This window comes from Galactobacter caseinivorans (assembly GCF_003640665.1).
In the GTDB taxonomy this organism is placed as follows: domain Bacteria; phylum Actinomycetota; class Actinomycetes; order Actinomycetales; family Micrococcaceae; genus Galactobacter; species Galactobacter caseinivorans.
The window spans coordinates 57,190-112,771 of record NZ_QQXL01000005.1 but is presented as its reverse complement, the minus strand read 5'-3'; the positions used below and the strand labels follow the sequence as shown (position 1 = coordinate 112,771).

The window sequence follows — 55,582 nt, the reverse complement described above, 5'->3', positions numbered from 1 at the left end:
CCACCACGGATGGCAGCGGACCAAAGCCGAGGGGGCCAATCATGAGACCGATCATGGCGAAGGAGGGGATGGTCAGCCCGACGGCGGAGACGCCGTTGGCCAGTCCGGCCAGCCAGGGGGTCCTCGCTGTGAGGACCGCAATGATTACTGCGAGGACGGTCGCCAGGATGAGGCACTGGACGACGAGAGAGAGATGTTGATACGAGGCAAAGAGGATTTGTTGCCATCGTTCAGTGACAAAATTCCACACATTAAAACCCGCTTCAGGTGAGTTATGTATTCAAATATTTTTGCCGATGAGATCATCGACTCTGTGGAGATTCTATCAAATCCAAGAAATCATCCTGTGGGAGTTCTGGAGGAATCGTCCGCGCGACGGACGCATTCACTGCGAATACTTGACACGATGGAGGCTAAGAGCGGTGCCGAGAGTGAGGAGTCGGCGGAGGCGGCAAGTCCGTTTCCAACGCCTCACTGCGGCGCTTCACCCGCACCATCCGCGCGGGCGCGCTGGCCACCTGTCACTATGGGTGGCAGGGCACGCCAGTTGCGGTGCATAAGTTTTTTAGCACTACTTCACGACGAGAAAGGGATCACTCATGTCGAATCAACCCGGCGGTGGCTACGGCCCGCAGGACAGTGGACACCCACAGGGCAATCCCGGTCAACCGCAATACGGCCAGCCTTCATACGGTGAACCGCAGCGCGGACAATCACAGCCCGCCTACCAGCCGCCCGGCGCGTACGCGAGCGGCAACCCCGGCGCCAACGCCGGTTATGGCTTCACCCCTCCCCTCGGCGCGGCCTCCCCGGATGACCTGAATCTGCCTCTCTACGGAGCCAGTTTTGGCCAGGCAGCCCGGCGCTTCTTCAAGAGCTACGCCCGCTTCACCGGCCGCGCCTCGCGCAGCGAGTACTGGTGGGCATCGCTGATGCTGGCGCTCATCTACCTCATTCCGACGGTGCTTTTCACCATCTCGATGATCGCCATGTTCACCTCCATCCCGTTCGAGAAGACGACGAGCACCACGTCCACCAGTAGCTACACGCGACTCGATGCCACTGGCCCCCCTGATGCCGGCGCCCTGACCTTCTTTGTGATCGCTTGCATCCTGTGCGCTGTGGTGTGGCTGGCACTCTTGATCCCCAGCATCGCGCTGACCTGGCGCCGCCTGCACGACGGCAACTTCGCCGGCCCTTGGTACTTCATTACCTTCACCAGCGTCGGAAGCATTGTGCTGCTGGTCTTCATGTTCCTGCCCCCCAAAGCGGAGGGCATGCGCTTCGATGTGCCTGGCGCTGCGGAGCGCGGCAAGCCCTTCGCCATCGCTTAGAGGGGTGGCGCTGGAGCCCGCCGCAATCGAGGCAGGCACGGCAAAGAAAACACGGATGGCCGCGACCCTTGGGTCGCGGCCATCCGTGTTTTGCTCACGGGATCGGCTTAGTCCACGCGTTGAAAGGCGAACCACGCCGGGTTCTCGCCGGTCTCAATGCGCTGAGTCGGCTCCAGAATCCCCTTTTCTCCCACGCGATACACGCTCACATGTGAGGACTTCTCTCCGCCCACCAACACCAACTCGCCGCTCGGCGCCACGGCGGCGGCGCGCGGCTGGGTCTCGGTGCCCACGCGGCCAAGGACGCGCGGGGTTTCCCCGGCGCGGACCACGGTCAGCTTGGACGTGGTGCGCTCGGTCGCCAGCCAGAGCGAGCCGCCCCGCGCCTGACGCAACTCGGCCGCCCACATGGGGCGCTCCGGAACAGGTGCACCGCCGGGGACGCGAGCCACGCCGTGTGCCAGCTCATCGCCGTCGCCCGCGATGGAGACGCTGCCGGTAAAGGTCAGCGCGCCGCTCACGGTGTCGCGATCGTAGGAGTACACGTGCCCGCCCATCTCGGTGATCACGCCGACGCGGTCGCCCTCGGGGGAGATCACCAGGTGGCGTGGCCCCTCACCCGCGGGCTCCACCACGGTGCTTGGCAGGCGCACCAGCGCCTCCTCACCCTCGCCGCCGCGGCGGTACGCCAGGACGCGGTCGCTACCCAGCGCCGTCGCGTAGACATGGAGGCCGTCGCGGGTGGGGAGCACGCAGTGAATGTTCTTGCCGGCGCTGGCATCCGTGAAGGTGGGGCGGGCGTCCGTGGGGATGCCGTCGTCATCCAGCGGAATCCGGGACAGCGCGGAGTCGTGATAGCTGGCAATCAGCAGCCCGTCCACGTCAAAGGACATGAAGGCGGCGGAATGCGGCAGCTCAAAGTCTCCGCGGGGTTCCAGGCGCCCGCCGGCCACGACCGTGAACACGGAGAGCAGCGGGGTCTCACCGGCGCGGCCCGCGTACAGAATGGCGCGGCCGTGGTCAAAGGCGAGCGTGCTCACGCCGTCCACGCCGTCCATGACGGCAAGGCGCCGCAGGGTTCCGCGCTCCTCATCCAAGGCGTGCGCCTCGATGGTTCCGGCAGTGCGGCATGCGATGAAGCAATAGGTCGACATTGATCCTCCCAGGTTCCGCACCAACCTACCTTGCGTTGCGCCGTGCCCGTGTCACGAAGCGGGCGTGGGCTCCGCCACTGCCAGCGCCGCCTGCATGACCCTGCCGCGCACGCCAAGCCAGCGCGCCAGCGGCGTCGGATACTTCTGGGTGGCCCCTTCGCGGTCCCATCCGGCCCACGCCACGCGCCACGCGCCGATCGCGATCTCTGCCACGAGCCGGGCCCCGTCCAGGTCCATCTCCGGGTCCGCGTGGATCAGCCGGTCACCAATTTCCCGCACCATTTCCGCGTCCTGGTGCGCCACGTGGGCGCGCAGTAGCGGCTCCGCTTCCAGCAGCGCGCCGATGCGGCGATGCCGCACGGGATCGCTGGGATCCTCCGCGATGACGCGGGTGAGCAGGTCAACCAAGTGCCCGACGGCGTGTGGTCCAGTCTGCTGTTCCAGCCCTACCAGGGCGGTGCGCAGGGTTCCCTGCCCGGGCAGGGCCGCCTGCTCCTTATTGGCGTAGTAGCGAAAGAAGGTCCGTGATGAGACTCCGGCCCGCTGCGCAATCTGTGCCACGGTGACGTGCTCCAGCCCGTCGCTTTCAAAGCAGGCGATGGCGGCCTCATGGATCTCCAGCGCGGTCTGGCGGCGGCGGCGTTCGCGCAGGCCCTGGGGCGCGGTGTTGGACATGCTCCTATCCTGGCACGCGCGCTCTGGGATGGGCGGTGGGGTGGTGTGCCTGGACTCACGTTGTGTCGGCTTACGCCAAGTTGGCACACTGTGCCAGGATGAGGGGCCGCTTCGAAGCGGCTCCCTCACTCTTGGAAACAGGTATTGCATGTCCCCCGCTACACCCCCGGCTCCCCCGGCTCCCCCGGCAACACAACCAGCCTCAACACCCGCAGCACCCGCAGCCGGCGCGCTCAGCCAGCCAAGCGGCGTCGGGCAGAAGACCGCCCCCACGCGTGGCGCCGCCGAGCGCCCCAAGCTCCCCGCTGGCGTCGCCGCGACGCTCGCGATCCTGGCCGTGGCCGCGTTTGTGATGATCCTGAACGAGACCGTGCTGGCCGTGGCCCTGCCGCAGCTCATGATCGAATTCGGCGTGGACGCCACCGCCATTCAGTGGCTCTCCACCGGATTCATGCTCACCATGGCCGTGGTCATTCCCACCACCGGGTTCCTGCTGCAGCGCTTCACCACGCGCTCGCTGTTCCTCTGTGCAGTGGGGCTGTTCCTGCTGGGTTCCCTGCTGGCCGCGCTGGCCCCCAGCTTCTCCGTCATGCTGGCGGCCCGCGTGATTCAGGCCGGCGGAACCGCCGTGATCATGCCGCTGCTGATGACCACCACACTGAGCTCGGTGCCGCCCAGCCGCCGCGGCGCCATCATGGGCATGAACACCATCGTGATTGCCTGCGCGCCCGCCATTGGCCCCGCGCTGTCCGGCCTGATTCTTGGCTCGCTTGGCTGGCACGCCATCTTCTGGCTCATGGTCGGCATCTCCGTGGTGACCCTGCTGGTGGGGCTGACCAAGCTTCCCGCCGGCGGCGCCACCCGACGCGTGCCCTTTGATGCCCCCTCCGTGGTGCTCTCCGCGCTGGGCTTTGGCGGCGTGGTCTACGCCCTGGCCGGGGCGGAGACGGCACTGAGCGGCTCCTGGATTCCCACGGCCCTCGGGCTGGTGGTTGGCGTGCTTGGGCTGGTCCTCTTTGTGCGGCGCCAGCGCGCCCTGCAGCCGCGCGGTGCCGCTTTGATGGACCTGCGCCCGTTCTCCGTTCCCACGTTCCGCCTCTCCCTCATCACGGTCGCCATCACCTTTGGCCTGCTGCTGGGATCCGTGGTGCTGCTGTCCATGGTGCTGCAGCAGGGCATGGGCCTCTCCCCCATGACCACCGGCCTGATCCTGCTGCCAGCCGGCCTGGTGCAGGCCGTGCTTGCGCCATTTGTGGGCCGGATCTATGACCGCATTGGCCCGCGCCCGCTGGTCATTCCGGCCACCGTGCTGCTGGCGGTGTCCATGTTTGCGCTGGCCTTTGTCACCCCTGCGACCCCGCTGTGGGTGGTCCTGTTGTGGAACACCCTGTACGGCGCGGGCATGGCCTGCGTGCTGACCTCGCTGCTCACCACGTCGCTGTCCTCGCTGCCCAAGCCGCTCTACGGGCATGGTTCTGCCATCCTGAACACCTTCCAGCAGCTAGCCGGCGCCGCCGGAACCGCGCTGCTGGTGGCCACCATGACGTTTGGCGCTCGCGTGGCCGGGGAGTCCGGCCTGGCCGGGCCCGCGGCGGAGATGAGTGGTGCCAGGTGGGCGTTCCTGGGCGCCGGCGTGCTGTGCGTGATCGCCATCGTGACCGGAGCGATGATCCGCCCGTCCGAACCGTCCCAGCCGGGCGAGGCCGCCGGGCCGTCCGAGCCGGGCGAGGCCGCCGGACCGGAGGCCGTGCGCGCCGCGGCCTGAGCCCAAGCGGCGGCACCCGTGTGTTCGGACCACCACCCACCGGTCCGGTCATCTTGACCCCGCCCTGTTTCACCTGGTGGAGATGTGTTTCCATTGCCACATGAAGCTCGCAACCCTCCGCCGCGACCAGGACACCGTCGCCGCCGTCGTCCACCCGGATGGATCCCTCACTCCGCTGGAGGGCTTCGCGGACGTCGGAGCCTGGCTCGCCGCCCCGGCTCACCTTCGCGACCAAGCCGTGGAGGCGGCGTCGGGCAGTGCAGCCCTCCCCGCGCCCCGGCCCGGTCAGCTGGCGCAGCCGGTGCTCAAGCCGGCCAAGGTCTTGTGCATCGGCCTGAATTACACCAAGCACATCGCGGAGACCGGCAGCCAGACGCCCCAGTTCCCCACGGTCTTCACCAAGTTCGCGCTGACGCTGTGCGGCCCGGAGGATCCCCTCGAGATCCCGGCGGAGGATCACCGGGTGGATTGGGAGGGCGAGCTCTGCATCATCATCGGCTCAGGCGGCCGCCGCCTCAGCCCGGAGCAGGCGCAGGACGCGATTGCCGGTTACGCCGTGGCGAACGATGTTTCGATGCGCGGCTGGCAGGGCCGCACCAGCGAGTGGACCCAGGGCAAGATCTGGGAGGCGTCCACCCCGGTGGGCCCGTGGATGGTGACACCGGACGAATTTGACCCGGCAGCTCGCATCGAGACGCGCGTCAACGGCGCCACGGTGCAGTTGGACTCCGTCGGCGAGCAGGTGCGCGCGCCCGCGGACCTGGTGGCATACCTCTCCACCATGATCACGCTGGAACCCGGCGACCACATCCTCACCGGCACCCCCGCCGGCGTGGCGCTTGGCCGCCGCAACGAGGCCGGCCGCCACCCGTGGCTCGTGGCTGGGGACGTCATGGAGACGAGCATCGACGGCCTGGGTACGCAGCGCAACGTGTTCTCCTAACGCTGCAGGCGTTCAGGCCAGACGGAACGCCGCGTACTCCACGTCGTCGGGGCGGACCTTCCACTCCTGCGCCAGCTGATTCATCAGGGTGACGCTGGCGTTGTAGCTGTGCCAACCAAAGCCTCCGGGTGCAGCGTGAATCATGCCCACCCTGGGGTCCTTGCGCGCGGCCAGCACCTCCCGGACTCGCTGGTCCACGATCAGGTGGGTGGCTGGGTTGGTGCGCGGGGCGCTGAAGTACAGGAACTTGGTGAAAATATCGGGTCCCCAATACCTCACCTTCGCCGAGCTGGAGGGCCCGTGCAGGGAGGTGAAGAGCGCCTCGGCGCCTTCCGGGTTCTGTGCCTGATCAAAGACGCTGCGCGCCAAATCGCGAGGTGCCCCCATCAGGGCGAAAGACAGTTTCCTGGCGTGGCGATAGTCATTGCCCTCGCCCCAGGCAAGTGCGGTCCACAGCAGCGCGTTGGCCAGGTCGGCGCGCTCCTGACCGGCGGAGTTGCGGGTGCGCTCGGCCAGATCCCACAGCGCCTGGCGGGAGACCTTCCCGGATTCCGCGTCCCACGCCCCGGAGTCCCGGATCAGCGCCTCCACCGTCTCATTGGCGTGCGCGCCCCATCGGGCGGGGTCCACCGGGAGGCGCTGTGCCTGCACCATGAGCTCGTCGCGGGCCTGCAAGGCAAGGTCTCGGAGTGCGTCGGTTTGCTGCTCAACTGGGGATTCGCTCATGGTCCGAATCATTTCACGAGGCACGGACACCGCGCGGCCAAGGGTTTACGTGCTGACACCGATCAGCTCTGCCAGAACCGGGTGGAGCCGCCGCCGCATTCGCTCACCAGGCAGGATGTTCGCCCCAGGTACGCGGGCTCAGTCGCGCGCCGCCATAAACGCCGCGTAGCGCTCCAGGACCCCAGGCCAACCGGCCGCATACTTGGTACGCACCGCACCGCCGTCGGGCAGGGAATCAAAGCCCGAATGCTCCAGCAGCACGTCAGTGCCGCCCTCCGGCAGCGACGCGAACGTCAGCGAGACCAGCGTGGCCTCATCCTTGGAGCGTCCGGGATGCCAGGTGAAGACCAGGCGCTCACCGGACTCGCGCGTGGTCACGGTGCCCCAGTAGGCCACGGATCCATCCGGCGCCTTCTCGTGAATCTCGCCGCCGGCAAAGACCACAGTCGCCGTGCCACCGTGGACCCCGTGCGTATCCAGCGGCCACCACTCGCCGATGTGGTGCACCCACCCAGCCTCGGCGGCCACCGGCCCCACGGGAACACGGACGCGGGCAATGACGGGATCGGCGCTGGTCTCAGTCATGTGTTGAGCCTGGCCCTTGGCGCGGCTCACGTCAACGTGGACGGGGCAGACCGGCGGCGATGCCACGCCGGGTTGGCACCGGGACCCCAGGCGCATTCGCCGTCGCGCAAAATTGCCAAGTCAACTTTTCACGTAAATATTCGTCGACCTTTCGCAAATCGCTTCCCAAAGGCCGCGAATGTTTGACAGTGTAATGAATGCGGTTCTCACCCCCTGAGCCGCACAGAGCCCCCGCCCTGCAGGGCGGGGGCTCGCTCCGTGCTTGCGAAGGTGGCCTAGCTCAGGCGTTCCAGAGCCCGTAGGAATCCGCGAGCTCCGCGATCTTCTGAGCGCGCTTCAGGCGCGGCAGGTAGGAGCCATCTCCCATCGTGGCGCCGTGCGCGTGGGCCTCCAGCAGCTCGTGCGCCCACGTGACCTCGTCGTCCTTGGGAGAGAGCCCCTGGTTGATTTGGTCCACCTGGTCAAGGGAGAGGGAGAGCTTGCCGGTCATGCCCATCTTGGCCGTCACGTCACATTCGGCGGCCACCTGCTCCAGCGTTGCCCCGCCGGCGGCCGGCCCGTCAATGGCGCCTGGGAGGCGGCCCACGCGGGAGGCAATCACCAACTTGCCCCTGGCGTATGCCAGCGCAAGCGGGTCATCTCCCACGCCGGTGTCCTTGCGGAAGTCGTTGATGCCAAAGGCCAGGCGGAAGGTGCCCGGCGCGGAGGCAATGGCCGTGGCGTTCTCGATGCCCTCAGCGGACTCAATGAGTGCCATCACGGGAGTGCCCGCCTGCAGGCGCATGGCCGTGTAGGTGACCTGCTCCGGCTTTTCCGTCTCAGCCAGCATCACGCCGCGCACGCCGGGCACGCGGGTCAGTGCCGCCAGGTCGTCCGCCCAAAACTCCGAGGTGGGCGGGTTCACGCGCACCCAACCGGTCATGCCGCCGGAGAGGGCCTCAACCACATTGTCCCGAGCCTGCTGCTTCTGCTCAGGCGGAACCGGGGCTTCCATATCGAAAATGACCGAGTCCGCTTCCGAGGCAAGCGCCGGGGAAAAAAGCTCCGGCTTCAGGGCGTTGACCAGCAACCAGGAGCGGGAAAGCTTGGCGGGCAGGGCGGCGGCACGGAGGTTACGAAACGGCATGCACACAGCCTAGTCCGACGCCGACCGCACCGGCGGCAGTTTCCGCATCATGGAGACACTTATCCGGAATTGACTCAACATCGGGGTGACGTGACAACTCCGTCATCCGACGACCGACACCCCGACACACGAACCCGTGACCCACCCCACATTCGGTAGTCTCCTGCTCATGACTTCGCACCACAACGCGCCTGCAGAGGGCGGCACTGAGGAACTCAGCCGCTCTCTCACCAACCGGCATATTCAGCTCATCGCCATCGGCGGCGCCATCGGCACCGGCCTCTTCATGGGTTCAGGCAAGACCATCTCGGTCGCCGGCCCCTCCGTGATCTTGGTCTACATGATCATCGGCTTCATGCTCTACTTCGTCATGCGCGCCATGGGAGAGCTGCTGCTCTCCCGCTCCGGCTACCGCAACTTCGCGGACTTCGCGGGCGACATCCTTGGCCCCTGGGCAGCCTTCTTTACCGGCTGGACGTACTGGTTCTGCTGGATCGTGACCGGCGTGGCTGACGTGATCGTCATCGCCTCCGTTTACATCAAGTTCTGGCTCCCCACGATCCCGCTATGGATCCCTGCACTCGTGGTCATCGCCTTGCTGATCGTGCTCAACCTGCCGTCCGTGAAGGGCTTTGGCGAGACCGAGTTCTGGTTCGCCATGATCAAGATCGTGGCCATCGTGGCCCTCATCGTCATCGGCCTCATCCTCATCTTCACCGGCTTCACCCACAACTACGCCAACGGCACCGCCACCGCCTCCTTCATGAACCTGTTCACCACCGGTGGCGGCTTCTTCGGCGGCGAGTTCATGGGCTTCGTGATGGGCTTCCAGATCGCCGTGTTCGCCTTTGTGGGCATCGAGCTGGTCGGTACCGCCGCCGCGGAGACCAAGAACCCGGAGCACAACCTGCCCAAGGCAGTGAACGCCATCCCGATCCGTATCCTGCTCTTCTACGTGGGCTCCCTGGTCATCCTGATGTCCGTGGTCCCGTGGCAGAACTTCAGCAAGGACGAGTCCCCGTTCGTCATGCTGTTCTCGCTGGCGGGCCTGGGCGCCGCGGCGCACATCGTGAACCTCGTGGTGCTGACCTCCGCGTTGTCCTCCGCCAACTCCGGCATCTACTCCACCTCCCGCATGGTCTACGCACTGGCGACGGACGGGGACGCCCCGCGCCCGTTCGCCAAGCTGACCGGTCGCAAGGTTCCGCGCAATGCGCTGTTCCTCTCCGGCGTCTTCCTGCTCTCCTCCATCGTGTTGATGGTCTTTGGCCTGGACAAGTCAACGGGCTTCTCCATCGTCACAACCATCTCCTCGCTGTGCTTCATGTTCGTGTGGACCATCATCCTGATTAGCTACCTGGTCTATCGCAAGCGCCGCCCCATGGATCACGAGACCAGCAAGTTCAAGATGCCCGGCGGGCTGTTCATGCCCTACCTCGTGATGGCGTTCTTCGCCTTCCTGCTGTGGGCCTTCACCCGCGATCCGGACACCCTGGCCGGCCTCATCGCCACCCCGATCTGGTTTGCCCTGGTCGGCATCGGCTACCTGGTGCTGCGCCGCAACCCGGCCCACCAGGCCGCTCGCGCAGCGCACCTGGCGAAGGTGGCCGACGAACAGGCCAACGCCCGCGCCTGGCAGGATCAGCAGCTGAACGCCAGCCGCTGACCCACCGCTGAACCTGAATCACCCCGCCGGGGCCGGACCACACAGGTCCGGCCCCGGCGTTGTTGCATCACGCGCTCCCGAGTCACAGGACTTGGTCCGCGGACGGTACTCGGGTCCAATGGAGCCATGCCTCAACCTCTGACCGCGCTGGGCCACCACACCCGCATTGACCCGTTGCCTGCCGAGCAAGCTGCGTCCCTGCGCCAGGCACTGGGACAACCCGGGGCCGCCGGCGACGTAACCGTGGTTGTGGACGGGACCTCTTTCCGCCTGCCGGACGCTGCACTGGCTGCCGTTCAGGACGTTCTGCGGCGGCTGGCACAGGGCGACGGCGTGGAGCTGGCCTCCGCGCAGTCCTGGCTCAATACCTCGCAAGCCGCGCGGCTGGCGGGGATCTCGCAGACCTATCTGCGCAACTTGACGGACGCCGGGGAGATCCCGGTGACGTATCGCGGATCGCACCGGCGCTTCCTCTCCGCTGATGTGCTGGCCTGGGTTAAGCGCCGCGATGCGACGCGCGCCACCGCCGCGTCGGGGCAGGCTGGGCAGGCATCGATGCCCGACGACGCTCGGTAGCGCAGGCGGGTCACACCCCGGTGCGAAGGTTGGCACCGCAAAAGAAGAGTCCTTTACCGCTGCTCTTGGACGTACTTTCATCAGTACCGTGCCGGAGAACCGAGAAGGTGGGCGCAGCGAGAATCACCAGCGAAACGGTTATGCGGTGCAGGCCGGGGCAAGCGCATTCCGGGCGACTTTGGGACCAGGGCTACCGAGCGGCGTATTTTTTCAGTATTGTCAATCGCATATGCACCAACGGGATACTAGTCCAGGAGATTGTTATGCACCTTGCATTAAAGATCAAGCACAGCCGCGGCGGCGGCGCTGACAATTGCAGTTAGTCTGGCCGCGCCGGCCATGGCGGAAGGAAGCTGGACGTCCAATATTTCAGGGTGGGCTACAGGCCATTCCTCCAGAGCCTGGCAGTACAGTCACAACGACCGCGCGTCCACTCGCACGGTCCTGTCCGGATGTTCGCAGGTGGGCGATAGTAGGTTCCACAACGTCACAATGAACCTCTATAACGAGATGGGCTGGCTCCCCGACCAGAGCATGGGTACCCGAACGGTTGCCTGCGGTACTGCAAACTGGGGTGAAATGACGCGCTCGGACCGCTACCACTTCACGCTGGACAAGATCAACGGGGAGTCCAGCGGACGCAAATTCAGCGCTTCTAAGGTGGTGCAGTACTTCTGATGCCAGCCCTATCCCTCGCGGGGATCTGCTTTGGTTACTCACGTTCCCGGAGCGTACTTCAAGCAGTCTCGGTTGAATTCGGGCCCGGAGTAACCCTCCTTTGGGACCCAATGGCGCAGGCAAGTCCACGTAGTTGGGGTTACTCGCAGGGGTACTCAAGCCATCAGACGGCCGGATTGCGCTACAGATCAGCGAGGGGCAGTCGCCGCTCGGTGCCCGGCGCAAGGAATACTTGCGTCGGGTTTCCTGGGTGCCGCAGGCATTCAGCCCAGTGGGTGGGCTGAGCGTCCTAGAACACGTGGAGTACTCGGGGTGGCTGAAAGGCATGCCCGCACGGGAGGCCAAACTGCGGGCCCCTGAAGCGCTTAAGCTTGCCGGCCTGGAGGATCTCGCGGTGCGGCCTGCCGCCTCCCTCTCTGGAGGGCAAACTCAGCGCCTGGGATTGGCCGGCGCCTACGTCCACGATGCCGACGTGCTCCTGCTTGATGAGCCAACCGTCGGGCTAGACATGGCGCAGCGTGAACGCTTCACCGAGGTGCTGCGCGCCGGCGGGGCCGACCGAATCACGGTGATGTCCACGCACGACACGGCCGGCATCGAGAGTTTCGTGGACCGCGTGGTAGTGATGCGGCGTGGGGCCGTGGCGTTTGACGGCACTCTTGACGAGTTCTTGATTCGGGCGCCGGAGAGTGCGGGCAGTGACCAACAGCGGCTGACGGCCGCTTACGTCAGCGTCATGGAAGGCGACTTCTAGATGCTCCCCTGGAAGAAGCGCCCGGCTTGGCTGCTCGGTCTCGTGGGCCTGGCCCTCGCCGTGGTTTACATTCAATCGTTTGCCGACGTTCGTCAGTTTGAGGCGCATCGCGAAGCAGCCGTGGCGTGGACCGCGCTGCTTCTGATCATGAGCTGCGGCGTTGCGAGCGTCTCTGCGGCGATCGAAGGCGGCTGGGACCGCAAGGCCACCGGACCCTTGGAAGCGACGACCCGCCCTGCCGCCTTAGTGGTCTTGGCCAGAATCTGGCCAGGCGTAGCGGCAGGGGCGATCATCCAGCTCTGCGGTGCGGCATTCCTTCTTGCGAAGGCCGGTCCGGCCCCGGACACGTTCCCCTGGTGGCTAATCCTCGCCCTGTGGCTGCCCTTGCCGTTCCACTCCCTCATTGGATACTTGCTGGGAAGGTCTCTACGCGTCTTCCTCGCGGTGCCATTGGCCCTGCTGCTGTCCTATGGCTGGCTCGGATTCACGTGGACTTCGCCGTTCGCACCCTTGCGCTACCTCTCAGGGCCCGCGATCTCGGGTTGTTGCACCGCCACCACGACTCTGGACCCGCGAGCGCTTTGGGTATTGGCGATCTTCTCTGCGCTCGCGCTCCTTCCGCTGCTCCTGCTCGTACCCAAGGGACGCCCCAAGCTCAAGCTGACCAAGGCCGGGCTCCAGCGCAGTGTTGCCGCGGCGTTGGCCCTGGGGATGGTTGTGGGAGCGTCACTGAGCCTGGCCGCCCCCCTCGGATACAGCCCCCTGCTCGCCCTCCCGGCCAGCGACTCGCCCTGCGACGACAACAATCCAAGCGTGTGCCTTAATGACATCCAGCTCAGCCGCGCGGATCACCGGGCGGACATCGCCGAGGCGTTCCGTTCCCTCGAAGCACTGGGCCTTCCCGCCGTGCGCCAGGTGCGCTCCAGCGACGTGGGCGCCATGGTGCTGAGCGAGGACGGAGTGGCCAACGTGGTGGTGGAACCGTGGATGGACAGGGAGCCAGTGTTGCACTCTGTGGCGAGCACCTTCAGCGTGGCGATCCAAAATCAGGACTGCGGCAACAACGGGGGAGGTGACGGCGAAGCAAACATCGAGAGGTTCGATTGGGCGCTCGCCCTTGAAAGCTGGGCCGAGTCCGAGCTGGCGCGTAGCTTCGGCACCCAGCCCCCCGCCGCGCTCTCCTTGGAGGACTTCCAAGGCACGGGCGCCGCCTTCAAAGCCTGGCGTGAGGTGCGAGCTGCTGAACCAACGGCCAAGAAGCGGGCTGTGAGCGCCACCTACGAGGCTTTGTCGCGATGCTCTGTGCCCTCCGCGGCCGAGTTGGGGCTGCCGTGAGATGGGCGCTGGCGGCTCGACATGCCGGGTGGATGTGGGTGGGGGCGGTGTTGTGCGGCGCGGTTGCGGCTGTGCTGAGCGGCGTCGACCTAGAGATCCCCTTTGTGCCGCGCGGACTGCGATCCACGCTGCCCGCTCCCGTTGTGGGGGCAGTGCTCCTGGCCGTCGTGGCCTCCGGTGTGGCCCGGGCAGGAGAACCGAGAGGCGTCAGGTCCCAAGCACGCAACGTCATCGCTCACAGCATCGCGTTACAGTTCGCTGCGGTGGCGTTGTACTCCGGGGCCGCGGTGCTCGTCTTAGCGCTAGGGCGCATGCCGCTCACCGAGATGGCCTACGTGGCCTCAACCGCAACAGCGATGGCCATCATCGCCATGGCCGCACGGTGGCTCAGCTCCCATCCGGTCTCCGGAAGCCTGCCCGTCCTCTACCTCGTACTGGTCACTCTCTTCGGCAGGAGTCAGGAGACGGGGCTACGCCCCTGGGCGTGGCTGTTGTCTCGCAGCTGGTGGACCGGTGAGGGGATGACTGGGGCCGTGGCCTATGTCAGCCTGGGCGCATGCCTCTTAGCAGTAGCCATTCTCCTCGTCACGCGCCGACCGTTCACCGGCACCGCGCAAGATGCTCCCCTCCTGCGATTCGCCTCTTCCTACTGAGACCCGCCATGCGAGAAGTAACGGCCGGGCACCCAAGCCGATCAGGCGTCGTCGAACGCATCCCGCGAGGTCAGAACCGAGCCCGCGTGGGTCTCCGCCCAGGCGCGAACCGCGTCCAAGGGCTCCAGCAGTGAGACGCCCAGTTCGGTGAGGCGGTATTCCACGCGCGGGGGCACCTCGGCGTAGACGGTGCGTGAGACCAGGCCGTCACGCTCCAGCGAGCGCAGGGTCTGGGTCAGGACCTTGGGCGTCACTCCCCCGATCGCGGAGCGCAGCTCGGAGAAGCGCAGCACCCCTTGCTTCAGGGCTTGGAACACCAAGGGCGTCCACTTGTCGCCGATCCGCTGCAGCACCACCCGGGAGGGGCAAAACTGGTCCATCACATTGAAGGCCAGCTCGGATCCCTGCTGGTCCACAAAAGTATCCATATGGGTACCTTAGTACGTTGAGGTACTCGGTATCTAGTGGGTACTATCAAAGCATCGCCGCAGGGAACATTCCCCACGGCCACCAGCACCCACCGTGCGGCGCCCAGCGCGCCCACCCAGCACAAGGAGTTCCCCATGAAGATTGCTGTCTATGGCGCCACCGGAATGGTCGGCAGCCGCATTGCTGCAGAGGCCATCGCCCGCGGCCACGAGGTCACCGCAATCACCCGCTCCGGCACCGAGGTCCCCGGCGCCGTCTCCACCGTGGCCGGCAACCTCTCCGACCTGGAGAACTACACCGTGATCGCCAGCCAGAACGACGCCGTGGTGCTCTCCATCCCGTCCCCTCGCGACGGCTCCGCCCACGACGAGTTCCGCGAGCTGCATGACGAGATCGCCGAGACCTCCATCCCGGCCCGCCTCTTTGTGGTGGGTGGCGCAGGCGCCACGCAGACCCCGGACGGCGTGATGCTCAAGGACACCGAGGGTTTCCCCGCCGCCTACAAGGCGGAGGCGGACACCTTCGCCAACGTCCTGCTCACCTACCAGTCCTCCTCCGGCCTGGATTGGGTCATGCTGGCCCCGGCCCCCGCCATCGCCCCGGGCGAGCGCACCGAGTACGTGCTTGGCTCCAACCAGCCCGCGGGCGACTTTGTCTCCGCAGACACCTTTGCCGCCGCCGCCCTGGATGAGCTGGAGTCCCCCAAGCACCGCGAGCAGCGCTTCACCGTCGCCAACGCTTGATCGGGTCGCCAGCGCCGGCTCGGGCCACGCCAGCCACGCCTGCACCCTCCGCCACTCGTGTGCGGAAGGTGCGGGCGTCGCCGTTTTCCGTGTAGCTTCTGCGCAACGGGCACGTCCTCGTCCCCGACCCACCCACCGCAGGAGTCCCATGCCCGTGAACAACTCCCGCCCTTGGCCCTGGCGCCTCCTGAGCGCACCGCTTCTGCTGCTCGGCGCCCTGGCGATGACGGCCTGCACAGTGGAAGCCGGTGGCACGGGCTCCGCTGCGTCGCCGGGCACCTCCAACCTTGCGGCACAAGAGAAGCTGACGCGCGCCATTGAGCTCGACGATGCGGCGGCGGTCCGCGCGGCCCTCAAGGAGGGCGCGGGGTTGGAGAGCAAGGGCGAGAAAGGCGCCACGCCGCTCGTCGCCGCCACCAAGGCAAACAAGAGCCGCGCCGCCGTGGCGCTGCTGGAGGCCGGGGCGGACCCCGACGCCAAGGACGAGCTGCAGGATTCTGCCTTCCTCTACGCCGGAGCGGAGGGGCTGGACACCATCCTGGAGGCCACCCTGAAACACGGCGCGGACGTGAAGTCCACCAATCGCTACGGCGGAACCGCCCTCATTCCCGCGAGCGAGCACGCCCACGTGAGCACGGTTCGGATCCTGCTCAAGGCGGGCGTGCCCGTGGATCACGTGAACCAGTTGGGCTGGACGGCGCTCCTGGAGGCCATTGTGCTGGGCGACGGCGACGCGGACCACGTCACCACGGTGCGGCTCCTCCTGGAGGCAGGCGCAGACCCGGCCAAGGCGGATGCCGACGGCGCCACGCCCCGCCAACTAGCCCAGCGCGCCGGCCAGACGCGCGTCGTCGAGCTCCTTGACCGGGCCCTGCGGGCCTCGTCAAAGTAGCGCCGGGCAGGGCGCGCCCCCACCACTCAATCCAGCAGCAGCGCCGGCTCCTCCAGGATGGAGGCCACGTCCGCCAGGAACCGGGCGCACTGATCCCCGTCCACCACGCGGTGATCAAAGGAGCCGCCCACTGTGGTGACGAAGCGCGGGACCACCTGCCCGTCCACCACCCAGGGGCGCTCACGCACGGTGCCAAAGGCCACAATCGCGACCTCACCCGGGTTCAGGATCGGGGTTCCGGTGTCCACGCCAAGGGCGCCAACGTTGGTGATCGTGACGGTGCCATCGCGCATGTCTGCGGGGCTGGTCTTGCCGTCCCGCGCCGTGGCACCCAGGTGCTCCAGGGCCAGCGCCAACTCCCGCAGGCTCAGCTCCTGCGCATCCTTGACGTTGGGCACCACAAGCCCGCGCGGGGTCGCGGCGGCGATGCCGAGGTTCACAAAACTCTTGATCTGGATCTCCGCGCCCTGCTCGGTCTGCACCCAACTCGCATTGATCTGCGGGGTGCGCGCCGCGGCCCACAGCACTGCCTTGGCCACGATCAGCAGCGGCGTGACCTTGACGCCCTGGAAGTCCCGCGAGCCCTTCAGCCGCTTCACGAACTCCATGGTGCGCGTGGCGTCCACGTCCACAAAGAGGGAGACGTGCGGCGCGGTGAACGCGCTGCTCACCATGGCCGCTGCGGTCGCCTTGCGCACGCCCTTCACGGGCACGCGCTCAATCGAATCCGCCGGCGCCTGCCAGGAGCCGGCACCAAAGGCGGCGGCCAAAGCGCCGGACGACGCCGCGGCCGGCTGAGTGCCCTGGCTCGCCGGGGCGCTGAGCCCGGTGGTGTGCAGGCGCCGATCGGCGAAGGCAGACAGGTCCTCACGCGTGACCTCGCCCCGTGCGCCGGTGGGCGGCACCTGGGACAGGTCAACGCCCAACTCCCGCGCCAGCTTGCGCACCGGCGGCTTGGCCAGGGCGCGGTGGTGGTGGGGCTCGGACGCCGGGGTCGCTGCCGCGTGAGCGCCGTGGTGGCCAGGGCGCTGGCCGGGGCGCACGCGGGGGCGGCGCTTGACCGAATCCGCCACGGGGCCGGAGCCCACTAGCGGGCCCGGGGAGGACTCGGCCGGAGTGGACTCGGCCGGCACGGAGCTCGTCGCGGGAGACTCAACGGCGGGCGGTGAGGCCGCGGCAGAACCCGACCCAGCGGCGTCGGGCACAGATGTGCTGGGCGCAGAGGTGGCGGGCACAGAGGTGGCGGGCACAGGCGTCGCGTTGCCCGCGCCGGCCTCTGCCACCTCGATGAGCGGGGCGCCCACCTCCAGGGTCTGGCCCTCCTGCGCGTGCAGCACGGTGACGGTGCCGGCGTAGGGGCTGGGCAGCTCCACGAGCGACTTGGCCGTCTCGATCTCCACCAAAACCTGGTTCACGGTGACGCTCTGACCCACCGACACCTTCCAGGAGACGATGTCCGCCTCGGTGAGGCCCTCACCGACGTCGGGCAGCTTAAATGTGCTCACGCGGACACCTCTGAATGCTGGAAGGAACGATCAAGCGCATCAAGAATGCGGTCAATATCTGGCAGGTAATGCGATTCAACCTTGGAGGGCGGATACGGCATGTGGAAGCCACCCACCCGCAGCACCGGCGCCTCCAGCGCATAGAAGGCGCGCTCCGCGACGCGGGCCGCAATCTCCCCGCCCAGGCCGCCAAAGGTAGGAGCCTCGTGGGCAACGATGAGGCGGCCCGTGCGCTGCACCGACGCAGTGATGGTGTCAAAGTCGATGGGGCTCAGGCTGCGCAGGTCAATGACCTCCACGTCGCGTCCGTCCTCCTGCGCGGCCTGCGCTGCGGCCAGCGCCACCGGAACAAGTGGGCCCCAGGCCACGATCGTGGCGTCGCTGCCGGCGCGGACCACCTGCGCCTGAGCGGCAGGAGCCGCTCGATGCTCAGTGTCCACGTCCCCCTTCATCCAATAGCGGCGCTTGGGCTCAAAGAAGATCACCGGATCCTGGCTCTGCACCGCCTCCTGGATCATCCAGTAGGCATCATGCGGGGTGGCGGGCGTCATGATCCGCAGGCCAGCGGTGTGCGCAAAGAGCGCCTCAGGAGATTCGGAGTGGTGCTCAATGGACCCGATGCCGCCGCCGAAGGGGATGCGGATGGTGACCGGCACCGTCAGCTTGCCCTCGGAGCGCATGCGCAGCTTGGCCAGCTGGGAGGTGATCTGGTTAAAGCCCGGGAACACAAAGCCGTCAAACTGGATCTCGGCGATGGGTCGGTAGCCGCGCAGGGCCAGGCCAATGCTGGTGCCGATGATGCCGGATTCCGCCAGCGGGGAATCGATCACTCGGTCCTCGCCAAAGCGCGCCTGCAACCCCTCGGTGATGCGATAGACGCCGCCAAGCTTGCCAATGTCCTCACCCATCATGAGGGTGGTGGGGTCCTCCTCGAGGACCCGGGCCAGGCCGGCGTTCAGGGCCTTGGCCAGAGTCATGCGTTCGATGCTCAACGGGTGCCCTCCGCTCGGTTCTGTGTGCCCTCTTCGTCCCGGTCAGCGAACCCCGCCTGGTACTCCTGATACCAAGCCAGTTCCTCGCTCACCAACGAATGCGGTTCGGCGTACACACTGTTGAAGGCGTCCGTGAGGCTTGGTGTGGGGAACGCGAGTGCGGTGGCCCGCAGCTCCGCGGCCAACACGTCCGCGTCCGCGGCAATCTGGCCAAAGAAGTCCTGGCCGGTGCCGTTGGCGCGCAGGTGGCGCTCCACCCGCAGCAGCGGGTCCTTCTCATCCCAGCCCTGTTCCTCATCCTGCGTCCGGTACTTGGTGGGGTCATCAGCGGTGGTGTGCGCTCCGCGTCTGTACGTCACAGCCTCGATGAACACCGGGCCCTTGCCGCTGCGGGCGTGCTCAAGGGCCCAGCGGGTCACGGCGTGCACGGCGATCACGTCGTTGCCATCCACGCGGATGCCCGGCATGCCGTAGCCGGCGGCGCGGTTCACCAGCGGCACCTTTGACTGCACCTCAAACGGCACCGAGATGGCCCACTGGTTGTTCTGGCAGAAGAACACCACGGGGGCGTTGGTGGAGTTGGCAAAGACCATGGCCTCGTGGACGTCCCCCTCGGAGCTGGAGCCGTCACCGAAGAAGGCGACGACGGCGCCACCCTCCTCCTCGATGCGGGCCTGGTCCCAGCCCTTCTGGTCCCGCTTCATGCCCATGGCATAGCCCACCGCGTGCGGGGTCTGGGCCGCGAGCACCATGGTGTAGTGGTGAAAACCCGTGGTCCGCGGGTCCCAACCACCGTGGCTGATGCCGCGGAACACGCGCAGCATCTCCGCGATGCGCACCCCGCGGGTGAGGGCCACGGCGTGCTCACGGTAGGTGGGGAAGAGGTAGTCCTGCGGGCGGGTGGCGCGGCCGGCCCCGACCTGCGCCGCCTCCTGCCCACGCAGCGGCACCCAGAGCAAGAGCTCCCCCTGACGCTGCAGAGCGGTGCTCTCATCATCCAGGCGGCGGGCGGTGGTCATGTCGCGATAGAAGCCGCGCAGCGTTTCCTGGTCCACGGACTGGGCCCACGGATCCCAGGTGGGGTGAGCCGTCCTGACTCCATCCGAGTCCAGCAGCTGAATGAACGGTGCCTGGGTGGGGGCTGCCGCGAGCATCGTCTCCACGATTCTCCTTGCCTTGAGTGAACCAAGAACGCATGCCGATGAAAGCATATGCATGGCCGGCCGACTGACCGACCTGTCCACCCTACCCATCCCCACCGGGCCAAACGACCACAAAGGGCGGGGGCTACGTGGGCCCCCGCCCTGCATGGCGCTGTTTTTACTAGGACTTCCTAGATATGCGCCTCTCGGCACATAAGTGGTCTCAGCTGAGCTCCGAGCCCCGCAAAAAATCGCCAGCCAGCTCGATGAACCGCGTGTTGGCCTCCGGCTCTCCGATGCTCACGCGCACGCCCTCCCCGGCGAAGGCGCGCACCGCGAGGGCGCGCTCTTGGGCAGCCAGGGAAAACTCCGCTGCCCGCTCCCCCAGGCCAAGCCAGACAAAGTTTCCCTGCGACTCCGGCAGCTCCCAGCCCTGCTCGGTGAGTGCAGCCACAACGCGCTCACGCTCGGCGACGATGCCCTTGACCCGGACCTCCATCTCCGCGGTATTGCTCACGGAGGCTACGGCGGCGGCTTCCGCGATGGAGGAGACCGCGAAGGGGGTGGCGACAACGCGCAGGTACTGCGTGATCTCCGGGTTGGAGACCGTATAACCCACGCGCAGATTGGCCAGGCCGTGCGCCTTGGAGAAGGTGCGCAGGGCCACCACGTTGGGGTACTTGCGATACATGGCAATGCCATCCACCGCGTCCTCCACACGGACAAACTCCTGATAGGCCTCGTCGATGATCACCAGCACGTCCGCGGGGACCTTCGCGATGAAGTCCTCCACGTCCTGCGTGCGCAGCACCGGGCCGGTGGGATTGTTGGGAGTGCAAAGAATGACGATGGAGGTATTTTCTGTCACCGCAGCGGCCATGGCGTCCAGATCGTGGCGCCCGTCGGCCAAAAGCGGCACCTGCACCGAACGTGCCCCAGCTGTCTCGATGACGATGGGGTACGCCTCGAAGGAGCGCCAGGCGTAGACGACCTCGTCTTGGATGCCGTCATCGTTGGTGCCCGCGTAGGCGGCAAGGATCTGGATCAGGGCGCCCAACGAGCCACCGCCGGTGACCACATCCTCAGCCGGGACGTCCAACTCAGTGGACAGCGCGGCGCGCAGCTTGGAGCTGAGGGGATCCGGATAACGGTAGATGTCATCAAAGTTCCGGATGACCTCTAGCACCTGCGGAAGGGGCGGCAGCGGGTTCTCATTGGAAGAGAGCTTGAAGGACGTGAGCCCCTCCACTACGGCGGGGGGCTTGCCTGCTGCGTACTTGGGCAGCTGCTGCAAGACGGGGCGGGGTTCGGGGTGGACGGCGCGGCCGTCCGCGTGCGGCTCAGACATGGGGTCAGCCTATCTGTGGAAAGTGCTTCCTGGCTCGTCTTTTTTCACCGAACGTTCGGTAGCTCAGCGCGCTCCCTGCCGGGCATGCCATCATGAACGCGGATCCCGTCCGGGACTTTCCCCAGCCGCCAAGCCCGCGTCACCGGCCCCAGCCGCCGCGCCCCCCCCCTCCCAAGGAGCCGCATGAGATTCCTGTTGCGTACCGCCATCAATGCCGTGGCTCTGTGGCTAGCCGCCTGGCTACTTCCCGGCATCACCATTGATCCCACTGCCACGGTTGACCCCGATTGGAAGACGGCCTCCATCGTCGCCACGTACGCCTTCGTGGGACTGATCTTTGGGGTGGTCAACGCGATCCTTGGCTCCGTTCTGCGCTTCCTGGCGTTGCCCCTCACCTGCCTCACGCTTGGCCTCTTTGCCCTGATCGTCAATGCCGCCTTGCTGATGGCCACCTCCGCGCTGGCCAACCTGTTCCCAGTGAACTTCCACGTGGACGCGTTCTTCTGGGATGCCATCTTGGGCTCCATCATCGTCAGCGTGGTGTCTGCCGTCCTGAACAAGCTCTTTGTCCGCGACCGCGACGAGCAGCGCGGCTAACGCTCCCTGGTGACTCACCGCCCTCCGTAGAACACCTTGCCTTCTCCTGTTGGTGCGGGGATTGGTTCTCGAGGCGGCGGGGGCGGGCCAGCCGAGGTGGGCACCTGGTATGTGGTGGATTGCCCGCCCTTGATGCCCAGTGCGCTGATGGCCTTCGTGAGGGCCTCACCCTTGTCCGCGTCAGCCTTGGCCGCCAGCTCCTGGTAATTGGCCACCTTGTGTTCCCAGCCCAATATCCCTGCCTTCCCTCCCGGATCCGCGTGGATGGAACCGCCGGTGGCACTGCGCACCAGCACCCGCTCGCGATTGGTGGGGACGCCCGCTGCGCCGTCCAAACCCGGCACGGGATCATCCGGATCCTCCAGCTGGATGACCTTCACGCCCCGCGGAGTCTCTTGGGTTCCAGACGGCGCGCCAGCAGTCACTACGCCGGCCACCTTGTACCGCGTGCTCAAGACTTTGTCTGATGACAGGTTGATGGCGTGACGCCCGCCCTGGCTGTGGCCGCTGAGCACGATGCGTGCGCCGGGTTTGGCGCCCACGGAGGCCAGGCCGTTCAACACGGCCGCGGAGACATTTTCGGTCTTGCCTGACATGGCCTCTGCGATGCGCCTAGACCCCCAGGCGCCTCCCTCAGCGTCCTGGGTGCCAGGGATGGTCACGATCCAGGTTTCTTGCCCCTGCGCATCGGTGACCCGCGTGTACAACAGTTGGCCCTTGCCGTCCCAGGCTCGCCCCTGTAGGCCCACCATCCCCGCCAGGCCGTCTGCGGCGGGGGCGTCTCCCATCAGCTGCGGGGGCTCCGTGGCGATGGGCCCCAGAGGGGACACGTCTGCCACCGTTCCCGTCAGCCCGCCCAACGCGCCCAGGCCGTGGCGTCCGGGAACCCCCAGGGCGCCAGCGTTGATGCGTTCCGTGAGCGCTTTGACCGCCGCCGCGGAGACCTCCATCCCCGGCGGTGCGCCTTCGTTGGCCCCCTTCGCCAGTGCGGCGATGGCCATGGAACCGATGGAGCCCAGTTGTGACTGCGTCGCCACAGCCGCAGCCGCGGCCGCAGGCGAGAAGAGCCAGAGGGCCCCGACGGGAAAATCATCTGGAAGCGCCAGCACGCTCATGGCGCCCAAGACTCCCTTGGGGTAGAGCAGATGAGACTTGAATCCACCGGGCTGAGCCTTGGCACGCTCCTCCGCGGCCTGATAGGTGCTGGCACAACTCGAGAGCTGAGTGGCCAGGGCACTCATCTTCTCCTTGACAGCGTCCAAGGCGAGCGAGGCCGAATACGCCTTGGTCTTCACCTGCTCAAAAGCCTGCACCAGGTGAGGATGCGTGACCGGGAGGCCATAGGGTGCCCCGCCCGGGTAAAACATGGTTCCAGAGCAGCCCGCCAGGTGCCCCAGTGCCGCCCGGTAGCGGGCGGACTCGGCGCGCAGATCTTCCGTGACGACGCCCAGGCTGCCCTCCCCACCAAAGACGGAGTAGTCGCTCACGGCCGGCCACCAAAGGTCGGCAGGGCCGGGAACGGCGACGTTTTCGGGGCTGACGGCGGCGTTGGCAGGGGCACGCCACTTGCTTGGGCGACCGTCATGGCCCCCCGCAACAGGTTGAAGGTCATGATCGCAAGCTCCAGCTCAAGCAGGCACGAATGCAGGTGGGTCACAGAGCGCACGGCACCGGGCCGCTGGGCGGCGTATTGCGCCGCGGCGTCACCGCTCCACTTGAGCTTGCCCGTCGCGGACACCGCCCCCTGCGCCGCTGTGACCTTGGTGAGCGCTTCCTCAACAAAGTGCGTGGGCATGGCCGGTGGTATGGGCATGACCGACATGCTCCACCTCCTCTCTTGCGAGCCGGGCGCTGTGCCCGCCGTCTACCGCCCGACGCTAGCGGCGCCACCTGCCCGCCGCGCGGCGTCGGGCAGGGTCTGTGGACGACACGCCCAAGGCGCACATTCCCATCCCTCACAAGCCCGCAACACCCCGTTATTTGGCCCCCGTCCCTCACGGGGATAAACCGTCCCCACCCCCGCGCCGCCGTGGAAGAATAGGGGCATGTCCTTGAGTGCGCGCGTGTCCCTGTCCACTGAAGCCCTGGCCCTTGGCCCGCTTGATGGTCGTTACCGCCCGGCGGTCGCGCCGCTGGTGGATCACCTCTCTGAGGCGGCCCTGAATCGCAACCGTGTGCACGTTGAGGTGGAGTGGTTCATTCACCTCGCGGAACAGGCGGTACTGCCGGGCCTGGCCCCGCTGACGGAGGCGCAGAAGAGTGGCCTGCGCGCCATCGTCACCGACTTTGACCTGAACTCCGTGCATGAGTTGGCGGAGATTGAGGCCGTCACGGTGCATGACGTGAAGGCGGTGGAGTACTACATCGGGCGCCGCCTCGAGGCGCTTGACCTGGAGGCCATGACGCCGCTGGTGCACTTCGCATGCACGTCTGAGGACATCAACAACCTCTCCTACGCCGTGGGCGTTCGCGATGCCGTGATGGACGTGTGGCTGCCCGCCGCCCGCGCGCTCGTGGAGCAGATCGCGGCCATGGCCGTGGCGGACCGCGCCACCCCCATGCTCTCCCGCACCCATGGCCAGCCGGCCACCCCCACCACGCTTGGCAAGGAACTGGCCGTGTTTGCGCACCGCCTCACCCGCCAGTTGGACCGCGTGGCCAACACCCAGTTCCTGGGCAAGATCAACGGTGCAACAGGCACCTACGCGGCCCACGTCGCTGCGGCGCCCGGAGCCGATTGGCAGCAGGTCTCCCAGAGCTTTGTCAGCGGCCTTGGCCTGACCTGGAACCCGCTCACCACGCAGATTGAGTCCCACGACTGGCAGGCGGAGCTCTACTCAGACATCACGCGCTTCAACCGGATTCTGCACAACCTCTGCACGGATGTGTGGAGCTACATCTCCATCGGCTACTTCCAGCAGGTGCCGGTCGCCGGCGCCACCGGCTCCTCCACCATGCCGCACAAGGTGAACCCCATTCGCTTTGAGAACGCCGAGGCCAACCTGGAGCTCTCCAACGGGATCCTGGACACGCTCGCGGACACCCTGGTCACGAGCCGCTGGCAGCGCGACCTCACGGACTCCTCCGGGCAGCGCAACATCGGCGTGGGCTTTGGCCACTCCCTGCTCGCCATCTCCAACGTGGCCAAGGGCCTGGAGCGCCTCAACACCGCCGCAGACGTGCTCGCCAACGATCTTGACCACAACTGGGAGGTGCTGGGAGAGGCCGTCCAGACGGTGATGCGCGCCGAGGCCATCGCCGGCACGCCGGGCATGGACAACCCGTACGAGCGTCTCAAGGACCTGACCCGCGGGCACCGCGTGGACGGCGCCCGCATGCAGGAGTTTGTGCAGGGCCTTGGCCTGCCGGCCGAGTCCGAGCAGCGCCTCCTGGCCCTCACTCCGGGCAGTTACATTGGCCTGGCGGACGCCCTGGTGGATCACCTGAAGCGCTGACACTCCTGACGCCCCCTTTCGGGGTGCGGGTGCCGCAAGACGCACCCCCTGCTCGACGCCGCGTGGCTTGGCCACGCGGCGTCGTGCGCGTTGGTGGGGCCCGCTCTACGGCAGACGCGAGTACATGAACATGTCCACGCGGGTTTGGCCCACGGTCTCCCAGGCGCGCAGCAGGCCCTCGCGCTCAAAGCCGGCGGCCTCCGCGGCCCTCCACGAGCCCTGGTTCCAGGGCTCCACGTAGAGCTCCAGCCGTCCCAGCCCCGGCAGGGTCAGCGCCCAGTCGGAGAGGAGAGCCAAGGCCGCCGCCGCGTAGCCCTTGCGGCGGTGCGCCGGCGCAATCCAGTAGCCCACGCTCAGGCGCCCGTGACCCTGCACGGAGAACCCCGCCTGGCCCACGGCCCGGTCGGAATCCCGCTCCGCCACCACCATTTGGATGCCCTGCCCTGTGGCCAGGCGCGAGTGTTGGCGCGCAATGTACTCGGCGATCAGCCGCGGGTCATTCGTGGTGGGCACGGTGGTGATGAGGGGAATCAGCGGATCATCCACGACCTGGCGCACCAGCTGCGCATCGGCGTCCGTGTAGGCGCGCAGCCGGAGCCCATCGGAGAGCAGCACGGGCGGCGCGGCGGGGAGCTGGACGGGGACATCGGCTGCCTTCATGCCGCCATGATGCCATGCACTGTGGCCGGCTCGGGCAGGCTCAGGCCCGCCCACCGACCTCGTGGCTCAGCGCGTGGGATGAGCCAATCAGTCCCGGGCTGGGGTGCAGATCCACGCGGGAGGCGCCGCACTCGGCGCAGCTGACATACACCACCACGCCCTGCGAGGTGCGGTGGGAGGACTGGGTGAACCAGCCGTGCTCGTGGGTCGGGACAGGGGCCGGGGCTGAAACGGAGGCTGGCGTTGAGACCGGCGCCTGGGCGGCGGCCGCAGAAACGGCGGCAACGGCGGCGTCTGAGGCGGAGTACGTCGGGATCTGGGTGGGGCTTGTAGCGTTCATGCCCCCAGCCTGGTGTAATGCCCTTATGCAACTCAACCCTTACGGCGAATATGCGGTGCTCCTGGCCGCGTCACTGGTGAATGATCCCCCACAGACCGGGGCAAACATTGAGCAGCGAACCCGGGACTTTGGCATGACCATGGCCTTCACCACCGGCCCACAAGACCTGGAACGATCCCGCACCGTCCTGGCCGAATGGCAGACCGTGGTGGACGCCCCCACGCAGGAACAACGGGCCGCCCGCCTCAACGCGATCATGGCCGCCGTGGCCGCCTATCCGCGCCTCACCGACCACGGCGGGGAGGGGTGGCACCTGCACTACCGCGACGAGGTCCAGGAGCTTCCCTGGGTGCTGCGCTCCGTCTTCGCGGTAGGCACGGCCCTGCATCTCACCACCCGTGGCATGCACCGACTCTCGCGCTGCGCTGCCGGCCAGGACCCCGGGGATCCGTGTACCAACGTGGTGGTGGACGTGACGCGTAACGGCCGCCAGCGCTTCTGCTCCGTGCGCTGTGCCAACCGCGCCGCGGTGCGCCGGCACCGGGCCAAGCAGCGCTGAAACGGCCCCCCTCCGCGCGGCGGACCCTCTCCACCCTCCGGAGGAATCCGTTCCCCCGGAGGGTGGATTCCACCGCAAAACGCTGGACGTGGCGCCGATCCACGGGCCAGAGTGAAGCCGTCATCCACTCGGAGAAAAGAGAAAGATCATGGGCACCACCGCTGCCACTGCCACCGCCCGTCAGACTCGCTCCACACAGCTGGCCATGCGCGCCGCCACCATCGGTGCGGCCATCGCGGTCATCATCGGCATCGTGTGCCTGATCGTGATCGGCGGCGCCCCGGGAATGATCGCCGGCTTCAGCTTCATCGGTGCCGGACTGTTCGCGGTGTTCACCACCTGGGTCAGCGTCCAGACCAACAACAAGAGGCGCGCCGCCCGCAACTAGGGCCCCTCGACACCTGAAGCACCCCGCATCAAACGGGCCGGCCGGGTCCCTAGAGTTCCAACACCCCACGCACGACGGCGGCGAGCGCGCCCAGCGCCGCCAGGCTCAGTGCCAGCGTGCGCGCCGTGGAGGCGGGGACACGCTTGGCGGCGATCCCGCCAAGCCACGCGCCAAGGAACACGGCGGCGAGCGCCGCGACCGCCAGCCAGGGGCTGGGCCAGCCCTCTCCGGCACCCACGCCGGTGGCCAGCTTGGCGATGACGGAGCAGAGCCCCAGCGTCGCAAAGACGGGCTGCATGGTGGCCGCGTAGGAGCTCTGGGCCCAGCGGGTGAGCCGCGCGTTCACGACCATCGCGGCGGCGGCCACCCCGGCGGTGACGTTGAGGAGCCCTCCTGCCACGCCGGTGATGATGTTGGTGGGCAGCTCCGGGGCGGGCGGCAGCCGGCGCAGGCCCACTGTGACGGCAAGCCCAAGCAGGACCACGCCTCCCACCACGATCTGCAGCCAGGCGGCGGGCAGCCGTGCCACCAGGAACGCCCCCGGGATCAGGCCGAATAGGGCGCTGATGACAATCACGGCGTAGCGGCGCCAGTTGATGCGCTTCCAGGCCTGCACGGTGAGTGTGGCGCCGGAGACGGTGGTGACCGCGTTGGTCACGAGCACCCCATGGGCTGGACCAATCAAGAGGGACAGGACCGGCGCGACCACCAGCCCCACCCCGGCACCGGAAATCCGCTGCAAAATGGTGCCAACCAGCACCGCTAGACCCGCCATCGCCACCGTCAACACGGAGCCAAGGGTACTCCTGGCGACGCCTCCTCCGGGATCCGGCGACGCCGCTTGCTAGATCCAGCCCTTCTGGCGTGCCATCTGCGCGGCCTGCGAGCGGTTCTCCGCGCCGGTCTTTCCAATCGCGGAGGAGAGGTGGTTGCGCACAGTGCCCGCTGAGAGGAAGACCTCGGCGGCGATCCCGGCCACCGGGCGCCCATCCAGTGTCAGCCTCAGCACCTGTTGCTCGCGCTCCGTCAACGGATTGGCCCCGTCAAAGAGCGAGGCCTCCGCCAGCGCGGGGTCCACCACGCGCAGACCCGCGTGCACCCTGCGCACCGCGTCCGCGAGCTGCTCAGCCGGTGCATCCTTCACCACGAATCCGCTGGCCCCCGCCTCCAGCGCCGCCCGCAGGTACCCGGGCCGGGCAAAGGTGGTCACGATCAGCACCCGCGTGCCGGGGCAGCCCTCCCGGACCGCCCGCGTGGCCTCTATCCCATCCACACCCGGCATTTGAATGTCCATCAGCACCACATCCGGCTTCAGGGACGCGGCGAGCGCGACGGCCTCGGTGCCGTTTCCAGCCTCCCCCACCACCTCCAGGTCACCCTCAAGCTCCAGCAACGCCCCCAGGGCGCCACGCACCATGGCCTGATCATCCGCCAGGACCAGGCGGATAGCACCTGCCCCCGGCTCCGTGCCCAGTGCCTCCGCCGGCCTCACCACGTCACGTCCACCTTCACTCCGCCCAACTCCGAACCGCTGACCACACACACCCCGCCGGAGAGGGCTGCGCGCTCCGCCATGCCGCGCATCCCGTTGCCCGCGGCGCCACTCAACCCCACGCCGTCGTCCTCCACGCTGATGCCGCCAGGCATCACCCGCACCCGCACCCTGGTGGCGCCGGCGTGTCGCAGCACGTTGGTGGTGGCCTCGCGCAGAATCCACCCGGCAGGCAGGGCCTGGGCGGGCGAGAGCGCCGCAGGGTCCCCCGTCACCGTCAAACCCACGCCTGCCGTGGCCAGCGCCGCGCGCGATGCCTCCAGCTGCGCGGCAAGCCCCTCGGAACGCAGGCCCGTCACCGTGGCGCGGACGCCGGCAATGGCCTCCGCGGTGATGGTTTCGATGTCCGCCAGCTCCGCCTTGGCCCGCTCTGGGTCCGCGTCCACGAGCCGCCGGGCCAGCTGCGCCTTGAGCTTCACCACCGTGAGCGAATGCCCCATCAGATCGTGAACGTCCCGGGCCACAGACTCGCGCTCGCGGCTGGTCGCGAGGCTCAGCGCGAGCGCGTCCGCCTCCGTGGAGCGCCGAATCAAGAAAGTGGAGACCGTATTCACCGCGCCAAGCAGCACCACAATCAGCATCACGGAGAGGTAATCCATGAACCTGCCGCTGAAGATGCACGCGCTCAGCGCCAGCAGGAGGCAGACCACCAGCGTGATCCAGTGCATGCGGCGCGTGAGCCCGTAGGACGCAAAACTCATCACGAACGGCAGGAAAGAGACAGCGTCAAAACCGAGGGCGGGCAGCGTCAACGCACCGCTGAAAATCAGTGCGCCAAAGCACCACCACTGCAACGGGATGGGGCCAGTGCTGGGCGAGCCCTTGCTCATTCCCAGCTGGAAACCCAGCAGGTACAGCACCACAAACGCGCCCATGCCAATCCACGCCAGCACCTCCCACTCCACCGGCGCTTGGTGCTGCAGCAGCGCCCGAATGGGATAAAACAGGAAGACCAGCCACACCGCGGCGAGTAGCCAGCCAAAGCGCGCCCACGGGTCCCGGGGGTCCTTCGTCAGCCCGGACGGGCCTGCCGCGCGGGCTTGGCCCCTGACGGACCGGCCCGCTGCCGGCTGCACCTCTGCGGCCGGGTGCGCCTGTACTACCGGGTGCGCTTCCATGCCCGACGCCGCCGCTTCGCCCGGTCCCGCGGCGGGGCCCGGTCCCGTAGTGGGGCCCGGCGCCGTTGCGAAACCTGAGCGCACGCCCGCCGCGGCGTCCGGCACCTGGGTGCCGGACGCGTCGTCGTGCGCTGTGTGTCCCCGACGGATCATGACGCGAGCCTAGCGCTCTGCCCCTGGGCTGCCATGTGCACGCCGCTCAGTGCCGCGCCCGCGAGCGGCGCAGACCCAGGAACACGAGGCCAACAAACACGGCGGTCCAGGCAACCACGTTGAGGATCAGCGCCCACAGCGGATCCTGCGAGCCGTCGCTGAGATAGCCCTCGGAGAGCGGCCAGCGCGCCAGCGCCACGTAGCCGTACAGCGGCGTGTAGTGGGCGATATCCAGCATCACGCCGGACAGCGGCATGAAGACGTTGCCAAAGAAAGCGAACAGGGTGAGGGTCATGGAGGCCAGGCCGGAGGCGGCATCGGAAGGGAAGATCAGTCCCACGCCCAGCCCAAACAGGCCGTAGATCAGGCCAATGCCGAGGATGATGCCCGCGGTGGCCAGCCAGCCGCCCGCGGTGTCCATGGCCGCACCGGTCAGCGCGCCGGTCAGGAAGACCGCCACCACCGAGATGGCCGAGTAGAAGAGCGCCACGGCGACCTTGACCGCCGCGTAGCCGCGCAGCCCGGCGGGGGTCAGCGCCAACTGCCTGCCCCATCCCTGCTGCGCCTCCGTGGCGGCCAGGCTAGTCAGCGAGGTCATGGACGTGGCGACGCCATACGCGGCCATGGAAACCATGACGGAGAAGGAGACATTGCCGTTGCCTGCGTCCATGCTGCCGTACTCCGGAGTGGCGCCGAAGATCACGTACATCACCACCGGCATCACGATGGTGAAGGCCAGCGTGTAGCCGTTGCGGGCCATCCTCGCTGCCTCGATCCAGAAGAACGTGGCAGAGAAGCCGAGCCCGCGCTGGCCCGGCGTGGGCTGGGCCGGTGTGGGCTGGCCCGGCGCCGCCGCGGCGGCGGCGTTGGTGTGAGTGCTCATGGTTCAGTCCTCCGTGAGGTTGGTGAAGGCGGCTTCAAGGGTGGCCGCCACGATCTCCAGATCGGTGGCGCCCAGTTCATTGAGCAGCAGCCTGGCCACCGCATCCGAGTCCGCTGCCCTCAGCGTCACGCGGTGCCCGTCAAGGCTCACGTCCGCAATCCCGCTCGTGGCTCCCAGCAGTTCCATGGCGGCCTCGCGGCCCTGCTCGGGAAGTGAGCAGCTCAGCGTGCGCCCACCCAGGGAGGCCCGCAGCTGCTCGGTTGGGGCATCCGCCACGACCTTGCCGTGTGCCACCAAGACGGTGCGGCGGGCAAATTGCTCCGCCTCCTCCAGGTAATGGGTGGCAAAAATGACGGTGCGGCCCTGGTCTGCATCCATGCGCATGGCGTCCCAAAAACGACGCCGCGCACCCACGTCCATGCCGGCAGTGGGCTCATCCAGCACCAGCACGTCCGGATCCGGCAGCAGCGCCAGCGCAAACTTGATGCGTTGCTGCTCGCCACCGGAGCACTTGCCCACGGAGCGGCGCGCAATGCCCGTCAGATCCGCACGCTCCATGACCTCCTGCACGCGGGAGGTGACCCGGTGCATCGCGGCGACCGCCCGCACCGTCTCCCCCACGCGCATGTCATGCAGCAGCCCGCCGGTCTGCAAAACTGCGGCGAGCCTGCCAGCTGCCACTGCGCTGGACGGCGTCTGGCCAAGCACGCGCACCGTGCCGCCGGTCGGTTCCGAGAGGCCAAGCAGCATGTCAAGGGCGGTGGTCTTGCCGGCTCCGTTGGGGCCAAGGAAGGCCACGATCTCGCCCGCCTGGACCGTCAGGTCAATCCCGTTCACGGCGTTCACGACGCGGGAGGAGTTCTGGGCGCCGAATCGCTTGCTCAGGCCGTTCAGCTCCACGGCGGGGGCGAGTTGTGTGCTCATACCTCCACTCTGGCCGGTGGGGGCGGGGCCCGCCTCGGGGAAGTGTCATGAAGGGGCCATGACAACTGTCATGGGCGTAGCTGCGAGACGCTCCTGCCCGGCACACACGTCATATCCACAACAACGTTAGTTTTTGGGTGTCAAACGCCGGACGGGGTGAGAGGATGACTGTCACGCCACAGCGCCGGCCCCCGGGACGGCGCCTCCAAGTGGCCCTTCCAGGGAGGCAGAATGTCACGCCAAGCACGCACCAGACTTCTCCTCGCGGCGGCCGCAGCCGTCTGCGCCGGCACCTTGGTTGCCTGTTCCGGCGCCGGCCCGGCCGGATCCGGCCCGGAGGCAAGCGCCCCGTCGGTGAGCATGCCTCCCACGACCGGCTCAGACGCAAGCAGCCCCGCCCCGGTGACGTCCGCGACGGCACCCGCCCCCACGTCGTCGGCCAGCAGAATTCCGTGGCCGCCGGAGACGTCCGGGACCTCGGGAACCTCCGGAACCTCTGCGGCGCCCACGGGCGCTCCCACGGCGCCGCCCCCGCCGACCAGCACCACCGCGCCGGAATGGATCACGCCCGCGGAGGCCACGGTTGGCGCCTGCATCAACATCAATCGGCAGCTGCGCATCACCGACCCGTCCTTCGGCGTGGTCCCCTGCACCGAGTTCCACGACGCCCAAGTGGTGGGCCACGGCATCCTTCCAGAGGGCTTCAATCGCGATGCGAAGGGCGCCTACGCCCAGCTGATGATGAGCCAGTGCGACGCGCACTTTGCCGCCTACACCGGCACCGCCTTCGGCGAATCTCGCCTGGTCTCCGGCGGCTGGGCGGCAACTAAGTCCGAATACGCCCAGGGGGATCGCACCCTGGTCTGCATCATTTCCATGCGCGACCGCACCAAGTTCAGCGGCGATGCCAAAGGCAAAACGGACGAGAGCGAATTTGGGCACGCCGAGGGCTGGACCCCGCCCACCCAACGCGGTCAGGGCCCCCCGAACACCGGCCAGCGCGCCTGAGCCTTGTGACAAAGGTGCCCGACGCCGCGTGGTTGGGTGCGGCGCGCGGCGCGCGGCTCGGGCGGCGCGCGGCCTGTGGCTCAGGCGGCGTGCCGCCGCTGGAAGACCAGGATGCGCTCCACAGCGGCGAGCACGGCGTCGGGGCCGGCGGCGAAACTGAGACGCACCGCCTGGCGCCCGTGCACGGCATCAAAGTCGTCGCCAGGGGTGAGCGCAACGCCCTCCTCCTCCAACAGCGCTGCGCACCAGGCCGCGGCGTCCGGGAAGCCGCCCAGCGCCGTACCAAGTTGGGCGTAGAGGTAAAAGGCGCCGTCAGAGGGCGCAACCGGGCCCCAACCCAACTCCGGGAGCCGCTCCAACAGGGCGGCCCGCGTCTGTGCGAAGCCGGCCACCTGAAGGTCGCCGAATTGGTACGCCGCGTCGTCGAACGCCATAGCCGCCGCCCGCTGAGCGGCGTGGGGCGGGCACAGCGCCACGTTGCCAGCGAGCGCCTCGATGTTGGCGCGCAGCTCCGGCGGCGCCAGCAGCCAGCCCACGCGCCAGCCGGGCATGCCCCAGTACTTGGAGAAGGAGGAGATCACCACCGAATCCGTGCCCAGCTCGCGGGCGCTGACCCCGCGCGGGTCCGGTTCCCCGGGGGCCGGGTAGGTGATGCCGTGGTAAATCTCGTCGCTGATCAGGCGAGTACCGTGCTCAGTGCACCACGCGTGCAGGGCCGTGAGCTCGGCGCGGTTGAGCATGGTGCCGGTCGGGTTGGCAGGTGAGGCCACGATGAGCCCGGCCAACCGGCCGTGCTCCGCCTCCGCAGCGTCCAGCAGTTCCGGCGTGGGCTGGTACCTGGCCGCCTCGCCACTGGGCAGCTCCACCACCTGGAGGCCAAGGGCCGTGAGGATGTTGCGGTAGGCCGGGTAGCCCGGGCTGGCCAGCGCCACCCGGTCCCCTGCGTCAAACGCGGCCAGGAAACTCAACAGGAAAGCACCCGAGGCGCCGGTGGTCACGATGACCTCCTCCGGGTCCACCTGCGTCCCGTACCAGTGGGCGTAGTGCCCGGCAATCGCCGCGCGTAACTGCGGGAGCCCGGCGGCCGGCGTGTAATTCAGCGCCGTGTCCGCGTGGGCCTCCGCCGCCGCTCGATTCACCGCCGACGGCGCGCCACCGGACGGCTCCCCTGCGCAGAGCGAAATCACGTCCCGGCCCTGCGCCCGCAGCTCCGCGACGCGCTGCAGCACGGACATGACCTGAAAAGCGGGCACGGCGCCGCGGCTGGAGGCGGTGGCACTGGCGCTGGCGGTTGCGGGGCTCGAGGCGGTGGAGGGGTGGTCGGAGCTCATGCCAGCCATGGTGCCACGGCCCGTGACGCTGCGCGGGCCCGTGACGCTGCTCCGGCCCGTGACGCAAACTACTTGGACGCTGCCGCGAGCGCCTTGCCCTGCTGCGCAATCCGCCACCACGCGGGAGCCTGCCGCACGCCGACGGGCAGCCGCGGGTACACCGCCCCCACCCCGCGCACGGCCCCGCGCCAGAGCGCGTCGCGGCCAGGCCCATAGGGCAACTGAAACTGCTCGCGAATCTGCGCGGGAAGCAGCGCCGCCGTGGCCAACCGAGCCGCCGGCATGGCCGCGCGCAACCACAACGGAGCAGAGCGAGCGGCGAGCAGCGTGCGGGAGACGGCCGCAGCGTCGTCGTGCACTGTGAGCTCCTCCACGCGGCGCCAAAACTCCGCATCAAACTCCGCCCGCGTCGCAAACCAGCGCTCCGGCGGCACGCCGAGCGAGGACGCCAGGCGGCCGTAGCCGCGCGTGATCGCGTCCTGCGCGGCGGGCTCCAGCGGGCCAAGCACGGCCTCCCAAGCGCGCGTCCCTGACCAGGCCAGCGTCATGGCGACCCAGACGCGGGCGTCGTCGTCATGCGCGTCATAACCGGGGTGCTCCGCCGTGGCGGTACCGTGCACAGGGTCGTGGGCGCGGTTGACGTGAGCCACCTGCGCCGCGCGCAGGCGGGGGCCGCCCAGCGCCACCGCGTAGACGTAATCCAGCGTGGCCCACAGGCGCTTGAGCGGGTCCTGCGCAAAGCCCGAATGCACGGCCACCCCTCGCCCCACCCGCGGGTCAGCCAGCTGCAGCAGGATCGCCGCACCGGCGCCGCCCAACAGCACGGATTCCGGGGCCAGATCGGCAAAACCCCGGGCCTGGCGAGGATCGCGAAGCCCGGGGTGGTGCTGGTGTCGTGTCATGGCGTGGTGGTGACGAGCCGCTGGTCTAGGCGTCGGCTTAGGCGTCGGCTTAGGCGTTGGCCTGGGCCGCGTCCTGAGGCGCTGCGCTCTGGGATGCGCCGTCCTGCGGCGCGGCGGTCTCGGCCGCTTCAGCCTCGGCGATCTGCGTCCTGATGCTGTCCATGTCCAACGCCTGGACCTGCTCAATCAGGTCCTCCAACGCCTTGCCCGGCAGCGCGCCAGCCTGGTTAAAGACCATCACACCATCGCGGAACGCCATGAGCGTGGGGATGGAAGTGATATTTGCGGCGCCGGCCAGGGCCTGCTCCGCCTCGGTATCCACCTTGGCGAAAACCATGTCCGGGTGCTGCTCAGAGGACTTCTCAAAGATGGGGCCAAACATCTGGCACGGGCCACACCAGGCCGCCCAGAAGTCCACGAGCACAATGCCCTCGCGGTCCACCATGGACTCAAAGTTTGACTGGTTCAGATTGACGGTGGCCATGCGGCGCTCCTGTCTGGTTGGCCGGCGGGGCCGGCCTCACGAATCGGTTCTGCCCCTCCGGGGGCTACCCCTCCAAGGGCTTCTGCCCCCAAAGCGGTTCTGCCCCTCATAACCAGCGGGCGGGAGGGTTCTATTCCCGGCCGTTCCCGTGCAGCAGGCTCAGACGCGTTGGCGGTATGCGCCGCCGAAGATGAGCCAGCACAGCGGCCCGGCGAACGGGAAGATCACGGCTGCGATCACCCACAAGACCTTGGGGCCAGTGCTCAGCGACGAGCGCACCACGGAGACCACGCCCCAGATCAGGAAGATCAGACCCAGCAGTCCAAACAGCCCGCCAAAGCCTTTGCCAATGGTCTCAAAGGCATTGGCCACGGGCAGGCCCTGAAGGACCAGGACATCAAGGGGATTCATGCGTTGCCCTCCGCGGGGTTAGTCGTTCGCCGCGGCCAACTGGCCGCACGCGCCGTCGATCTCCTTGCCGCGCGTATCGCGCAGCGTGGTGGGGATGCCGGCCGCCTCGAGGCGGTTCACGAATTCCCGCGTCACGGCGTCCGTGGAGGAGGTCCAGATGGAACCCGGCGTGGGGTTAAGCGGGATGGGGTTCACGTGCACCCAGCCGCGGCCGCGCTGGTTCAGCTTCTGCGCCAGCAGGTCCGCGCGCCACGGGTGATCATTCATGTCCTTGATGAGCGCGTACTCGATGGAGACGCGGCGCCCGGTCTTGTCGTAGTACTCGCGTGCCACGTCCAGCGCCTCATCCACCTTCCAGCGTGAGTTCACCGGAATCAGGTCATCGCGCAGCTCGTCATCGGGTGCGTGCAGGGAGAGCGCAAACGTAAACGGAACACCCTCATCCGCAAGCTTGCGCATGGCCGGAACCAGGCCAACCGTAGAGATGGTGATGCCGCGGGCTGACATACCCAGGCCCTCGGGGGCGTCCGCGACCATGCGGTGCACGGCATTCATGACGCGCTTGTAGTTGGCCAGCGGCTCACCCATGCCCATGAACACAATGTTGTTCACGCGCTCCGCGTCCGGGCCGCTGTGGCGATCCCCGCCCAGCGCGCCTTCGGTGATGACGCGGTTGGCCTGGACAATCTGATCCAGGATCTCCGCGGTGGACATGTTGCGGGTCAGGCCGTTCTGGCCCGTGGCGCAGAAGGGGCAGTTCATGCCACAGCCGCACTGCGAGGAGATGCACAGGGTGATGCGCTTGGAGTAGCGCATCAGCACCGACTCCACCAGGGCGCCGTCAAAGAGGCGCCACAGGAACTTGATGGTCTTGCCATCGTCCGTGACCAGTCGCTTGACCTCGGTGAGCAACGGCGGGAAGAACTCCTGCGCAATCTCGGCCTTGCGCTCCTTGGGAAGATCGCTCATCTTCTCGGGATCCGTGGTGTGGTGCTGGAAGTAATGCACGGAAAGCTGCTTGGCGCGGAAGGCGGGCAGGCCCAATTCCTTCATCTTGGCCTGGCGCTCTTCCATGGTCATATCCGCCAGGTGCACCGGCGGCTGCGAGACGCGCGGACGCTGGGCAAACTGCAGCGTGGGGCGGCCATCCGCACCCATGGGCTGCTTCCAACCCTCAGCTGTGGGGCGCACCTGCGGGCGTCCGGTGAACCGGTCTGAGCGCGCTGCATGCGCGCGCGAGGTACCGGAACGGTGGCGGTCGGGGTCCGTGGTGCGCTCTGTCATAACGGTCCATCGTCTCACGGATAGGGTGCGGCGCGCCGTGGCCCAGCGCACTCATCGGGCCACTTTTGGCCCGTTGCGGAATCCGACAACGCGGCGGGCTCGATCACGCTGCCCGCGCAGGGGTCGCGCGGGCAGCGTGGTTCGGATCAGGCGACCGCTGTACCTTCCAGCTCGACCAGCAGACCAGGAATCGCGAGCAAGGAGACTTGGAGCATCGTGGTCGTGGGCGCCACGCCGGCTGCGCCGAGACGCCCGGCCAGGTGCCCATAATGAGGGAAGAGCGCGTCAATGTCGGTCGTGTAGACGTTCAGACGTACGAGATCCGCGAGGGTCACTCCAGCGTCGGTGAGCACCGCCTCAAGGTTGTCGACGCAGAGTGCGAGCTGCGCGGCAATGTCGCCTTCGTGCTCAGGACGGCCATCCGTGCGCATCGCAGTCTGTCCCGAGATGTACAGCGTGCGCGCCTCCCCGGACACGACCTCACCCTGATTGAAGCCCATCTCCAGCGACCACTTGACCGGGTTTACTGCGCTGCGTTCCAGTGTCATTTCCTGCCCCCTTCGTTGTTCGTGCTGTACCGGTGATCCGGCCAAGTCACGCGCCACCAGCGATGGCTTCAGTTCGAGCATGTCAACGAAACACGACACCTCATGTCAGGTATTTCTGAGAGAGTTCCCTATGCGCGCCGACCGGCTGGTTTCACTCGTGCTCCTCCTACGACAACGGGGGCGCCTCTCCGCGCCCGAGCTGGCGAAGGAACTGGAAGTATCCACCCGAACCGTCCTCAGAGACGTTGAGGCACTGTCCACCGCCGGGGTGCCCGTCTACGTCGACCGCGGACGCAACGGCGGCTTCTCCCTGCTCCCCGGATTTCGAACCGAGCTGATGGGACTCAACCACGAGGAAGCTCTGGCCCTCCTCACTGCCGGCGGTGCGGGCGGACGGCAAGTGTTCGGCCTGGGATCCGCGCTGTCCTCTGCCATGCGCAAGGTCGTCGACGCAATACCAGCCGGCCACCAGCTCGCAGCGACCGACGCCGCCCGGCGCATCCTCATCGAGCCAGAAGCGGACCTCCTGTCACGACACCGCATCACAGAAGGCATCCCGGAATCGATCATGCTCGAGGTCCGCCGCTCGGTGCTCAGCGGTCGCAAGCTGCGCATCCACTACGCCGCCGAAGGCCGCGACCCCGCGTGGCGCGAAGTAGACCCCATCGGCCTTGTCACTGTGCGCGAGAAGGGATATCTCCTCGCTCTGGTCGACGGCAGCGATCGCACCTACCGCCTGTCGCGCATCCTGGTCGCAGAAGAACTCGCCATGCCCGCCCAACGCCCGGCTGCAGTCGACCTCGCGGAGCTTTGGGAGGCCCGCAGCGCACGATTCCGCGCCGGGGAATCACAGCTCGTCGTGCGCGCCCGAATCGACCCCTTGAGACGCGAAGAACTCGCCGGAACGGCCCTAGCGATCATCTGGGAGACGACCGACCCGGACCATTGGCTTCGAATCGAACTGACCTTCCAGGACCTACGGCACGCGGAATGGGCGCTCTGGCAGCTCGGCAACAGAGCGGAAGTGCTCAGCCCCCCGGAGTTGCGGCAGGCACTTCACCAACAAGCGGTTGAGGTCGCAAACCGCTACGCCTCGCCACCCGGCGAACCGACGGCCCGAAACTGAGCCCCACCACGAGCCGGGGCCGAAACCCCGACGACCTGTCATCGGTTTCGATCCGGGAGACGCTTGCGGGCACCATTTCCCCAGCGCACACCCGCCCGGCTCACAAACGACCGTTTTTGCACGGCGGTTTTTGATGCCCGACGGCGTGCGGTTCAGCCCGCGGGACGCGCCACGTGTGTGGGCTGGAACCCACGCGGCGGGGGTATTAGGCGCGTACCGCGAAACGCTCGGGGTGCGTCTGAGCCAAGTGGCGGCGTCGAGCAAGCTTGAGGCCCCTGACTGCCGCGACGCCGAGGCAGACGGCGGAGCCGGCGAACGCGAGCCAGGCCGCCCACTCGTCGACCTTGAGCAGGTAGCCGCCAGCCACGGCGCAGGCGATGGCAAGAAGAAAGATGCGTGCGAACATAAAAACGACGCTACGCCCGCGATCCGGCGCGGAATGCGGTTTGTGCAAAACCCTCACGGAACCCTCACGCGCCAAGGCGCGGCCAGAACCGAGGACGCCGTGTTGCGTGATTCTGCCGATCGGCTGCGCCGCAAAAGCTCACGCCCCGTCGGTGACGGGGCGTGAGCGGTGGTGTTCTTGAGATGCGACGGGCGCTTGACCCGGCCGAGCGCAGCCGACCAGGCGAGCGCACGGGCAGACTGACCATCCGACCGGCTAGCTCAGAGGCTGTAACCCTCGGCGGGGCCGTCTTCCGTGGCGCCGCCCTCGTCGGTCCAATCCTGGCCGTTCTCGACGTTCTCAGCGGGGTCCGACACCGAATCCGGCGCGTGGCTAGGGTCCTTGTGATCACTCATGGTGGTCCTCCTTCGAATCGAACTCTTCTGCCCAGACTCCCACAAAGGGCCAGCGCTGGCGACCTTCCCGGGCGGGTTCTTGGGGCCGCCGGGGCTCACGCCGCCCGCACGCGACGGCGGGGATCACGCCGAACACCCGCCCGTTCAAGCTTGGCGAAAAACACCTCCGGATCCTCCAGATCCTCCCCCACCCAATGCACCACACGCTTCACCTGCGGGTGAGCGGCCAGCCGCGCGTGCCGCTCCTGCGCTGCGTGCACCACCTCCCACTGCTGCAACTCATCCTTGACTAGGTCTCCGGCCCATTTGGCGCGCCCCTCAAACTCACCAACCACCCCACACTCCGGCCACCAAAAGTCGCAGCGACCAATAAACCCGGCGTCGTCGGAGAACTCGTACTGGAGCACGGGCGGGCAGAATCCGGCCTGGATCAGCAGGGCCCGGCTCCGCGATTCGCCCGGCGACTCCGCCAGGCCGCTGGCCAGCTGGAGCACCGAGAGCGCGCGGGATGCTTGCGTCTTGATGGGCCAAGCGGAGGCGACGGCGGTGAGTTCAGTTCGCGAGATACCGCCGGGGAACTCGGCGCGGAGGGCGGCGTCCGCCACCACGAGCGAGCGCTGCAGTGGCTGAGTGGCGAGTACCTCAACGATGGCCTGGGGCAGCGGAATGGTGAGGAAGTGGCCCGCTTGGACCACTGCCTGATTTCCCACCCCCCCGTCGTTTCCGCTCCCTGCGCCAGCGCCTGTGCCGTGCTTGTCTAGGGCGGCTCTGGAAGGGGAATTGTCGATGTGTCCGGGGCCGTGGGCTTGGGCTTGGGCTTGGGCCTGGGCCTGGGCTTGAACGAGACGATGTCTGTGGCCAAAACGGTACGGGGGAGGGCGGAGTGATTGGGCGGGGCCACGAGCTGCAAAGACCTCCACTTGGCGCCCCACGCGGGCGGAATTCGCCGCTCTGTACTCAAGACGAAGCGGAGCCACCCAGACCGGAAGCCCATGTAGATACACCGCCGTTTCTCCACAGAACACGGTCCCAGGGTTGGCCAGGGACTCCGCAGCGGCCGCCATCTCGAATCGCACCCACGGCGGCGCGTCCTTCCACGCCGTGGCGAGCACGTATTGGCCACGGGCCAGGCGGACGGCCCTCCCATGCCGGAACGCCGCATTGACCTCGGAGTCTCCAGCGCCGGCGCGGATGAGCGGCGAGAAGGTTCGGGGCGAGTAGCGAGTAGTGCTCATGCTCCAAGAATCGAGGAAGACGCGGCCGGGCGTGCAGGGCGCAGGGGCGATCTGTGGATAAACGGGGTGTGAGGGACGGTAATGGCGGGTGGTGGGTGGTGTGGGTGGCGGGACGGATTTGCTCAGGTTGCGTGGATCCGTCCTGGTTTCGTGGATTTGCTCCGTCCAATGGGCAGGGCAAATCCACGAAACACGAGCAAATCGACGGAACACGAGCAGATCCCGTTCAACAGCAGGCGAGGGGCGGGGGATCGGCGGGATCGGCGGGATCGGCCGGGGCGAGGACGAGCGGGGTGTGCGGGGTCAGGGCGCGGGGTCGGCGGGGGCGAGGACGAGCGGGGTGCGGGGTGCGGGGTGCGGGGTGCGGGGCCAGGGTGCGGGGTCGGCGGGGGCGAGGACGAGCGGGGTGCGCGGGGCCGACGGGGTGCGCGGGGCCAGGGTGCGGGATCGGCGGGGGCGTGCGGGCGGGAGGCCCCCCAAGCTCGACGCCCCCACCGCGACGGCGGGTTCCCGAGTAGCGTCATATTCACCACCCGCCGGACACTCGCCAGGAGCATCATGACTACGCCCACGCCAGACTCCGCCAACGCCGACGCCGCGACCACGCAGAGCAACCGGCCAACCGCCGCCGAATCCACGGACGCCTTCGCCCTCGCCGAGCAGGGCGAACGTGCCTTCTCCGAGCAGATCGCCGCCCTCCCAGACGGCGAACTGTCCGGCCCCAGCTTGTTGCCTGGATGGTCTCGCGCCACCGTGATTGCCCACGTGGCCTGCAACGCCGCCGGGTTCATCCGCGCCACCCAAGGCGTCATCGCGGGCGGCGACACCCGGATGTACGACGATCGGGCCCAACGCGACGCCCAAATCGCCGCGCTCGAGACCGCCCCTCCGGCCGAACTTCGCCGGCGCAGCGACGAGGAATCGCGCCGCCTCCAAGACACGTGGGCCGGCCTCAGCGACGAACAGTGGCGCCTGACGTTCACCAGCGGCCAGGGCAAACTCCTGCCCGTGCGCCGCTCGGTCGTCTTCCGCGCCCGCGAGGTCTGGGTGCATCTCGTGGACCTCAACGTCGGTGTGGGCTTCGGCTCGGTGCCCGCCCCCCTCCGCGAGGCCGTGCTGCGCGAGGTCTGGCTCAGCTGGACCACCCGCGGCGCTGATGACGGATTGGCGATCACCACCACAGCGTCCGACGGCGCCCCCCTCACCTTGGGTGCCGCCGAGGACCCCGCGGTCACCGTGGTGAGTGGGACCTTGGCCCAGGTCACGGCATGGGCCACCGGCCGCGCAAAATCCATCGCCACCGCCACCACCGCCGACCAACCCACCGACCAACCCGACGGCCTCCCCCAGGCCACGCTCGCCGGCCTGCCCGTTCCCCTCCCCCAGGCTCCCGGCTGGATCTGATCCACCGCCTCACCCGCAACCCCACCCGCAACACCGTCAGGACACGAATCGAGCAGGTTCGCGCGGTCCCGTGCCCGTGCCGCCCCTCCCCTGTAGCCTCAGAACATGAGCACTGACACGACCCCGGCAGGGCAATCCATGACCATGTCCGCGGCCCAGGTGGAGGCCGATCGCCTGCACCGTTCCGGCAGCATGATGCTGCTCTCGCTCGCGGCGTTCTGGGGCATCGCGGCCGCGCTATACACGTGGGGCACCCCGCTGGCCGGGCAGATTGCCCTCCTGATCGGCACCGCCGCCGCCTGCCCGGTGGCCTGGCTCGTGCTGAAGCTGGCGGGCGGCCCGGCCATGTTGCCGCGCAGCAATCCGCTCAAGGGCCTCTCCTTCCAGGTCTCCGCCATTCCGCTCATCGGCGTCCTCGCCGCCATGGCCCTGGCCCAGACCCAGGAGCTGGGAGGCGACAAGGACAGCGCGTTCTTCGCGGCCTCCATGTTGGGCCTCGCCGCCGCGTTCTTGCCGATGGTGACCCTGTACGGCCGCCCCGTTTACCTGGCCCTCACCGCCGTCTTCTTACTGCTCCCCGTGATCGGCTGGGTCGCGGCACGCCCGTTGCTCCCGTGGTTTGGCCTGATTGGCGTGCTGGTCCTGCTGGTCGCCGGCGCGCTCTTCCTGCGCAGCCTGGGCGGATTGGCCGCCTCCGCACCTGCCTCACAGGATCTGCCCGACGACGCCTCGGTCACCGATGCGACCCGTTCCGCCTCTCACGCGGACGCCTCCACAGACCGCACCGCCGCGGACCGGACCGCCACGGAGGCGACGGACGACGCCGCTGTCATCACGGACGCGGACGTCGCCCGAGATTCCTCCGCCGCCCACAACAACACGACCCACACCAACGCGCCCCGCACCTCCCCGCGCACCACCCCCGGCACCGCGGCCCCCGGCACCCCGGCCCCCGGCACCCAGGCTCCCGGCACCCAGGGCAACGCGGACGCGCCGACCCGACCAAGCGGCGTCGGGCATCGCGATCCCAATGCCCCCTTTGACCAGTTCCCGGACCAGACGCCGCGGGAGCGCTGAGCCATGGCGAAGACGCATGTGTCCCACCGCGGCCTGCAACTCCCGGCGATAGGGCTTGGCACGTACAAGCTCAAGGGCGCGGACGGGGCGGTGGCCATTTCAGAGGGCATGAACCTGGGGTACGCCCTGCTGGATTCCGCCTATAACTATGAGAACGAGGGCACCGTTGGCGAGGCGCTGCGCATCAGCGGGCTGCCGCGGAACCGGGCCATCGTCACGTCCAAGCTGCCCGGTCGCTACCAGCGCCGCGAGGACGCCCGGATCACGGTGGAGGAGAGCCTTTACCGGCTGGGCCTTCCGAGCGTTGATCTGTACCTGATTCACTGGCCCAACCCGGCGCAGGGGCTCTACGTTGAGGCGTTTGAGGCGCTGCTGCAGGCCCGCCAGGACGGGCTCATTTCCCACGTGGGCGTGTGCAACTTTTTGCCCGAGCACCTCGAGACGCTCAAGGAGGCCACGGGCGAATACCCCGAGGTCAACCAGATTGAGCTGCACCCCTACTTCCCGCAGACCGAGGCGCTGGCGTACCACCGCGAGCGCGGCATCATCACGCAGGCGTGGTCCCCGCTGCGGCGCGGCGGCGACCTGTTTGAGGAATCGGCGGTGACTGCGCCGGCCGAGCGGCTAGGCGTCTCCCCGGCAGAGGCGGTGCTGGCCTGGCACGTGGCGGTGGGCTCACTCCCCATCCCCAAGTCCTCCAGCCCTCAGCGACAGCTGGCGAATCTGCGCGCCCAGGACCTGGTCCTGACGGACGCAGAGGTTGCGGCCATCACGGCGCTCGGCCGCGCGGACGGCCGCATGAAGAACCAGGACCCCGCGGTTTACGAGGAGTTCTGAGCCGGCCGTGAGCCCCGCCGAGCCCTCCGCCGAGGCCCCGGAATCCCGGAAACCAGCCGCCACCCCAGCCCGGCCTCGCCCGCGCGCGTGGCAGCTGTGGGGTGGGTTGGCCGCTCTGTGCGCCGCCGGAGCCGGCGTGTTTGGTGGGGTCGGCGCGTTCCAGGAGCGTGGCCCGGCGCTAGACTCCGCTGTCAGCATCGAGGTGGAGCCCGGGCTCCCCGATGAGCTGACGCAGCAGAACGTGGAGCGCATCCTGGCCGTCTCTCCCGTCATGGCGTCGGAGCCGCTGCGGATCAAGGTCAAGGGCGGTGAGCCAAGCGAGGACCAGCAACAGCGGGAGTTCACGGACGCTGATTTCTACGTTTTTTGGCAGGGCCGCCATGCCTCGGAGCCCGTGAAGATCCTGGCCAGTACTCGGCTGGGCGCCGCCGTCCGGAGCGCGGGGAGCGGGGCCGAGCGCCCCGCCACCCTCAACCGCGAGCTAGGCCAGGGGCCCGCCGCGCTCACCTTTGCCCTCCAGGAATCCTTCACGGAGGCGGCGCGGCGGGAAGATCACTCCGTCCAGTCCTTCACCACGGCCGGGGGCCTTGGCCTGGCGGCCGTGGCGCTGGCGGGCATCGCAGTCGGTGCCCGACGGCGTGTGCCCACGTCCCAGCCGGAGCTCACCGCAGTGGCGCAGCGGGCCCGCCTGAGCACCGAGGACGATCCTGACGCGCTGCGCCCAGCGTTGGTGGGGCTGTTGCTGCGGACCGCGGAGGTGCTTGCACGGCGGGACGCGGAGCCCAGGTCCGGCCACGACACGGCTGGCTTCGAGGGCACGGCTGGCAGCGAGCGAACGGCCGGCTTCGAGGGCACCGGCGCAGCTGCAGGCGGGGGAACCGGCGAGAATCTCGGCGCTACGGCGGCGCGTGCGCGGGATCTCGCCGAGCTGGCGCAGGCTTCTCCCGGAGGGGAGCTACCCGTGCCGCCCAGCGCCGTCGACTCCCTCGCGCGGACCGTCGCCGCGCTGGCGCAGGGGTCGCCGGCCGATGACTCCGAGCTGCTCCACCCCGCTGACCGTCCCCTGCCCCGAACCGCCCCGCTGACCGCGGCGGCGGTGGCCCTGGCCGCCTCACTCGACGCGCTGGAGGGGTCCGCCGCGGAATCGACCACGGATTCCGCCGTGAAACCCTCCACCCGGACGCAGCAGCTGCGCGCCACCTCCGCTGGCGCCCGGCTCAGCCGCGGCCTGGGCGGTGTGCTCTGGCGCGTGGCGCTGTGCGGCGGCATTGCCGCGGCCGCCGCCGTATGGGGAACCACCCCCACCTTCCGCGCCTTCCTCCCCCCGCAGCCCCCGTCCGTTGCCCCACTCTCCGTGGAGCTCAGCGGGCCGGGCGCCGAAGAGCTCCGGACCCGGATGCAGCCGGAGCTGGCCAAGGCGCGGACGGCCGGGCGGCTGCACCTTCGCCTGGTGGCGGTGGCCCCTCCCGCCGAACTCACCGCCGCCAGGGCCAAGGACCCTAGCTCCTCCCTGGTTTCCCTGAGCCCCTCCGTGCGCCAGCGGGTCGTGGACGCGGCCATCGCCGAGTTGGGCAGGGACGCGGCCCCGGCGTGGACCGCGTCGGCGATTCCCCCGGGGCTGAACCAAGCCCCCGATCCGCAGACCGAACGGACGGTCACCGTGGTGCACACGCGCCTGGCCAACGGCGACTCCGTGCTGCTCGGCACCCGCAGCTCCACCCCCAGCGCGGGCACCAACATCACATGGGATCGGCTCCTGCCCACCTCACCAGAGCTTGAACTGGTCTCCGCCAAGGACGCGCCGGCTGAGCTGGTGAAGGCGATGGACCGAGCGGCATACGCCGGCTGGCAAGAGCTGCGCGTCCCCAGCACCGTGCGCCTACCTGCTGCCACGGCCATCGCGAGCGTGGCGGGCGGGCTGGGCACCGCTGCCATCCTGAGCTGGGCGTGGGCCCTGCGGCCGCGGCGCAACGGCCCCAAGGGGTACCGATCATGAGCCAGATTTCGCCCCGCCGGCCGGCTGGCGTCCGCGGCCACAGGGGCCTGCGCGGCCTCGGGGGCCTGCGCGGGCGCCTCGTTGCCCCGTGGGCGGCCATCGCCACGGGTGGCGCCACCCTGGCATTGGCCCTGGGCGGCGCGGCCTTCGCCCCGCAGGCCCAACAGGCCCAACAGGCCCAGGTCCAGCTGTCCCAGCCCGTCACTGTCACCGCCGAATCCGCACTGCCCCTCGGCCTAACGCAGGACCGCCTCAATGCCGCGTTGAAGGACGTGCGCACGCAGGCCCCGCTCACCGTCCGGGTGTATCCGGGCACCATTCCGCAGGCCGCGCAGGACGCGCATCCGGGTGACTTCCTGGTAGGTCTTGGCCAGCCGTGGACGGAGCAATACCGGGCCGGCGATGTGCGGCCGCCCACCGCCGCGCCCGGCTCACCGTCCTCGCCCTTCAACCCGGGCGCGGATCCGGCGGCGGACCGGGCCGCACGCGAGGTCTCCGTCAGCGCCCTCAGCAACAATCTCCAGACCGGCAATCTCGCCACCGCGGTCTCCGGCGCGGTCCAGACCTGGCAGGATGCGCGCCTCAAGGAATCCGCGGAGGACTCGGAGCCCCCGCTGGCCCTCACCCTCGGCGTCGCGGGCGGTTCCGTGGCCACCGTCGCGCTCTTGGCCTGGCACGTGGTGCGCCGTCGGGATTGGCGCCGGCGCCAGAACGAGGTCAGGGCCGGCCAGCGGCAGGTGGCCTCCGTGGTCGTGGACCTGGACGCCCTGGCCGTGGATGCCCTGACCCTGTCCACCTCCGCCGCCGAGGCGCAGCAGCAGCGCTGGGCGGACTTGGAGCGACGGGCGCTTGGCCTGTTGGAGTGGGACGAGCGGCTCGCGGGCCTGCACAAGACGCCCTCCGCGGCGGCCAGCCCTGCGGCCCGCTCCGCCAGGAGGGTCTATGTGGCGGACGCGCGCGCCGTGTACGCGGACGCCGAGCGCCTGCGCCTCACCTCCTCCTATTTGGGGGAGCGCACGGGCGGCATCAGCGCCTGGGATCGGGTCATCGCTCCCACCGTTCTGGAGTCCCAGGCGCTCACCCGCGAGCTGGAATCCGGCGCCCCGGTGCTGCGCTTGCTTCCCGCGGCGGCGCGCCTGGAGGAACTGCGCGACGGCGTGTTGGCCCTGGGCAACGACGTAGAGAACCAGCGCCTGCAGGGCCAGGGCGCGGTGCGCCGCCTGGCGGAGCTGGAGGCGCAGACCACGGCCGCCGCGCAGGAACTCACCGAATCCCTCAGCGCACTGACCCCGGCACCAGAGGCGTCCCCCTCCGCGGGCGCAGCGGTGGCGCCGCTGCGCGCGGATCTTGGCCTACCGGCGTCGGGCCCCGCACCGGCCCTGCGCCAGGCCCGCGCCGCGCTGGCCGCCTACGCCGGCCATCAGCCGCCCCTTCCCGCCGCACAGGACCGGGCGCCCAGCCCGGCGCAGGACGTGGAGCGCTTCTGGGAGCGCCCCGCCTGGGTGGTCACCGGCGTGGCGGCCGGGTCCGTGGTGATCGGCACGCTGGCGTGGGTGGCCTCCGGGATCGTGATTCCGGAGGGCGGCGGGCAGGTGCAGGGCTCGGGCAGCGGCAGGGTGGAGTCGCTGACCGTGGACGGCGTGAATCACGGCCTGAACGCGGACGGAATCCGGGCCTCCGCCAACTCCATCTCCGCTCCCACGGGGCTGAACATCGCCGTGGTGGGCGTCTCTAGCCCCTACATGGCCCGGGATCGTTTTGACCTGTCCAAGGGCGCGCAGACCGTGCCGCCGGCCATGCCAAAGGCGGAGCGTCTGGCTCTGCTGCGCTCCGCGATCGAGGCCCGGCCAGCGTTGCAGGACCCGGCCACCGGGGACCTTCGCCCGGGGGCGGCCGTGATCTTGGTGGACGGCCCGCCGGATGGCAGCCCGCAGCCCACCGGCCCAGGAACCACCAGTTGGGGCGACGGCACCGGAGGCGTGATCCTGGCGGTGGGCCTGGGCACGGTGCAGAGCAAGGACCTGGGGTGGCAGACGCAGTCCCCCGTCAGCGCGGGGGCCACCTCTGACTCGCCCCTCTCCCGGGATGCCCGCGCCATCGACGGCCCCACCTCGCTGAACCGCGCGCTGGATGGCCAGTTGCGGGACATCGCCAGGGACGTCACGCTGCTGGTCACGGGCGAGCAGGGAGCGCGCGGGCTGTACGGCCAGGCGCGGACCACGGAGCGCCTGCCCGTCGCGGCGCTGCTCATGGCCGGTGCCGCGCTCGCCACCACCGCGCTCCTGGGCGTGGGTGTGCTGGTGCGCGCGACCGTACGCTCCTTCTCCCCCACTGGCACGCTGTTCACGCGCATTCGGCGCCGCCTCACCGCGCTGAACCTGCGCCAGGATCAGAACACGCTGGAATCCGTGGCCGTCCTTGGCCAGGATCGCGGGGCCGCGGCGGAGCAGGAACAGCGCCTCTACGCGGCGCGGCTGAACGAGGCCTGGCGGCGCTGGGATGAGCTTGACTCGCTTGGCGCCGTGCAGCGGCGTAGCCCCGCCACGCTGGAGCAGTTGGAGGCCCTGGATGCCTTGGTCGCGGCGCTCTCTGAGCAGGACTCTGCAGTGGCGGCCGACGCCGCGCGGGCCCTGCGTGCCCTGGATAGCGACGGCGCGGGGCCGGGTCAGGTCGGGAGCGCGGGTGGGGAAACCGACGGGGAGTCCGACGGGCAGTCCGACGGGGAATCCGACGCCGATACCGACGACACCGCTGACACCGCCGCGCGAAGGGAGGCCGGCGCATGAGCTATAGCAGCAAGCCCAAGCCACCTCCCCTCTCCCCCAGAAACTCCCGCCTTGCCCTGGTCACGGGCTGGACTCTGGCGGCTGCCGCCCTGGGCTCGCTCGGTGTGGGGCTGGCCCAGAACGCCGCACCCCAACAAGAGGTGCGCTTTCAGGTGGAACAGGGGCTGCCGTACGGCGTGACCCAGGCCAGTGTGGAAGCGGCGATGGCCAAGAGTCCGGTGCGCTCACGCGAGCCGCTGGAGATCCGGGTGGCCCGCGGCCCCATGCCGGACGCCCAACGCTATGGACGCGTCCCCATCAGCGCGGACGCTTTCGTCACCCTGGATGCGCCCACGGACAGGATCGGGGCCCTGAGTTCTTCCGCGCCCAGCCGCGGCAACGCCGTCTCCGCACTGCAAGATACCGACGGACGGGCCCCTTCCGTCAGCGAACTTTCCCGCGAGCTGGACCGGGTGCTCAGTCAGAATCTGGACACGGGGAACGGACCCACCGCCGTGGTGCAGGTGGCTCGCGCGCTAGCGGAGGGCCAACCGGGCAGGGCCTGGCAGGAGCCCGGCGGCTGGCTGCTGGTGGCAGTGGGCCTTGGCAGCGCGGGCGGAACCAGCCTGTTGATGGGCTGGCCGCGCCGCATGTCTGGGAGTTCACGGCGCATGCCAGGGAGTCTGAGGCGCAATGGCTCGGGTGTCACAGCCCGCATTGACAGCACGCTGTCACCTGGCTCCTCGGGTGCCGTCGGCGCGCGGTCCACGGAGCAGAAGGGTCAGGTGGCGCAGGACCCAGCCACAGACCTGGCGCCACTGCTGGAGGAGCTGTGTTTTCGGTGGGAGCGCCTGCCCCGCGGCATCCCCGGAATGGACCAAGATCGGTTGGGCGCCGACCTCAAGCGGCTGCGCAGGGCCGGAACCGCCGTGGAGTCGTGGGCCACCGAGGTCCGGGCGGGCAATCAGCGAGCGGGCAATCAGCGGGCCGGCAGTCAGCGGGTGAGCGAACAGCAACCCGCCCTTCCTGCGGCCACGGTCCGCAAGGTGGAGCTGGCCATCGAGCCGCTGCGTCAGCGACTCAAGACATTGCGGGATCAGCTGGGTACCGAGGGTATTTCCACGAGCGGCCCCACGGGCGGCTCCACGAGCGGCTCCGCGGATCGTCCCAAGGACGGCACCTCCACCGACGATCCGGCGCGTCGCCTCCTGGCGAGCGCCGCAGGGTTGGCCGCGCAGACGCGCGGCCTCCTGGGCGACGGGCCCGCTGCGGCGACCCCGGCAGCGTCGGGCACTGGCAACCCCGCGCCGTCGCGCAAAGGCAACCCCGCGCCGTCGCGCAGAGGCAACCCCGCGGCGTCGCGCAGAGGCAACCCCGCGGCGTCGGGCAGGGGCAGTGCCGTTTCCCGATCCGCCGCGTCGCGTCCCGCCAAGCCGCTGCGCGGCGAGCGCGTGGTGCGCTGGTCGCTGCAGTCGCTCGTGGCGGCCGCGGTGGGCGCAGTGGCGGTGATCCCGGCCATCCTGGTGGGCTACGGGGCGGAACCCCCGGAATCCGCCGGCGATCAGCGTGTGGAGCGCGTGAGCATCCAAGGCGATGGCCTGCCGCTGGACCAGGACGACGTACTCAGGGTGCTGGACGAGGCCCGCTTCCCGCGGCCGCAGCACCTGGTGATCCGTGTGGACCCGGCGCCGGAGCTGGTGAAACGGGCCGTCGCGGACAGCGGCAAGGACGGTCCCGAGGCCGGCGGAGCCTCGTCGCGCTCCGGCCGGGAGTATTTTGTCCCGACCTCGCTCCTGCCGACGCAGACGGCGCTGCTGCGCACCGCGTCTCCTGAACTCTTTGACCCGCAGACCGGCCAGCTCACCGGGGACACCACCGTGGTGGGGCTGTGGCGGCTGCCCGACGGGCGGCTTGCCACCAACATGACGCTCACCAGCGTCGCGGCCGGGACCCAGACCGCGTCAATGCCCGGCGTGGGATCTTCCCGCGACTTTGGCCTGGTCGTGGATCCCAGCAACGTCGATTCGATGCTTGGCCGCCTGGAGACGAGCTGGCCCGAGGCCGCGGCGCGGGAGTCGCTGACCCACCCGGCCGTCTCGGCGGATGCCACCGGCTGGGTCGTTTTTGGCAGCGCGACCGTCCTCTCGCTGGGCTTCATGCGGCGCCAGTACCCCGACCGCACCGCGAAGGAGCTCTAATCACCATGCACCCCACCCCGCCGCGGAAGCGGACGCCCTCTCAGAGGGAACCGCTCGTTTTTTGGCTCCTCAGCGCCGGGCTCCTGTTCTGCTTGGTCATCTTCTGGGCTGTGGGCGGCGCCCGCTCCGGCATCACGACGGTCCTGATCTCCGCTGCCGTCGCGGTGGGCCTCTGGTTCGCGATGTTCGTGACCCTGATGATCAGAATCGGCACGCGCAGAAACAGGCTGAGGGAGGCGGGCATGCGAGCGGCTCGCACGCGGCAGGCCAATGCGCGCACCCGCCTGCAGTGGCTCACCGGTCGCGCCACCTCGGTGTTGGGCCGGGGCCCCTCCCCGCAGGCGCTCTTCAGGGTCTCCGCGCACAACGTGGCCCAGGGCTACGGCATGCCAGGCGGCGTCTCTCGCACCGCGGTGGAATACCTGATCACGTCCCGCGGCGCGGACCCCCTGGAGGCGGCCAGGCACGTGGTCCAGTACGAACTGACCCTGGCCACCGCCGCCCTTGGCCCCCTGGCGAATTACCCCTCCCCTCGTCATTTCCTGACCCGAGTCATGCGCCTCTCCCTGCTGCGCACGCGCGGTCACCTGGACGCCGCCGCGTTTGTGGTGGACGCCGTGGAGGCGTCCGCGCTCACCGCCGCCTTGGACTGGTGGGTGTCACAGCGGGACCCGGCGCTCGTCCCCGCGCACGGCGTTCAGGGCGCCCGGCGGGACCGGCGAGACCTGAGCGATCGCGGCGGCATGGATCCCGGCATCACGAACACCCCGCATTGGTTTGACCAAGGCGTCAACGACAACCGTGACGGCCGGGACGCGGACACCCCGCTCGACGGCGGTTCCCCCAGTGCCTGGAACGACGCCGGTTCCTGGGGCGGACACCCCGGCGAGTCCGCCACCTCCCACGATTCCGCTGGCTTTGGCGGGGACGGAGGATGGGGAGGAGACGGCGGCGGCTCGGGTGGAGATAGCGGCGGAGGAGGAGACGGGGGTGGCGGCGGCGGCGGCGACTAGCCGGGCGGGCACGCGAGCACTTACGCAGGGGCGTAGCCTCATCCCGTGACTGTCATCATCGCGTTCCTCGCCAACTTTCTGGTGGCCGTGGCCAAAACCATCGCCGCCGCCGTGACCGGCTCCGCCTCGATGATCGCGGAGGCGGCACACTCCTGGGCTGACTGCGGCAACGAGATTTTCCTGCTGATCGCCGACCGTCAGAGCAAGCGATCCAAGGATGTGCGCCACCCGTTCGGGTACGGGCGCAGCGCCTTTTTGTGGTCACTCGTGGCGGCCTTTGGCCTGTTCACGGCCGGGTCCATCGTCTCCGTCACCAATGGCATCTCGCAGCTGAGCAATCCGGAGCCGGTGGAGAGCCCGCTGGTGGCGTACATCGTGCTGGCCATTGCCTTTGTGCTGGAGGGAATCTCCTTCTTGCAGGCGTGGCGCACCTCCCGCCGGCTCGCCAAGGAGCGTCGCAGCAGCACCTGGGACTACGTGCTCGGCACCAGCGATACCACCTTGCGCGCCGTCTTCTTTGAGGATTCCGCCGCGCTCATCGGTCTCGTCATCGCGGGCGGTTCCATCGGAATGCACCAGCTGACGGGCAACGCCGTCTGGGATGCGGCCGGCTCCATCTTGGTCGGCGTGTTGCTGGGGATCGTGGCGCTGGTGCTGATCAAGCGCAACTTCGAGTTCCTGGTGGGCACTTCCGTGTCCCCCACCGTGCGCGACGCCGTGGGGCGGGCTCTGCTGGAGGCCCCGGCGGTGAACCGCGTCACCTACCTTCACATCGAGTATGTGGGGCCCAACAAACTCTTTTTAGTCGCGGAGATTGACCTCACGGGAGATCAGACCGAGCATGACGTGGCCCGCCGCCTGCGAGATGTGGAGCGCGAGATCGCCACGCATGAACGCATCGAGGCAGTGGTCCTGTCCCTCTCCGTGGATGATGAGCCGTCCTTGGAGTTTGGCCCCGCACCGGCGCTCTGAGGCAGGGGCGCCCCGCGCCGGCGCTGTGGCAAGCGCGTTAGCCCGCCGCGAGCTCTTCCGCCACGGCGGCCAGTTGCGCCGCGGCGATGCCCCACCCCTCGTCGAACCCCAGCTCAAGATGCTTGGCCCTGGACGCGGCGGAGTCGTGGCGCACCACGGCGGTGTATTCCGTTCCCTCCGGGTGATCCCGCAACAGCACCTCCGCCACGAGCGCCACCGGCTCCGGCCAGGCCGGGCGCAGCGCCGAGTCAATGACATTGGTGAAGACGAGCCGCTCGCCGGGGGTTGCGGCCACGAAGGTGCCATCCATGTGGTCCACCCAGGACTCGCCGTCCGGGCTCATGCTGGTGCGGAACGCCCCTCCCGGGGCCACCTCCAGCGCGTGGACTCGGGACAGGTAGGGCGCGGGAATCCACCAGCGCTCCAGCAACTCCGGCGTGGTCCAGGCCGCCCAAACGGCCGCACGCGGGGCGCGAATCACCCGGCGCACCACGAGGTCCAGGTCGTCATTCACCACGGGGTCCTCTGACTTCACGGGGTCCTCTGACATCACGGCATCTTCGGAGACCCCGGCGTCGGCGCTCGTCCCCGCATCAACAGCTTTCGCGGCGGCGACAAAGGCCCTGATCTTGTCCACGTCCTTCACGCCGGGAGCGGACTCCACGCCGCTGGAGACGTCCACGCCCCAGGGCCGCGCCTGCGCAACAGCCTCCGCCACGTTCTCCGGCGTCAGGCCGCCGGCCAGCAGCCAGCGCCCCTCCGGCCGCGCGGCGTCCAGGGCGGACAGGTCCCAGGTAGCCCCTCCACCAGGTTTGGGCGCGTCCAAGAGCAGCAGCTCCTCGCCGTGGGAGCCGCTCACTGGCGCCGGGTCGTGACGCAGCGAGGTGGCGCGCCAGAGCCGCGGGAAGATGGCGGCCGCCTCCGCGAAGTCCTCGCGCGAGTACGTGCCGTGCAGTTGCAGGGTGGTGACGCCGAGTTCCACAGCCAACCGAGCGGCGTCGGGCGCTGGGAGGTCGTTGACCACCAGGACCGTCTGCACCGCATCGCCGGCCGCCGCGATCACGGCGCGGGCGGTTTCCGTGTCCACGTGGCGGGGGCTGCGCGGGCTGATGACCACGCCGATCGCATCCGCCCCGGCATCCACCGCAGCGCGAACGGACTCGGGCGTGCTGAGCCCACACACTTTGACGAACATGGAGGTCCTCCTGGGGTTGGCCCTCATCCTGTCACCGAGCGGCGGCTCGCAACAGCCCTGCAGGGTCAGTGGCCGCGCAACCAGCGTTCCAGGTCGCCGCGGCGGCGCAGGCGAACGATCAGCAGGGTGGGGTCAGCGGATCGGGCCGCGGCGAGCATCTCGCGGGTTGCGTGGCGGGTGCGCCAGGACCACCGCACGATGTGTTCCGGGTCGGTGAAGATGCTCAGCAGCGGCGGCTCAACGTTCCCGTTGCACACCGGCGTGCGGTGGACGCGGCGGCTGACGGTCCGCCGGATCACCCGCCACAACGTCAGCAGCGTGGGGGTGTCCACCCACAGAATCAGCTCCGCGCGCTCAAGCAGGAGCTGGCGCACGCTGGCATATCCCCACTCGGTGACCCATTGCTCGGAGCCGGCCAACGCGGCGACGTCCTGCATAAAGGTGGGCGAGGACTTCCAGCCCGGGAGCCAGTGAACGGCGTCCAGTTCCGTGTACGGCAGCCCCCGTTCCGCTGCCACGCGGCGTGCCACGGTGGACTTGCCACTGCCGCTGGTGCCGGCCACCAGGATGCGGCTTGGTGCGCCCGGCGCGGGGGCGGGGGTCTCTGACGGCATCCGCTCAGCCTAGCGCGGCTCCCGCGCCAGCGCGCGGCGTTGGGTAGCCTGAATCAGCACCGTTCGCCCGCGGAAGGACCAGCATGCGCAGCTTTAGTCACAGCCCTGCCCGACGACGCGGGACCGGGTCCCAGCGCCAGGCGCGCGGGGCACGCGGCTGGGTCGCGAGCCTCGCGGTGCTGGCTTGTGGGTTGGCGCTCGCCTTTGGCGCGGCGCCTGCCGTGGCAGCGGCGTCGCCCGTTGTTGTGGAGTCTCCTGTGGCGGAGTCTCCTGTTGCGGCGGGGACCCCCGCGCTGGTGGCGCCCATGGGCAAGAACCTGGGCGGGGTGACGGTGGATGACACCGCCGGGGTGCTGAACCAGGCGCGTTTGAACGACCTGATGAGCAAGGTGGATTTTTACGAGCCCACCCGCGTGGCGATCTATACGCGCAAGGGCCAGTACTCGGACAACATCAACCTGAAGACGCTGCAGTACGCCAAGACCAAACATCCCGAATGGATCTCCGATGATCCGGCGGACTATGGCGATTATTGGGACGACGGGCTGCTGATCATCACGCTGAGCGTGGAGTCCGGCCGGACCGGCCAGATCGGCACGTACTTTGGCGAGGACAGGGCCGGGCGCACCTCTGACGACGCGGTGCTCACCAAGATTCACAAGGCGGGCACCTCAGACTTCCGACAGGGGCGGTGGACGGACGGCGTGGCCGCCGTGGCCCAGGCGGCTTCC

Annotated in this window: 56 protein-coding genes (2 of these 56 running past the window's edge); 25 read left to right on the top strand and 31 right to left on the bottom strand. The window is 68.7% G+C overall.

The features are described from left to right. Nucleotides 1-250, bottom strand: partial view of an ABC transporter permease gene (locus tag DWQ67_RS09220; protein WP_121485314.1) — the beginning only. The gene continues 392 nt to the left of window position 1, outside the view; only the first 250 of its 642 coding nucleotides appear in the window; the start codon lies at nt 248-250; its stop codon lies beyond the left edge, outside the window. Between the two features lie 349 nt (nt 251-599). Here DWQ67_RS09220 and DWQ67_RS09215 point away from each other — a divergent pair, with 349 nt between their 5' ends. Then, nucleotides 600-1,334, top strand: coding sequence for a DUF805 domain-containing protein (locus tag DWQ67_RS09215; RefSeq protein ID WP_121485313.1), 735 nt, complete (start codon nt 600-602; stop codon nt 1,332-1,334). Nucleotides 1,335-1,441: 107 nt separating this feature from the next. On the opposite strand, the gene DWQ67_RS09210 is transcribed toward DWQ67_RS09215, so the two are convergent. After that, nucleotides 1,442-2,488 (bottom strand): lactonase family protein, encoded by a 1,047-nt coding sequence (locus DWQ67_RS09210; RefSeq protein WP_121485312.1) that lies wholly within the window; start codon nt 2,486-2,488, stop codon nt 1,442-1,444. 51 nt (nt 2,489-2,539) lie between these two features. Continuing rightward, the gene (locus tag DWQ67_RS13795) at nt 2,540-3,163 is read right to left on the bottom strand and encodes a TetR/AcrR family transcriptional regulator (RefSeq protein WP_158595421.1); all 624 of its coding nucleotides are present in this window, start codon (nt 3,161-3,163) and stop codon (nt 2,540-2,542) included. 148 nt (nt 3,164-3,311) lie between these two features. Between DWQ67_RS13795 and DWQ67_RS09200 the strand changes: the two genes are divergently transcribed. Next, complete coding sequence (locus DWQ67_RS09200; RefSeq protein WP_158595420.1) at nt 3,312-4,928, top strand: DHA2 family efflux MFS transporter permease subunit; 1,617 nt, start codon at nt 3,312-3,314, stop codon at nt 4,926-4,928. Nucleotides 4,929-5,028: 100 nt separating this feature from the next. After that, a complete protein-coding gene (locus DWQ67_RS09195) occupies nt 5,029-5,871 on the top strand; it encodes a fumarylacetoacetate hydrolase family protein (protein WP_121485310.1) in 843 nt (280 codons plus the stop codon). A gap of 12 nt (nt 5,872-5,883) precedes the next feature. Here the strand turns inward: DWQ67_RS09195 and DWQ67_RS09190 are convergent, their stop codons facing one another. From DWQ67_RS09190 to DWQ67_RS09180, 3 genes are all read right to left on the bottom strand, one after another. After that, nucleotides 5,884-6,597 (bottom strand): 8-oxoguanine DNA glycosylase OGG fold protein, encoded by a 714-nt coding sequence (locus tag DWQ67_RS09190; protein ID WP_121485309.1) that lies wholly within the window; start codon nt 6,595-6,597, stop codon nt 5,884-5,886. A 138-nt stretch (nt 6,598-6,735) separates the two neighbouring features. Then, entirely contained in the window at nt 6,736-7,182 is a 447-nt protein-coding gene (locus DWQ67_RS09185; RefSeq protein ID WP_158595419.1) for an SRPBCC domain-containing protein, read from the bottom strand. Nucleotides 7,183-7,462: 280 nt separating this feature from the next. Next, the gene (locus tag DWQ67_RS09180; RefSeq protein ID WP_121485307.1) at nt 7,463-8,308 is read right to left on the bottom strand and encodes an HpcH/HpaI aldolase/citrate lyase family protein; all 846 of its coding nucleotides are present in this window, start codon (nt 8,306-8,308) and stop codon (nt 7,463-7,465) included. Between the two features lie 169 nt (nt 8,309-8,477). Here DWQ67_RS09180 and DWQ67_RS09175 point away from each other — a divergent pair, with 169 nt between their 5' ends. From DWQ67_RS09175 to DWQ67_RS09155, 5 genes are all read left to right on the top strand, one after another. Continuing rightward, a complete protein-coding gene (locus DWQ67_RS09175) occupies nt 8,478-9,974 on the top strand; it encodes an amino acid permease (protein WP_121485306.1) in 1,497 nt (498 codons plus the stop codon). 126 nt (nt 9,975-10,100) lie between these two features. Further along, entirely contained in the window at nt 10,101-10,550 is a 450-nt protein-coding gene (locus DWQ67_RS09170; protein ID WP_121485305.1) for a helix-turn-helix domain-containing protein, read from the top strand. 811 nt (nt 10,551-11,361) lie between these two features. After that, nucleotides 11,362-11,982 (top strand): ATP-binding cassette domain-containing protein, encoded by a 621-nt coding sequence (locus DWQ67_RS09165; protein WP_121485304.1) that lies wholly within the window; start codon nt 11,362-11,364, stop codon nt 11,980-11,982. Further along, nucleotides 11,983-13,317, top strand: coding sequence for a hypothetical protein (locus DWQ67_RS09160; RefSeq protein WP_121485303.1), 1,335 nt, complete (start codon nt 11,983-11,985; stop codon nt 13,315-13,317). A 71-nt stretch (nt 13,318-13,388) separates the two neighbouring features. Further along, nucleotides 13,389-13,970 (top strand): hypothetical protein, encoded by a 582-nt coding sequence (locus DWQ67_RS09155; RefSeq protein WP_147433657.1) that lies wholly within the window; start codon nt 13,389-13,391, stop codon nt 13,968-13,970. A gap of 41 nt (nt 13,971-14,011) precedes the next feature. Here DWQ67_RS09155 and DWQ67_RS09150 read toward each other — a convergent pair whose 3' ends face one another. Then, nucleotides 14,012-14,398 carry a winged helix-turn-helix transcriptional regulator gene (locus DWQ67_RS09150; protein WP_121485301.1) on the bottom strand — a complete coding sequence of 129 codons (387 nt, stop codon included), beginning with the start codon at nt 14,396-14,398 and terminating at the stop codon, nt 14,012-14,014. Between the two features lie 135 nt (nt 14,399-14,533). Here DWQ67_RS09150 and DWQ67_RS09145 point away from each other — a divergent pair, with 135 nt between their 5' ends. Together DWQ67_RS09145 and DWQ67_RS09140 are read left to right on the top strand one after the other, a co-directional pair. Then, nucleotides 14,534-15,142, top strand: a complete 609-nt coding sequence (locus DWQ67_RS09145) for an NAD(P)-dependent oxidoreductase (RefSeq protein WP_121485300.1) — start codon at nt 14,534-14,536, stop codon at nt 15,140-15,142. 148 nt (nt 15,143-15,290) lie between these two features. After that, the gene (locus DWQ67_RS09140; RefSeq protein WP_121485299.1) at nt 15,291-16,034 is read left to right on the top strand and encodes an ankyrin repeat domain-containing protein; all 744 of its coding nucleotides are present in this window, start codon (nt 15,291-15,293) and stop codon (nt 16,032-16,034) included. Between the two features lie 26 nt (nt 16,035-16,060). Here the strand turns inward: DWQ67_RS09140 and DWQ67_RS09135 are convergent, their stop codons facing one another. The 4 genes from DWQ67_RS09135 to DWQ67_RS09120 form a co-directional block, all read right to left on the bottom strand. Further along, the gene (locus tag DWQ67_RS09135; RefSeq protein WP_121485298.1) at nt 16,061-17,539 is read right to left on the bottom strand and encodes a dihydrolipoamide acetyltransferase family protein; all 1,479 of its coding nucleotides are present in this window, start codon (nt 17,537-17,539) and stop codon (nt 16,061-16,063) included. Next, nucleotides 17,536-18,525 carry an alpha-ketoacid dehydrogenase subunit beta gene (locus DWQ67_RS09130; RefSeq protein WP_121485459.1) on the bottom strand — a complete coding sequence of 330 codons (990 nt, stop codon included), beginning with the start codon at nt 18,523-18,525 and terminating at the stop codon, nt 17,536-17,538. Before DWQ67_RS09130 ends, DWQ67_RS09135 begins: the two co-directional genes overlap by 4 nt. Before the next feature lie 2 nt (nt 18,526-18,527). Continuing rightward, nucleotides 18,528-19,685 (bottom strand): pyruvate dehydrogenase (acetyl-transferring) E1 component subunit alpha, encoded by a 1,158-nt coding sequence (gene pdhA / locus DWQ67_RS09125; protein ID WP_233556039.1) that lies wholly within the window; start codon nt 19,683-19,685, stop codon nt 18,528-18,530. Between the two features lie 211 nt (nt 19,686-19,896). Further along, entirely contained in the window at nt 19,897-21,021 is a 1,125-nt protein-coding gene (locus DWQ67_RS09120; RefSeq protein WP_121485296.1) for a histidinol-phosphate transaminase, read from the bottom strand. 183 nt (nt 21,022-21,204) lie between these two features. Between DWQ67_RS09120 and DWQ67_RS09115 the strand changes: the two genes are divergently transcribed. Further along, nucleotides 21,205-21,618: a phage holin family protein gene (locus DWQ67_RS09115; RefSeq protein WP_121485295.1), complete on the top strand. Its 414-nt coding sequence runs from the start codon at nt 21,205-21,207 to the stop codon at nt 21,616-21,618. A 14-nt stretch (nt 21,619-21,632) separates the two neighbouring features. On the opposite strand, the gene DWQ67_RS09110 is transcribed toward DWQ67_RS09115, so the two are convergent. Further along, the gene (locus DWQ67_RS09110; RefSeq protein WP_121485294.1) at nt 21,633-23,105 is read right to left on the bottom strand and encodes an alpha/beta hydrolase family protein; all 1,473 of its coding nucleotides are present in this window, start codon (nt 23,103-23,105) and stop codon (nt 21,633-21,635) included. Next, on the bottom strand, nt 23,102-23,440 hold the full coding sequence (locus DWQ67_RS09105) for a hypothetical protein (protein ID WP_147433656.1): 339 nt from the start codon (nt 23,438-23,440) through the stop codon (nt 23,102-23,104). The genes DWQ67_RS09110 and DWQ67_RS09105 overlap by 4 nt, the downstream gene beginning before the upstream one ends. A gap of 223 nt (nt 23,441-23,663) precedes the next feature. On the opposite strand from DWQ67_RS09105, the gene purB reads away from it, so the two are divergent. Further along, entirely contained in the window at nt 23,664-25,073 is a 1,410-nt protein-coding gene (purB, locus tag DWQ67_RS09100) for an adenylosuccinate lyase (protein ID WP_121485292.1), read from the top strand. Between the two features lie 105 nt (nt 25,074-25,178). Here the strand turns inward: purB and DWQ67_RS09095 are convergent, their stop codons facing one another. Next, nucleotides 25,179-25,733: a GNAT family N-acetyltransferase gene (locus DWQ67_RS09095; protein ID WP_121485291.1), complete on the bottom strand. Its 555-nt coding sequence runs from the start codon at nt 25,731-25,733 to the stop codon at nt 25,179-25,181. Nucleotides 25,734-25,773: 40 nt separating this feature from the next. Beyond that, nucleotides 25,774-26,073 (bottom strand): hypothetical protein, encoded by a 300-nt coding sequence (locus DWQ67_RS09090; protein WP_121485290.1) that lies wholly within the window; start codon nt 26,071-26,073, stop codon nt 25,774-25,776. 25 nt (nt 26,074-26,098) lie between these two features. Here DWQ67_RS09090 and DWQ67_RS09085 point away from each other — a divergent pair, with 25 nt between their 5' ends. Together DWQ67_RS09085 and DWQ67_RS09080 are read left to right on the top strand one after the other, a co-directional pair. Beyond that, on the top strand, nt 26,099-26,632 hold the full coding sequence (locus DWQ67_RS09085) for a CGNR zinc finger domain-containing protein (protein WP_121485289.1): 534 nt from the start codon (nt 26,099-26,101) through the stop codon (nt 26,630-26,632). Nucleotides 26,633-26,780: 148 nt separating this feature from the next. Further along, the gene (locus tag DWQ67_RS09080) at nt 26,781-27,020 is read left to right on the top strand and encodes a hypothetical protein (protein WP_121485288.1); all 240 of its coding nucleotides are present in this window, start codon (nt 26,781-26,783) and stop codon (nt 27,018-27,020) included. A gap of 49 nt (nt 27,021-27,069) precedes the next feature. Here the strand turns inward: DWQ67_RS09080 and DWQ67_RS09075 are convergent, their stop codons facing one another. From DWQ67_RS09075 to DWQ67_RS09055, 5 genes are read right to left on the bottom strand one after another with little or no spacing between them, the layout of a single operon-like run. Continuing rightward, a complete protein-coding gene (locus DWQ67_RS09075; RefSeq protein WP_233556015.1) occupies nt 27,070-27,810 on the bottom strand; it encodes a TSUP family transporter in 741 nt (246 codons plus the stop codon). A 54-nt stretch (nt 27,811-27,864) separates the two neighbouring features. Continuing rightward, complete coding sequence (locus DWQ67_RS09070) at nt 27,865-28,515, bottom strand: response regulator transcription factor (RefSeq protein ID WP_267899651.1); 651 nt, start codon at nt 28,513-28,515, stop codon at nt 27,865-27,867. Continuing rightward, the gene (locus DWQ67_RS09065) at nt 28,509-29,843 is read right to left on the bottom strand and encodes a sensor histidine kinase (RefSeq protein WP_233556014.1); all 1,335 of its coding nucleotides are present in this window, start codon (nt 29,841-29,843) and stop codon (nt 28,509-28,511) included. Before DWQ67_RS09065 ends, DWQ67_RS09070 begins: the two co-directional genes overlap by 7 nt. 46 nt (nt 29,844-29,889) lie before the next feature. After that, complete coding sequence (locus DWQ67_RS09060; RefSeq protein ID WP_233556013.1) at nt 29,890-30,726, bottom strand: ABC transporter permease; 837 nt, start codon at nt 30,724-30,726, stop codon at nt 29,890-29,892. A 3-nt stretch (nt 30,727-30,729) separates the two neighbouring features. Then, nucleotides 30,730-31,650 (bottom strand): ABC transporter ATP-binding protein, encoded by a 921-nt coding sequence (locus DWQ67_RS09055; protein WP_121485287.1) that lies wholly within the window; start codon nt 31,648-31,650, stop codon nt 30,730-30,732. A 231-nt stretch (nt 31,651-31,881) separates the two neighbouring features. Between DWQ67_RS09055 and DWQ67_RS09050 the strand changes: the two genes are divergently transcribed. Beyond that, nucleotides 31,882-32,658 carry a septum formation family protein gene (locus DWQ67_RS09050; protein ID WP_121485286.1) on the top strand — a complete coding sequence of 259 codons (777 nt, stop codon included), beginning with the start codon at nt 31,882-31,884 and terminating at the stop codon, nt 32,656-32,658. A gap of 80 nt (nt 32,659-32,738) precedes the next feature. On the opposite strand, the gene DWQ67_RS09045 is transcribed toward DWQ67_RS09050, so the two are convergent. The 6 genes from DWQ67_RS09045 to DWQ67_RS09020 all read right to left on the bottom strand — a co-directional run bounded on the left by DWQ67_RS09045 (nt 32,739) and on the right by DWQ67_RS09020 (nt 37,612). Then, the gene (locus tag DWQ67_RS09045) at nt 32,739-33,989 is read right to left on the bottom strand and encodes a pyridoxal phosphate-dependent aminotransferase (RefSeq protein ID WP_121485285.1); all 1,251 of its coding nucleotides are present in this window, start codon (nt 33,987-33,989) and stop codon (nt 32,739-32,741) included. A 68-nt stretch (nt 33,990-34,057) separates the two neighbouring features. Further along, nucleotides 34,058-34,891 (bottom strand): oxygenase MpaB family protein, encoded by an 834-nt coding sequence (locus DWQ67_RS09040; protein ID WP_121485284.1) that lies wholly within the window; start codon nt 34,889-34,891, stop codon nt 34,058-34,060. A gap of 49 nt (nt 34,892-34,940) precedes the next feature. Further along, nucleotides 34,941-35,375 (bottom strand): thioredoxin, encoded by a 435-nt coding sequence (gene trxA, locus DWQ67_RS09035; RefSeq protein WP_121485283.1) that lies wholly within the window; start codon nt 35,373-35,375, stop codon nt 34,941-34,943. A gap of 159 nt (nt 35,376-35,534) precedes the next feature. Further along, complete coding sequence (locus tag DWQ67_RS09030) at nt 35,535-35,786, bottom strand: PLDc N-terminal domain-containing protein (RefSeq protein WP_121485282.1); 252 nt, start codon at nt 35,784-35,786, stop codon at nt 35,535-35,537. A gap of 18 nt (nt 35,787-35,804) precedes the next feature. Then, entirely contained in the window at nt 35,805-37,070 is a 1,266-nt protein-coding gene (gene rlmN, locus DWQ67_RS09025; RefSeq protein ID WP_121485281.1) for a 23S rRNA (adenine(2503)-C(2))-methyltransferase RlmN, read from the bottom strand. 146 nt (nt 37,071-37,216) lie between these two features. Beyond that, nucleotides 37,217-37,612 carry a RidA family protein gene (locus DWQ67_RS09020; protein ID WP_121485454.1) on the bottom strand — a complete coding sequence of 132 codons (396 nt, stop codon included), beginning with the start codon at nt 37,610-37,612 and terminating at the stop codon, nt 37,217-37,219. An 85-nt stretch (nt 37,613-37,697) separates the two neighbouring features. On the opposite strand from DWQ67_RS09020, the gene DWQ67_RS09015 reads away from it, so the two are divergent. After that, the gene (locus tag DWQ67_RS09015; RefSeq protein ID WP_233556012.1) at nt 37,698-38,744 is read left to right on the top strand and encodes a helix-turn-helix transcriptional regulator; all 1,047 of its coding nucleotides are present in this window, start codon (nt 37,698-37,700) and stop codon (nt 38,742-38,744) included. A 205-nt stretch (nt 38,745-38,949) separates the two neighbouring features. Here DWQ67_RS09015 and DWQ67_RS09010 read toward each other — a convergent pair whose 3' ends face one another. From DWQ67_RS09010 to DWQ67_RS09005, 3 genes are all read right to left on the bottom strand, one after another. After that, nucleotides 38,950-39,150, bottom strand: coding sequence for a hypothetical protein (locus DWQ67_RS09010; protein WP_121485279.1), 201 nt, complete (start codon nt 39,148-39,150; stop codon nt 38,950-38,952). A gap of 260 nt (nt 39,151-39,410) precedes the next feature. Next, nucleotides 39,411-39,545, bottom strand: a complete 135-nt coding sequence (locus DWQ67_RS14220; protein WP_267899650.1) for a hypothetical protein — start codon at nt 39,543-39,545, stop codon at nt 39,411-39,413. Nucleotides 39,546-39,640: 95 nt separating this feature from the next. Then, nucleotides 39,641-40,255, bottom strand: coding sequence for a hypothetical protein (locus DWQ67_RS09005; RefSeq protein WP_121485278.1), 615 nt, complete (start codon nt 40,253-40,255; stop codon nt 39,641-39,643). A 1,083-nt stretch (nt 40,256-41,338) separates the two neighbouring features. Between DWQ67_RS09005 and DWQ67_RS09000 the strand changes: the two genes are divergently transcribed. From DWQ67_RS09000 to DWQ67_RS08965, 8 genes are all read left to right on the top strand, one after another. Further along, entirely contained in the window at nt 41,339-42,184 is an 846-nt protein-coding gene (locus DWQ67_RS09000; protein ID WP_121485277.1) for a maleylpyruvate isomerase family mycothiol-dependent enzyme, read from the top strand. 105 nt (nt 42,185-42,289) lie between these two features. Next, a complete protein-coding gene (locus tag DWQ67_RS13790; protein WP_158595418.1) occupies nt 42,290-43,261 on the top strand; it encodes a DUF7010 family protein in 972 nt (323 codons plus the stop codon). A 3-nt stretch (nt 43,262-43,264) separates the two neighbouring features. Then, nucleotides 43,265-44,098: an aldo/keto reductase gene (locus DWQ67_RS08990; protein ID WP_121485276.1), complete on the top strand. Its 834-nt coding sequence runs from the start codon at nt 43,265-43,267 to the stop codon at nt 44,096-44,098. A 7-nt stretch (nt 44,099-44,105) separates the two neighbouring features. After that, nucleotides 44,106-46,094, top strand: a complete 1,989-nt coding sequence (locus DWQ67_RS08985; RefSeq protein WP_121485275.1) for a hypothetical protein — start codon at nt 44,106-44,108, stop codon at nt 46,092-46,094. Continuing rightward, complete coding sequence (locus DWQ67_RS08980) at nt 46,091-48,880, top strand: hypothetical protein (RefSeq protein ID WP_121485274.1); 2,790 nt, start codon at nt 46,091-46,093, stop codon at nt 48,878-48,880. The genes DWQ67_RS08985 and DWQ67_RS08980 overlap by 4 nt, the downstream gene beginning before the upstream one ends. Further along, nucleotides 48,877-51,057 carry a hypothetical protein gene (locus DWQ67_RS08975; protein ID WP_121485273.1) on the top strand — a complete coding sequence of 727 codons (2,181 nt, stop codon included), beginning with the start codon at nt 48,877-48,879 and terminating at the stop codon, nt 51,055-51,057. Before DWQ67_RS08980 ends, DWQ67_RS08975 begins: the two co-directional genes overlap by 4 nt. Before the next feature lie 5 nt (nt 51,058-51,062). Next, nucleotides 51,063-52,070 carry a hypothetical protein gene (locus DWQ67_RS08970; RefSeq protein WP_121485272.1) on the top strand — a complete coding sequence of 336 codons (1,008 nt, stop codon included), beginning with the start codon at nt 51,063-51,065 and terminating at the stop codon, nt 52,068-52,070. Nucleotides 52,071-52,115: 45 nt separating this feature from the next. Next, nucleotides 52,116-53,042 (top strand): cation diffusion facilitator family transporter, encoded by a 927-nt coding sequence (locus DWQ67_RS08965; RefSeq protein ID WP_121485271.1) that lies wholly within the window; start codon nt 52,116-52,118, stop codon nt 53,040-53,042. Between the two features lie 37 nt (nt 53,043-53,079). On the opposite strand, the gene trpF is transcribed toward DWQ67_RS08965, so the two are convergent. Beyond that, the gene (gene trpF / locus DWQ67_RS14265; RefSeq protein ID WP_325049623.1) at nt 53,080-54,237 is read right to left on the bottom strand and encodes a phosphoribosylanthranilate isomerase; all 1,158 of its coding nucleotides are present in this window, start codon (nt 54,235-54,237) and stop codon (nt 53,080-53,082) included. Between the two features lie 65 nt (nt 54,238-54,302). Continuing rightward, complete coding sequence (locus DWQ67_RS08950; RefSeq protein WP_121485270.1) at nt 54,303-54,851, bottom strand: P-loop NTPase family protein; 549 nt, start codon at nt 54,849-54,851, stop codon at nt 54,303-54,305. An 83-nt stretch (nt 54,852-54,934) separates the two neighbouring features. Between DWQ67_RS08950 and DWQ67_RS08945 the strand changes: the two genes are divergently transcribed. Next, nucleotides 54,935-55,582: the start of a DUF5129 domain-containing protein gene (locus DWQ67_RS08945; RefSeq protein WP_121485269.1), read on the top strand. The gene runs 996 nt beyond the window's last position; only the first 648 of its 1,644 coding nucleotides appear in the window; the start codon lies at nt 54,935-54,937; its stop codon lies beyond the right edge, outside the window.

Bases quoted from the DNA above. Each gene is read 5' to 3' on its own strand.
- DWQ67_RS09190 (WP_121485309.1), bottom strand. From the start codon at position 6,597: ATGAGCGAATCCCCAGTTGAGCAGCAAACCGACGCACTCCGAGACCTT.
- DWQ67_RS08970 (WP_121485272.1), top strand. From the start codon at position 51,063: ATGCACCCCACCCCGCCGCGGAAGCGGACGCCCTCTCAGAGGGAACCG.
- DWQ67_RS13795 (WP_158595421.1), bottom strand. From the start codon at position 3,163: ATGTCCAACACCGCGCCCCAGGGCCTGCGCGAACGCCGCCGCCGCCAG.
- DWQ67_RS09140 (WP_121485299.1), top strand. From the start codon at position 15,291: ATGCCCGTGAACAACTCCCGCCCTTGGCCCTGGCGCCTCCTGAGCGCA.
- DWQ67_RS09065 (WP_233556014.1), bottom strand. From the start codon at position 29,843: ATGATCCGTCGGGGACACACAGCGCACGACGACGCGTCCGGCACCCAG.
- DWQ67_RS09095 (WP_121485291.1), bottom strand. From the start codon at position 25,733: ATGAAGGCAGCCGATGTCCCCGTCCAGCTCCCCGCCGCGCCGCCCGTG.
- DWQ67_RS13790 (WP_158595418.1), top strand. From the start codon at position 42,290: ATGAGCACTGACACGACCCCGGCAGGGCAATCCATGACCATGTCCGCG.
- purB (WP_121485292.1), top strand. From the start codon at position 23,664: ATGTCCTTGAGTGCGCGCGTGTCCCTGTCCACTGAAGCCCTGGCCCTT.
- trxA (WP_121485283.1), bottom strand. From the start codon at position 35,375: ATGGCCACCGTCAATCTGAACCAGTCAAACTTTGAGTCCATGGTGGAC.
- trpF (WP_325049623.1), bottom strand. From the start codon at position 54,237: ATGTTCGTCAAAGTGTGTGGGCTCAGCACGCCCGAGTCCGTTCGCGCT.
- DWQ67_RS09080 (WP_121485288.1), top strand. From the start codon at position 26,781: ATGGGCACCACCGCTGCCACTGCCACCGCCCGTCAGACTCGCTCCACA.
- DWQ67_RS08990 (WP_121485276.1), top strand. From the start codon at position 43,265: ATGGCGAAGACGCATGTGTCCCACCGCGGCCTGCAACTCCCGGCGATA.
- DWQ67_RS09145 (WP_121485300.1), top strand. From the start codon at position 14,534: ATGAAGATTGCTGTCTATGGCGCCACCGGAATGGTCGGCAGCCGCATT.
- DWQ67_RS09115 (WP_121485295.1), top strand. From the start codon at position 21,205: ATGAGATTCCTGTTGCGTACCGCCATCAATGCCGTGGCTCTGTGGCTA.
- DWQ67_RS09150 (WP_121485301.1), bottom strand. From the start codon at position 14,398: ATGGATACTTTTGTGGACCAGCAGGGATCCGAGCTGGCCTTCAATGTG.
- DWQ67_RS09010 (WP_121485279.1), bottom strand. From the start codon at position 39,150: ATGTTCGCACGCATCTTTCTTCTTGCCATCGCCTGCGCCGTGGCTGGC.
- DWQ67_RS09045 (WP_121485285.1), bottom strand. From the start codon at position 33,989: ATGAGCTCCGACCACCCCTCCACCGCCTCGAGCCCCGCAACCGCCAGC.
- DWQ67_RS09105 (WP_147433656.1), bottom strand. From the start codon at position 23,440: ATGTCGGTCATGCCCATACCACCGGCCATGCCCACGCACTTTGTTGAG.
- DWQ67_RS09060 (WP_233556013.1), bottom strand. From the start codon at position 30,726: ATGAGCACTCACACCAACGCCGCCGCCGCGGCGGCGCCGGGCCAGCCC.
- DWQ67_RS09015 (WP_233556012.1), top strand. From the start codon at position 37,698: ATGTCAACGAAACACGACACCTCATGTCAGGTATTTCTGAGAGAGTTC.
- DWQ67_RS09215 (WP_121485313.1), top strand. From the start codon at position 600: ATGTCGAATCAACCCGGCGGTGGCTACGGCCCGCAGGACAGTGGACAC.
- DWQ67_RS09195 (WP_121485310.1), top strand. From the start codon at position 5,029: ATGAAGCTCGCAACCCTCCGCCGCGACCAGGACACCGTCGCCGCCGTC.
- DWQ67_RS09055 (WP_121485287.1), bottom strand. From the start codon at position 31,650: ATGAGCACACAACTCGCCCCCGCCGTGGAGCTGAACGGCCTGAGCAAG.
- DWQ67_RS09090 (WP_121485290.1), bottom strand. From the start codon at position 26,073: ATGAACGCTACAAGCCCCACCCAGATCCCGACGTACTCCGCCTCAGAC.
- DWQ67_RS09085 (WP_121485289.1), top strand. From the start codon at position 26,099: ATGCAACTCAACCCTTACGGCGAATATGCGGTGCTCCTGGCCGCGTCA.
- DWQ67_RS09180 (WP_121485307.1), bottom strand. From the start codon at position 8,308: ATGCCGTTTCGTAACCTCCGTGCCGCCGCCCTGCCCGCCAAGCTTTCC.
- DWQ67_RS09000 (WP_121485277.1), top strand. From the start codon at position 41,339: ATGACTACGCCCACGCCAGACTCCGCCAACGCCGACGCCGCGACCACG.
- DWQ67_RS09170 (WP_121485305.1), top strand. From the start codon at position 10,101: ATGCCTCAACCTCTGACCGCGCTGGGCCACCACACCCGCATTGACCCG.
- DWQ67_RS09175 (WP_121485306.1), top strand. From the start codon at position 8,478: ATGACTTCGCACCACAACGCGCCTGCAGAGGGCGGCACTGAGGAACTC.
- DWQ67_RS09200 (WP_158595420.1), top strand. From the start codon at position 3,312: ATGTCCCCCGCTACACCCCCGGCTCCCCCGGCTCCCCCGGCAACACAA.
- DWQ67_RS09030 (WP_121485282.1), bottom strand. From the start codon at position 35,786: ATGAATCCCCTTGATGTCCTGGTCCTTCAGGGCCTGCCCGTGGCCAAT.
- rlmN (WP_121485281.1), bottom strand. From the start codon at position 37,070: ATGACAGAGCGCACCACGGACCCCGACCGCCACCGTTCCGGTACCTCG.
- DWQ67_RS09160 (WP_121485303.1), top strand. From the start codon at position 11,983: ATGCTCCCCTGGAAGAAGCGCCCGGCTTGGCTGCTCGGTCTCGTGGGC.
- DWQ67_RS08975 (WP_121485273.1), top strand. From the start codon at position 48,877: ATGAGCTATAGCAGCAAGCCCAAGCCACCTCCCCTCTCCCCCAGAAAC.
- DWQ67_RS09120 (WP_121485296.1), bottom strand. From the start codon at position 21,021: ATGTCTGAGCCGCACGCGGACGGCCGCGCCGTCCACCCCGAACCCCGC.
- DWQ67_RS09040 (WP_121485284.1), bottom strand. From the start codon at position 34,891: ATGACACGACACCAGCACCACCCCGGGCTTCGCGATCCTCGCCAGGCC.
- DWQ67_RS14220 (WP_267899650.1), bottom strand. From the start codon at position 39,545: ATGAGTGATCACAAGGACCCTAGCCACGCGCCGGATTCGGTGTCGGAC.
- DWQ67_RS09185 (WP_158595419.1), bottom strand. From the start codon at position 7,182: ATGACTGAGACCAGCGCCGATCCCGTCATTGCCCGCGTCCGTGTTCCC.
- DWQ67_RS08950 (WP_121485270.1), bottom strand. From the start codon at position 54,851: ATGCCGTCAGAGACCCCCGCCCCCGCGCCGGGCGCACCAAGCCGCATC.
- pdhA (WP_233556039.1), bottom strand. From the start codon at position 19,685: ATGCTCGCGGCAGCCCCCACCCAGGCACCGTTCATTCAGCTGCTGGAC.
- DWQ67_RS09050 (WP_121485286.1), top strand. From the start codon at position 31,882: ATGTCACGCCAAGCACGCACCAGACTTCTCCTCGCGGCGGCCGCAGCC.
- DWQ67_RS08980 (WP_121485274.1), top strand. From the start codon at position 46,091: ATGAGCCAGATTTCGCCCCGCCGGCCGGCTGGCGTCCGCGGCCACAGG.
- DWQ67_RS09210 (WP_121485312.1), bottom strand. From the start codon at position 2,488: ATGTCGACCTATTGCTTCATCGCATGCCGCACTGCCGGAACCATCGAG.